This is a genomic window from Microbacterium sp. CH-015, from assembly GCF_049707015.1.
Classification (GTDB): domain Bacteria; phylum Actinomycetota; class Actinomycetes; order Actinomycetales; family Microbacteriaceae; genus Microbacterium; species Microbacterium aurum.
Window position 1 is genome coordinate 112,034 of record NZ_JBNAFJ010000005.1, and the last position, 56,674, is coordinate 168,707.

The window sequence follows — 56,674 nt, forward strand, 5'->3', positions numbered from 1 at the left end:
GCGGGCCGCACCGACGTCGTGCTGCTGGCCTACTCCGCGAAGTACGCCTCCGCGTTCTACGGCCCGTTCCGCGACGCCGTCGAGTCGACCCTCACCGGCGACCGGCGCACCTACCAGCTCGACCCCGCGAACGGCCGCGAGGGCGTGCAGGAGGCGCTCGCCGATGTCGACGAGGGCGCCGACATCGTCATGGTCAAGCCCGCCGGCCCGTACCTCGACGTGCTCGCCGAGGTCGCGGCCGTCTCGCCCGTTCCCGTCTGGGCGTACCAGGTATCGGGGGAGTACGCCATGATCGAGCACGCCGCGGCATCCGGCGTCATCGATCGCGAGCGCGCCATCGGCGAGAGCCTCGTCGGCATCCGCCGTGCGGGCGCCGAGGCGATCTTGACGTACTGGGCCATCGAGGTCGCGGAGTGGCTCGCCGAGGGGCGGAGCCTCGCATGATCGCCGGAGTGGGCAACGACGAGCTGTTCGACCGCGCCCGTGCGGTGATCCCCGGCGGGGTGGACTCGCCGGTGCGCGCCTACGGGTCGGTGGGCGGCACGCCGCGGTTCCTCGTCGAGGCGTCGGGGCCGTACGTGACGGATGCCGAGGGTCGCCGCTACGTCGACCTCGTCGCGAGCTGGGGGCCCGCGCTCCTCGGTCACGCGCACCCGGAGGTCGTCGCCGCGGTCCTCGCCGCGGCGCGGCGCGGCCTGTCGTTCGGCGCTCCGACGCCGGCCGAGGCGGAACTCGTGGAGGAGATCGTGCGGCGCGTCCCCGCCGTGCAGAAGGCGCGGCTGGTCTCGACGGGCACGGAGGCGACGATGACGGCGATCCGCCTCGCGCGCGGCGCGACCGGGCGCGACCTGCTGGTGAAGTTCGCGGGGCACTACCACGGCCACTCCGACGGGCTGCTCGCGGCGGCGGGCTCGGGCCTCGCGACCTACGCCCTGCCGGGATCCGCCGGCGTTCCCGAAGCCGTCGCGGCGCAGACCCTCGTCGTGCCCTACAACGACCGCGACGCGCTCGCCGCGGTGTTCGCCGCCCACCCCGGCCGCATCGCCGCCGTCATCACCGAGGCGGCCGCCGCGAACATGGGGGTCGTGGCACCGGCATCCGGGTTCACGACCTTCCTCGCGGACCTGTGCCGCGCCGAGGGTGCGCTGCTCATCAGCGACGAGGTGCTCACCGGCTTCCGCGCCGCTGCGGGCGGATACGCCCAGGTGCTCGCCGAGGCGGGGGAGGCGGTGACCCCCGATCTCGTCACGTTCGGCAAGGTGATCGGCGGAGGGCTGCCGGTCGCCGCCGTCGGCGGCCGCGCGGACATCATGGACCTGCTCGCCCCGCTCGGGCCCGTCTACCAGGCGGGGACCCTCAGCGGGAACCCGGTCGCGGTCGCGGCGGGGCTGGCGACCCTGCGGCACGCCGACGACGACGCGTACGCGCGGCTCGCGGCGGCGGCGGATGCCGTGGCCGCCGCCACCGGTGCGGCCCTCGACGCCGCGGGGGTGCCGCACGTCCTCCAGCGCGCCGGGACGCTCTTCAGCGTCTTCATCGGCGAGGCCGTCGCCGGCGGGGTGCCGGACTATGCGACCGCGCAGCGGCAGGACACCGCGGCCTACGGCCGGTTCTTCCACGCGATGCTGGATGCCGGTGTCTCCCTGCCGCCGTCGGCGTTCGAGGCCTGGTTCCTCACCGCCGCCCACGACGACGACCCGCTGTCGCGCATCGCCGACGCCCTGCCCGCCGCCGCCCGCGCCGCCGCCGGCTGACCGCCCGGCCGCTGAGGTCGCCGCGCCGACCGCGAGGGCGCGGGCGAACCGGCGGGTCGCGGGTCAGCGACGGAGCTCGACCGCGGCGACCCAGGCCAGCGCGAGCGCCTTCGACCACCCGTCGTCGAACTCCGTCCGCTCGGCGAACGCCGTCGCCGCCGCCTCGGCGCCGGCCCGCGAGGCGAGGGCCGCGTAGCCCTGCACGTAGTCGCCCAGCGGACCCGTGAACGCCGCGTCCCCGGCATCCGCCACGTTCCGCGCGACGCGAGCGGGGTCGCGGCCGAGGTACTGCAGCGACACCGGGCCGAGTGGCATGGTCTGGATGCCGAGGATCGCCGACGGGTCGGCGCTGAACCACGTGGCGTAGTCGCGCTTCGCGCTCCACGTCAGCGACGCGATCGAGTGGGCGTACGCCTCGGGCAGGTCGCCGGGCTCGAGCCACAGTGACAGCGCGGCGTCGGCCTCGCTCGACAGCAGCCAGGTCGCCTCGTCGGCGAGCGCCGCGTCGCCCGACGCCTGCGCCCACAGGGCGAGCCCGTTCCAGGCCGCGACCGCCTCGGAGCTCGACTCCTGGTCGTTGCCGTCCGCGAAGGGCGAGAGCCCGGCCGCCCACGAGTGGCCGCGGTAAGGGTCGAACACCCGCAGCGGCGCGATGCCGCCGCCGTCGCTTCCCGCTGCGACGTCGGCGGCGAGAGCGTCCATGACGGGCCGGAGCGTGTCGACGAGGTCCGGGCGCAGGTTCCCCAGCACCCCCGCCGCGAACAGGAAGTAGCCGTAGTGGAAGTGGTGGTCGTTGCCGTCCTCCGACCCGAAGCCGCTCTCGCGTCCGACGACGAGGTGCAGCACGTCGTCGAAGACGAAGCACCTACTCGCGCGCGTGGCGCAGCCGCCGGTCTCGAGCCACGGCGCGAGCTCGTCGGCGAGGCGGGCGGCCGCGGCATCCGTCAGCGTGTCGTCGCCGAGCGCACGGCCGAGCGCGGCGAGCGACGCCAGCCGCGCGAGCGCCTTGCCGCCGTAGTACGTGTCGGCGGGGAGCGCCGTCGTGGCCTGCAGATCGGCCGTCGCCTGGCGCGCGAGCGTGTCGCGGGTCGCGTCGTCGAGGTCGGCGAAGTCGTAGTCGGATGCCGCGGTCAGCGCCGGCACGCTCCATTCCAGCCGGGTGGCGGCGCAGGCGGGCGCCGGGCCGTACGCGGTCGCGAAGGTGCCGAGGTCGCAGGATGCCGCGGCGTCGCGACCCGCGAACGGCACGACGACGGTGCGGTCGGTGCCGGTGTAGTCCAGGCGGGTTGTGACGGTGTCGCCCCGCGCGGTGTGCGTCGTCTCGACCCCCGTGACGGGATCGCCGATCGCCGCGGCCCACGCGGCGGGGTCGGCGCCCGTCGGCAGACCGGCGATCTGCAGCGACGCGCCCGCCGACACCGTGACCGTCGACCCGTCGACCCGGGCGTCGCCCCGCAGCAGATAGGTGACGCCGTCGGCCGTGGCCGTCCACGCGCCGTCCGACAGCGGAACGGGCGGGGCGCTGAGCGTGATGTCGAGGTCGCGCGACGCGGTCAACGCGACGACGGGCGACCCCTCCGCGAGGGTCACCCGGGCGGCCTCGCCGTCGGCGCTCGCATACGCGACGGTCACCGACACCGGGTCGGCGCGCACGATCTGAAGGCCCGTCGCGCCGAACCCGAGCGACAGCCCGCCGGTGAACCCCGCCGTGATCGTCGTGGCGGTCGCGCTGACCGGCGGCACCTGCACCGTCAGCCCGTCGTCGCGCGGCGCCACGGCCAGCGGGTACGGGTAGATCGGCAGCAGGTCGGCCGAGAAGGCGAGGCTCGAGTACCAGCGGCTCGTCGGCGGGGTGAGGCCGTCGGCGACCCGCAGCGGGGTCGCGGCGGAGAGGTGCTCCACCGGCAGCTGCGCGATCGCGGCGGATGCCGCGGGCGCCGGCGTCGCGCGCGGCGCGGTCGCGGCATCCGTGCACGCCGCGAGCGTCACGACCACGACGGTCGCCACGGCCGCGAGGGCGGCGAGGCGACCGGAGCGCACCGTCACAGGCCGAGCCGCCGCAGGAAGTCGCGCATCGCGTCGCCGAGGCCGGCGAGCGGCCCGTCGTCGCGCAGATGCAGCGTCGCGACGACGGGGGTGCCAGGGCGGTACAGGCCGCCGATCTTCTCGTGTGCGAGAGCCGTGCTGACGACCGTGATCGTCGATGCGGCCTGCCCGTCGACCGTCTCGACCTCGACGGCGTCCACGACGCCCGACAGGGTCGTGTCGTTCGGCAGCTGCAGGTCGACGCGGCTGCCCTGCGCGATGCGGCCGTAGTCGCGCGGCGTCAGGGTGAAGCGTGCGGCGACCTCCATGCTGCCGTCCTGCTCGACCGTCGCGACCTCGGTGCCGCCGCCGACGAAGTCGCCGACCGGTGCCGTCACCGACGCGACGGTGCCGTCGACGGTCGCGACGACGTCGTAGGTGCCCGCCTTCGCGTCGACCCCGTCGAGGTCGGATGCCGTGATGACCTCCGATTCGAGGTCGCGCACGAGCTGGGGGCTCCGCACGGTGAACATCACGTCGCCCGCGCTGACGGCATCCCCCACTTCGACGTCCTGCGCGACGACCGTGCCCGCATAGGAGGCGCCGACGGAGAAGACCTCCGCCGTGATGCTCGCGCTGCTGCTGCGCGCCGAGCTCTGCCGCTGGGTGAACACGAGCGTGCACGCGCCGACGATCGCGACCACGACGACGAAGCCCAGCAGCAGCTTCAGCCGGTTCGCCCACGTCATCGCACACCCCCCGGCTCGAGCACCCGTTCTCGCGGTGCGGGGCGGGCGACGATCGTGCGGAACTCGGCCGGGGGCGTCGGGACGACGGCGGATGCCGCGGCGCGCTGCCCGCGCCCCGCCTGCTCACGGAGGGCTGCGCCGATGAAGAGCGCCAGGATCGCGGTGTTGGTCACGTTCCAGGCGGTCGCGATGCTGGGCGCGCCGTTCTCGATGTCGCGGAGCACCGCGACGACCGAGGTGAGCAGCAGGAACACGAAGAAGAGCACCTGCGGCACGATGAAGTTGAAGGGCGACCGGGTGCTGCCGCTGCCCGTGACGTGCCAGCCGACGTCCTTCCCGGTGAGCACGTTCCAGAGCGCCTTCGTATAGATCGGGAACGACACCGTCGCCAGCGTCAGGGTCTCCCACCGGAAGGCGCCCATCACGAACCACGCGAGGATGATCTGCATCGCGTAGAAGCCGAGGTAGTACATGACCCAGGTGCCGGCGCTGATGGTGAGGTTCATGGGGCGCAGGTCGAAGTAGATCTCCAGCGGCGGCACCAGCAGGAGCAGCAGCGGGCAGATGCCGGTGAGATAGAACGTCGCGGTGACGAGGTACTGGATGCGCTGGTCGCCGGTGAGGCGGCGTCTCGGGCTCAGCGGGTTGTGCGTCAGGAGGATCTCGAAGCCGCCGGTCGCCCAGCGCAGCTGCTGCTTGCTGTAGCCCTCGATCGTTTCGGGGGCGTCCCCGACCGCCAGCACGTCGGAGACGTAGACCGAGCGCCAGCCGCGCTCGTGCAGGGTCAGCGCGGTCCAGACGTCCTCGGACTTCGAGTCGGTGTGGACGCCGCCGATCTCGTCGATCGCCGCGCGGCGGAAGATGACGTTCGTGCCGACGCAGAACGCGGCGTTGAAGCGATTGCGGCCGCGCTGCACGAACCGGTAGAAGACGGTCTGCATGTACGCCGCGCCGCGCGCGACGATCGTGTGAAGGTTGCCGTACGCCTGCGGGGTCTGCACGAACGCGACGGCGTCGTCGGCGAAGAACGGCACGGTCTCGATGAGGAAGTCGGGGTCGGGCACGAAGTCGGCGTCGAAGATCGCGAACAGGTCGCCCTTCGCGATCGACAGCGCGTGATTGATGTTCCCGGCCTTCGCCCCGTTCGAGCTCAGCCGGCGCACGTACCACGCACCCAGCTGCTCGGCGACGTCCTTCACGTCGTCGGATCGGCCGTCGTCGAGCACCCAGGTCCGGTGTGCGCCGCGCATCGCGACGGCGGCGGCGATGGTCCGCCGCACGGTGGCGAGATCCTCGCCGTAGACCGTGATGAACACGTCGATCAGCTGCGGTGTGCCGGCGATGTGCATCGTGTCGTCGCCGTCGGTCTGGTGCGGCAGCAACACGCGTTACGCGTCGTGGTACTCGAAGTTCCGCGGTTCGTACCCGGAAGCGAGGATCGTCCACATCGACAGCAGGGCCTGGAAGACGAGGATCGACTCCGCGACGATCACCATGCCGTACGGCAACAGGTCGCCGCGGTGGCTCGGGTCGAGGAGGAAGAGCATGTACGCCACGACCCCGATGGTCGCGATCACCGACACGAGCACGAACAGAGCGGAGGTCTCCGCGATGCGCACCGCGTTTCCGCGGGCATCGTACGTCGTCAGGTTGCTGCCAAGCGCTGTCGCCATCGGAATCCCCCCGGACCGTGTCGATCGATCACGGCGGCGACGTCGGCGCTGCGTGTCGTTCCAGAATGCGCCGCCGGTTCGACGAGCAGATTCCGCCGTTGTGAACAGTGCGTGACGATCGGCTGGGTGCCGGATGAGGGATCGCTCGGTGCCGGTGGCGATCTCGCCGCGCACCTCGGCGGGAGACGGTGGCCGGCGGCGACGGGCCGGGCGCGCGGCGCTCGGTAGGCTGAACCGCATGCCCGTGACCCTGCTCGGCGCGACCGAGATCCGCGCCCTCGCCGCCGAGCTCGAGGTCACCCCGACCAAGAAGCTCGGCCAGAACTTCGTCGTCGACGCGAACACCGTGCGCAAGATCGTGCATGTCGCGGAGGTGTCGGCATCCGACCGAGTCGTCGAGGTGGGGCCGGGTCTCGGATCGTTGACCCTCGCGATCCTCGAGACGGATGCCGCGGTCACCGCCGTCGAGATCGATCACCGCCTCGCCGAACGGCTGCCGGTCACCGCCGCCGCCCACGGCGTTCCCGCCGGAGCGCTGACCGTCGTGGACGCCGACGCGCTGCGCGTGACCGAGCTGCCCGGCGACCCCAACGTCCTCGTCGCGAACCTGCCGTACAACGTCTCCGTTCCGGTGCTGCTGCACTTCATGGAGCACTTCCCCGGCATCGAGCGCGGCGTCGTCATGGTGCAGGCCGAGGTGGGGGAGCGCCTTGCCGCACCTCCCGGGTCGAAGGTGTACGGCGCGCCGAGCGTCAAGGCGGCCTGGTACGGCCCGTGGCGGCTCGCCGGAACCGTCTCGCGGCAGGTGTTCTGGCCGGTGCCGAACGTCGACAGCGTGCTCGTGGGCTTCCACCGCGACCCGCAGCCGCGCGGCGACGACAGCCTCCGCCGCCAGACGTTCCAGATCGTGGATGCCGCCTTCCAGCAACGCCGCAAGATGCTGCGGCAGGCCCTCGCCCCCGTGCTCGGCGGGTCGTCCGCCGCCGCGAGCGAAACCCTCGCCGCTGCCGGCGTCGACCCGACGGCGCGCGGGGAGCAGCTCACGATCGACGACTTCGTCGCGATCGCCCGTGCGGCGGGCGCCGTCGCTAGCCTGGAGGGGTGACCGAGACCGAGAACCGCTTCCCGCCCTCGCGCGGGGGAGACCTCCACCGCCCCTACTCCGCCGCCGCCGACCGGTACGACGGCACCCGCTACCGCCGCGTCGGCACGAGCGGGCTCTACCTGCCGCCCCTGTCGCTGGGCCTGTGGTGGAACTTCGGGGACAACATCCCGTTCGACAACCAGCGTGCGCTCCTGCGTCACGCCTTCGATCGCGGCATCACGCACTTCGACCTCGCCAACAACTACGGCCCGCCCTACGGGTCGGCCGAGACGAACTTCGGCCGCATGATGCGCGAGGACTTCGCCCGCTACCGCGACGAGCTGATCATCTCGTCGAAGGCCGGCTACGACATGTGGGAGGGCCCCTACGGGCAGTGGGGCTCGCGCAAGTACCTGCTCGCGAGCGCCGAGCAGTCCCTCACGCGGATGTCGCTCGACTACGTCGACATCTTCTACTCGCACCGCTACGACCCCGACACTCCGCTCGAGGAGACCATCGGGGCGCTGGACACCCTCGTCCGCCAGGGCAAGGCGCTCTACGTCGGGATCTCGTCGTACTCCGCGGAGCGCACCGTCGAAGCCGCCGCCATCGCCCGGTCGCTGGGCACGCCGCTGATCATCCACCAGCCGGCGTACTCGATCCTCAACCGCTGGGTCGAGGACGGCCTGACCGGCGTCCTCCGGCAGGAGGGGATGGGCGCGATCGCGTTCACCCCGCTCGCGCAGGGACTGCTGACCGACAAGTACCTCGGCGACGGCACGGCCGAGCGTGCCCAGCAGCGCACGTCGCTGCCGGGACGCCGGCTGAGCGACGAGGCCCTGTCGGTCCTGCGCAGCCTCAACGTCATCGCGCAGGAGCGCGGGCAGACGCTCGCCCAGCTCGCGATCCAGTGGGTGCTGCGCGACGAGGTCGTCGCCTCTGCCCTCATCGGCGCGTCCCGCCCCGAGCAGCTCGACGAGAATCTCGCCGCCCTGTCCGGTCCCGCCTTCGACACCGAGGAGCTGGAGCAGATCGACGCGCTCTCGGACCGCATCGACGTCGACCTCTGGGCCCGCTCGGCGACCGCGTGAGCCTCGCGACCCCGACCGCCCGCCGCGTGCACGCGCGTGCACCCGGAAAGCTCAACGTCGCCTTCGACGTCGGCGACGTGCAGCCCGACGGGTACCACGACGTCGCATCCGTGTACCAGGCCGTCTCGGCGTACGAGGACGTGTGGGCGACGACGACGCCGGATGCCGACGCGTACACGATCGCCGTATCCGGCGACCTCGACGTCAGCGGTGTGCCGCTGGACGGCTCGAACCTCGCCGTGCGCGCGGCGCGGCGCCTCGCGCAGCACGTGGGGTACACCGGCGGCATCCATCTGGACATCCGCAAGGGCGTTCCCGTCGCCGGCGGCATGGGGGGAGGGTCGGCGGATGCCGCGGCCGCCCTCGTCGCCGTCAACGAGCTGCTCGGTGAAGGGCTCAGCACCCTGGAGCTCCAGCAGCTGGGCGCCGAGCTCGGCGCCGATGTCCCGTTCGCCGTTCTCGGCGGAACGGCGATCGGGACCGGTCGCGGTGACGAGCTCGCCCCCGCTCTCGTGCGGGGACGCTTCGACTGGGTGATCGTCCTCAGCCGGCGCGGCCTGTCGACGCCGGCCGTGTACGGCGAGCTCGACCGGCTGCGCGCCCTGCCCGACATCGCCCCGGCGCACGGCGCACCGCGGGTCGATCCGGCCGTGCTTCAGGCGCTGCGCGCCGGCGACCCGGCGGCCCTCGCCGACGCCCTCCGCAACGACCTGCAGGCCGCCGCCCTGTCGCTGCGCCCCGACCTCGCCGACGTGCTGCGCACGGGGGAGGATGCCGGCGCCCTCGCGGGGCTCGTCTCCGGGTCCGGGCCGACCGTCGCCTTCCTCGCCACCGACGAAGACGGCGCCCGCGACCTCGCGAACGACCTGTCCGAGTACGGGATGCAGGCGTTCCCGGTGCACGGACCGGTGCCCGGCGCCCGCGTCACCACCCCCTGACCTCCATCCGCCGCCCTGTCGAACGGAGCATCATGACCGATCACCGCCGCCACCACCACGACGCGTCGCTGGACCGCACCATGACCGACGCGCTCGCCGCCGACGGTCTCGAGGTGCGTCGCGTCGACGACACCGCCCGCGCCGAGACCGATCCGTGGCTCGAGGCCGTGGCGCGCGGCTTCCTCGACGGCGAGCGCAACGACGACCAGCGGCAGGCCTTCTTCGACCGCACCGCCTACCGGCGCAAGCTGGGCGTCTTCGACGCCTCGGCGCCCCAGCCCGAAGTGCCGGTCGCCACGTTCGCCTCCTGGGCCACCGACCTCACGCTCCCGGGTGGGATGCTGCCGGCGTGCGCCATCAGTTCGGTGACCGTCGCCCCGACGCACCGGCGCCGCGGCATCCTCCGGCGGCTCATGGCGGGCGAGCTGCGCACGGCACTCGAGCGCGGCCTCCCGGTCGCCGTGCTGACCGTGAGCGAGTCCACGATCTACGGCCGGTTCGGCTTCGCGCCGGCCGCCGCGGCGGCCCAGTGGAAGATCGACGTGCGCCGCGCCGGCTGGATCGGGCTCGACGCCCCCGGCCGCATCGACTTCGTCACCCGCGAGCAGGGGCGCGGGATCGCCGTCGAGCTCCATGAGCGGGTGCGCCGGGACTCGCCCGGCGAGATCGAGATGCCCGGCGGCCACTGGGACCGCTACTTCGGCACCCGTCCCGACGCCGAGAAGGCCGATCAGCTGCGGGTCGTGCAGTACCGCACGCCCGCCGGTGGGATCGACGGGGTGGCGGTGTACCGCGTCACGGAGGATCACGCCGAATTCACGGCATCCGTCGTCGACATCTCGCTGCTCGTCGCCGCGACCGACGAGGCCTACGCGGGTCTCTGGCGGTTCTTCCTGTCGCTGGATCTCATCGGCACGATCAACGTCTCCGAGCTGTCCACCGCCGAGCCGCTGTGGTGGATGATCGCCGACCAGCGGGCCGCCACGATCACGGTGCGCGACCACCAGTACGTGCGGATCCTCGACGTGCCCGCGACCCTCGCCGCGCGCCGCTACGACGTCGCGGACACCCTGGCGCTCGAGGTCGCCGATCCGCTCGGCATCGCGGACGGCACGTTCGTCCTGGCGACGGATGCCGACGGCACCGCCACCGTCGACCCGGTGGACGATCCGCCGGTCGGCGTGCCGTTCGTGCGGCTCGGCGTCGCGGAGCTGTCGGCCGTCCTCCTCGGCGGGGTGTCATCGGTCACGCTCGCCCGCGCCGGCCGGATCGCCGCCGACGACCCGGCACGCGTGGCGCGTCTGTTCGCGTGGCCGACGGCGCCGCGCCTCAGCTTCTGGTACTGACCGCGGCGTCCCCGCCGTCACCGCTCGCGTAGCCTGGAGCGGACATGGCGCATCTGCTCGGGGCTGAGGCCCTTCACCTGGAATTCCCCACCAAAGTCGTCTTCGACGGCGTCTCGCTCGGCGTCGACGAGGGCGACCGCATCGGCATCGTCGGCCGCAACGGCGACGGCAAGTCGAGCCTCATGGCCATGCTCGCCGGTCGCCTGCAGCCGGATGCCGGGCGGGTGACGGTCCGCTCCGGCGTGCGCGTCGGGGTGCTCGACCAGGGCGACACGCTCGATGACGACCTCACGATCGCGCAGAGCATCGTCGGCGACCGCGCCGAACACGAGTGGGCCGGCGACCCCGGCGTCCGCGACGTCATCTCCGGTCTCGTCGGCGACCTCGACTGGGACGGCCCGGTCGCCGGGCTCTCCGGCGGGCAGCGCCGCCGCGTCGCGCTCGCGCGCCTCCTCGTCGAAGACTGGGATGTGCTCGCGCTCGACGAGCCGACCAACCATCTCGACGTCGAGGCGGTCGCCTGGCTCGCCGCGCATCTGAAGCGGCGGTGGTCCCCGGCATCCGGAGCCCTGCTCGTCGTCACGCACGACCGCTGGTTCCTCGACGAGGTCTGCACCCGCACCTGGGAGGTGCACGACCGCATCGTGGAGCCGTTCGAGGGCGGATACGCGGCGTACATCCTGCAGCGCGTCGAGCGCGACCGGCAGGCCGCCGTCATCGAGCAGCGGCGCCAGAACCTCGCGCGCAAGGAGCTCGCCTGGCTGCGCCGAGGCGCGCCGGCCCGCACGGCGAAGCCGCGGTTCCGCATCGACGCCGCCAACGCCCTCATCGCCGACGTGCCCGAGATCCGCGACAAGGTGCAGCTGCAGTCGCTCGCGGTGACCCGGCTCGGCAAGGACGTCGTCGACCTTCTCGACACGGGGGTCACCTACCCGTCGACGGGCTCAGGGCCGGCGCGCGAGGTGCTGCGCGACGTCACGTGGCGCATCGCGCCGGGGGAGCGCACCGGCATCCTCGGCGTCAACGGCGCCGGAAAGTCGACGCTGCTGGGGCTCGTGGCCGGCACCGTCGAACCGACGAGCGGACGCGTCACGCGCGGCAAGACCGTGAAGGTCGCGACCCTCACGCAGCGGATGGACGAGCTCGACCCTCACCTGAACGATCCGGTGCGCGTCGTCATCTCGGGACTCCGCACGAGCTACACGATCGGCGCCGGGTCGAAGGCGACCGAACTCACACCCGGACAGCTGCTGGAGCGGATGGGCTTCAGCTCGGCGCAGCTGTCCACCCCCGTGAAGGACCTCTCCGGCGGGCAGCAGCGCCGCCTGCAGCTGCTGCTGATCCTCCTCGACCAGCCGAACGTGCTGATCCTCGACGAGCCGACCAACGACCTCGACACCGACATGCTCGCCGCGATCGAGGACCTGCTCGACTCCTGGGCCGGCACACTCCTCGTCGTCAGCCACGACCGGTACTTCCTCGAGCGCGTCACCGACCAGCAGTACGCCGTTCTCGCCGGACCGGACGGCGCCGGCCGCCTGCGCCACCTCCCCGGCGGGATCGACGAGTACCTGCGGCTGCGCGAACTCGAGCGGGGTCTCGGCGCGCAGAGCGGGTCTCGCGGACAGGCCGCCGCCGCCCCGGCATCCGCCCCCGCCCTCGCCGGGGCAGACCTCCGGGCCGCGCAGAAGGAGCTCGCTGCGGCGGAGCGGCGCATCGAGAAGCTGACGGCGCAGGCAGATGCCGCGCGCACCGCGCTGGCCGACCACGACCAGTCCGACTACGTGGGGCTCGGCGAGAAGATGAAGGCGATCGGCGAGCTCGACGCCGAGATCGCGGCCCTCGAAGAGCGCTGGTTCGTCCTCACCGAGCTCCTCGGCTGAACCCGCCGCCGCGGGAAGCGCGCGTCAGGTGTCGAAGCTCAGGCTGAGCTTGCGCAGCAGCCCCGCGAGCCGCTCCCGGTCGCTCCGGGACAGCACGCCCAGCAGCACCGCCTCGGCGTCGACGAGGCGCGTGATCGCGGCATCCACCCGCGTCCGGCCCTCCTCGGTGAGCGTCACCAGCACGCTGCGGCCGTCGGCGGGATCGGCCTCGCGTCGCACGAGACGCCGACCCACGAGCCGGTCGATCCGGTTCGTCATGGTGCCGCTGGAGACGAGGGTCTGCTGCAGCAGCTGCTTCGGGCTCAGCTGGTACGGCTCGCCCGCCCGCCGGAGCGCCGACAGCACATCCCACTCCCAAGGCTCGAGGTCGCTGCGGCGGAACGCCTCGCGCCGCGCCCGGTCGAGGTGGCGGGAGAGCCGGTCGACGCGCGACAGCACCTCCAGCGGCGAGAAGTCGAGGTCGGGGCGCTGCGATCCCCATGCGTCGACGATCCGGTCGACCTCGTCGTGCTCAGCAGCCATCCCCCCATTATCGTGGGGGCGATCGGGCCGCGCTGGACGGCGGATGCCGAGGAGATGGCGGATTCCGAGGAGGGGAAGCCGTCATCGCGTCCTCGGAATCCGACTTTCTCCTCGCCATCCTGCACTCCCGCGCCGTGGCAGACTGGTCCGGGCATGCTCGCCGTCTCGCGGGCGTGCGGTCCGCCGTGGTGTAACGGCAGCACGACAGCCTTTGGAGCTGTGAGGCCCAGGTTCGAATCCTGGCGGCGGAGCATGACGAATACCACACTGGACACCTCGCTCGCCGTCGTGATCCTCGCCGCAGGTCAGGGCACCCGGATGCGGTCGGCGCTGCCGAAGGTGCTGCACCGCATCGGCGGCCGCCCGCTCGTCGGGCACGTGCTCGACACTGCGCGCGACCTCGCGCCCGGCCACGTGCTCGTCGTCGTGCGCCACGAGCGCGACCAGGTCGCGGAGGCGGTGACCGGCATCTCCGACGAGGTGGTCGTCGTCGATCAGGACGAGATCCCCGGCACGGGCCGCGCCGTCGAGGTCGCGCTCGGCGCCGTACCCGACTTCGACGGCGACGTGCTCGTGCTCTCCGGCGACGTGCCGCTGCTGGATGCCGACACGCTCGCCGCCCTGGTGCGCGATCACCGCGCCTCCCGCGCCGCCGTGACGCTGCTGTCGGCCGTGCTCCCCGACGCGACCGGCTACGGCCGCGTCATCCGCGGCGCCGACGGCACCGTCGAGCGCATCGTGGAGCAGAAGGACGCGACGGATGCCGAGGCCGCCGTCACCGAGATCAACGCGGGGGTCTACGTCTTCCAGGCCGCCGCCCTCCGCGAGCACCTCGCCGACGTCGGCACCGCCAACGCGCAGGGCGAGAAGTACCTCACCGACGTGATCGGGCTCGCCCGCCGCGCGGAGCGGACGGTCACGGCATCCCTCGTCGCCGACGTCACCCTCACGCTCGGCGTCAACGATCGCGCGCAGCTCGCCGAAGCCGGGCGGCTGCTGAACGCGCGCACGGTGCGCCGGTGGCAGCTGGCGGGCGCGACGATCCAGGACCCGGCCACGACGTGGATCGACGTCACCGCGACCCTCGCCCCCGACGTGACGGTGTTGCCGAACACGCACATCCTGCGCGCGACGGCCGTCGCCGCCGGCGCGACGATCGGCCCCGACACGACGCTGGAAGACTGCGAGGTCGGCGAGAACGCCGTCGTCCGCCGCGCCGACGCGACCCTCGCCGTCATCGGCGCCGGTGCCACCGTCGGCCCGTTCGCGTACCTCCGGCCCGGCACGAAGCTCGCCGCCGGCGGCAAGATCGGCACGTTCGTCGAGACGAAGAACTCCACGATAGGCGAGGGCAGCAAGGTGCCGCACCTGTCCTACATCGGCGACACCACGATCGGCCGCGGGGTCAACCTCGGCGCCGGCGCCATCACCGCCAACTACGACGACATCGCCAAGCACCGCACGGAGATCGGCGACGAGGTGCACTCCGGCTCGCACAACGTGTTCGTCGCGCCCGTTAGGATCGGAGATGGCGCCAAGACCGGCGCTGGCGCGGTGATCCGCAAGGACGTCCCGGCCGGCGCGCTGGCATTGAGTGTCGCCCCTCAGCGCAACGTCGAGGGGTGGGTCGAGAATCACCGACCGGGGACGGCCGCGGCCACAGCCGCCGCCCGAGCCCGGTCCGCACAGAAAGCGGACGATGGGGCACAAGAAGAACACGGTTGATCTCGACGTCGAGCGCGGCATCGCGCCGGGGCTGGTCGCCAAGACCAAGAAGCGCCTGGTCGTCGCGAGCGGCAGCTCTCACCCGGCCCTGGCCGAAGAGGTCGCGCTGGCCCTCGGCACGAAGCTCGTGCCCACCGAGCACCGCACCTTCGCCTCCGGCGAGATCCTGACCCGCTTCGAGGTCTCGATCCGCGGCTGCGATGCGTTCATCATCCAGTCGTTCGGCCCGCCGGTGAACGAGTGGCTCATGGAGCTGCTCATCATGCTGGATGCCGCCAAGCGCGCGTCCGCGAAGCGGATCACCGTCGTGGCCCCCTACTACCCCTACTCCCGGCAGGACAAGAAGGGCCGCGGCCGCGAGCCGATCAGCGCGCGCCTCGTCGCGGACCTGCTGAAGACCGCCGGCGCCGACCGCGTCATGAGCGTCGACCTGCACGCCGCGCAGATCCAGGGGTTCTTCGACGGTCCCGTCGACCACCTCTTCGCCAAACCCGTGCTGTTGGAGTACTTCAAGGACAGCCTGTCGCCCGAGGACCGCGACAAGCTCACGGTCGTCTCGCCCGACACCGGCCGCGTGCGCGTCGCCGACCAGTGGTCGGACTCCCTCGGCGCTCCGCTTGCCATCATCCACAAGCGCCGCGACCCGAACGTCGCGAACCAGGTGACCGTCAACGAGATCGTCGGACACGTCGCTGGGCGCGTGTGCCTCCTCGTCGACGACATGATCGACACCGGCGGCACGATCGTGAAGGCCGCGCAGGCGCTCAAGGCCAACGGCGCCGAGCGCGTCATCGTCGCGGCCACCCACGCGATCTTCAGCGACCCCGCCACCCAGCGCCTGCAGGACGACTCGATCGACGAGGTCGTCGTCACCGACACCGTCCCGCTGCCGCCGGAGAAGCGGTTCGACTCGCTCACCGTGCTGCCGATCGCGCCGCTGCTCGCGCGCGCGATCAAAGAGGTCTTCGAGGACGGGTCGGTCACAAGCATGTTCGGCGGCGACGCCTGACCGCTGCGCCGGCAGGCCGTCCGCATCGGATGCTGTAGATTCACGCTATGGCCGACATCCTCACCGACGCCCAGCTCACCGTCGCGCGGCCCTACGCGCTCGACGCCGCCGAGGTGCGTGAGGCGCTGCAGGTCGGCGCGGACGGACTGACGGCCGACGAGGCCGCGGCGCGCCGCGAGATCGCCGGACCGAACCTCCTGCCGGAGGCGAAGCGCACACCCGGCTGGCTGCGCTTCCTGTCCCACTTCAACGACACCCTCATCTACATCCTGCTGGCCGCCGCGGCCATCAAAGCGGTCATGGGGGACTGGCTCGACTTCTGGGTCATCATGGCCGTCGCGGTCATCAACGCGGTCATCGGCTACGTGCAGGAGGGGCGGGCCGAGAAGGCGCTGGCCGGCATCCGCGGCATGCTCTCGGCCGATGCCACCGTCCGCCGCGACGGCACGTGGACGACGATCGCCGCCGCCGATCTCGTGCCGGGCGACGTCGTGCGGCTCATGCCGGGCGACAAGGTGCCCGCCGACGTGCGGCTCGTCGAGGCGACGCAGCTGCGCATCGACGAAGCCGCCCTCACCGGCGAGTCGGTGCCGTCGTCCAAGCAGACGGCATCCGTCGCCTCCGACGCCGGTGTCGGCGACCGTGCCTCGATGGCCTTCTCGGGCACGATCGTCTCGGCCGGTCAGGGCATCGGTGTCGTCACCGGCACGGGAGCGGCCACCGAGATCGGCAAGATCCAGGCGCTCGTCGGCGAGGCGGGATCGCTCGACACGCCGCTGACGAAGCAGCTCGACGGCTTCGGCAAGGTGCTGACCCTCGTCATCCTCGGCATGGCGCTGGTCATGATGCTGATCGGCCGGTACCTGCACCAGATGCCGATGCCCGAACTGATCTCGGCGACGATCGGCTTCGCCGTCGCGGCGATCCCCGAGGGACTTCCGGCGCTCGTCACGATCACGCTCGCGATCGGCGTGCAGCAGATGGCGCGGCGCAACGCCATCACCCGCAAGCTCCCCGCCGTCGAGGCGCTCGGGTCGGTCACGACGGTGTGCTCGGACAAGACCGGGACGCTCACGAAGAACGAGATGACGGTCCGCCGCATCGTGACCCCCGTCGGCCGCTACGAGGTCTCCGGGCTCGGCTACCAGCCCGACGGCGGCATCACCCCGGCCGGCGGTCGCGACCTCGCGGCGATCCTCGCCGTCGCGGACCTCTGCAACGACGCCGAGCTCTCACCCGACGGCGAGGGCGGCTGGCGCCTGGTCGGCGAGCCCACCGAGGGGGCGCTCAAGGTCGCGGCGATGAAGGGCGGGGTGACGGATGCCGGGACGAAGCGCCTCGCGGTCATGCCGTTCGACTCCGCGAACAAGTTCATGGCGACCCTCAACGAGGCCGGCGACGGCGCCCGCGTGATCCTCGTCAAGGGTGCGCCCGACCGACTGCTGGACCGGTCGCTGACACAGCGCGGCGGCGACGGCTCCGAGCCGGTGGACCGATCGTTCTGGGAAGCGGCGATCGACGAGCTCAGCGGCCAGGGACTGCGTGTCCTCGCCGCCGCCCGCAAGCCCACGCGTGACGACGAGCTGAGCGAGAGCGACCTGGTGGACCTGGAGTTCCTGGGGCTCTGGGGCATCGTCGACCCGCCGCGCCCCGAGGCGATCGAGGCGATCGCGGACTGCCATGCCGCCGGCATCCGCGTGAAGATGATCACCGGCGACCACGCCGGCACGGCCGTCGCCATCAGCCGCGAGATGGGACTGCTCCCCGCGGCCGGCTCCGTAGGCGACGCCGAGGTGCGCGTCCTCACCGGCGCCGAGCTCGAGGCGCTCAGCCAGGAGCAGCTGAAGGCGGTCGTCCGGGACGTCGACGTCTACGCCCGCACGAGCCCGGAGCACAAGATCCGCATCGTCCGGGCGCTGCAGGCACACCACGAGGTCGTCGCGATGACGGGCGACGGCGTCAACGACGCGCCCGCCCTGACGCGCGCCGATGTCGGAGTGGCGATGGGCATCAAGGGCACCGAGGCCACGAAGGAGGCGGCCGAGATCGTCCTAGCCGACGACAACTTCGCCACAATCCGCAGCGCCATCGCCGAGGGGCGGCGCATCTACGACAACCTGCGCAAGTCGGTCGTCTTCTTGCTGCCGACCAACGGTGCGCAGTCGCTCGTGATCCTCGTCGCGGTGCTGTTCGGGCTCACGCTGCCGCTCACCCCGGTGCAGGTGCTGTGGGTCAATATGGTCACCGCCGTGACCCTGTCGCTCGCACTCGCGTACGAGCCGGCCGAGCGCGGCATCATGACCCGCCCGCCACGCGCGCCGGGCGGGTCGATCATCTCGGGACGCGAACTCGGGTTCGTCCTCATGGTGTCGCTGCTCATCGGCGGCGCGACGCTCGCCGTGTTCGGCAGCTCGCTCGCGCGGGGCGCCGACCTCGAGGTCGCCCGCACGGAGGCCGTCACGATGCTCGCGCTCGGGCAGCTGGCGTATCTGCTGAACTGCCGGTTCCTCGCGCGGACCTCGCTCACCGCCGATGTGCTGCGGGGCAACCCGGTGATCTGGTGGTCGGCGCTCGTGCTGATCGTGCTGCAGGCCGGCTACATCTACCTGCCGTTCATGAACGACCTCTTCGCCTCGGAGCCGGTGGACCTCGTGGGCTGGCTGCTGCCGATCGGGATGTCGGTTCTGGTGTTCCTCGTCGTCGAGGCGCTCAAAGCGCTGCGTCGCGGCCGCACCGCCGCGCCCGCACTCAATGCAAACGCATAGGTCTTCCCGAGCGTTCACCGCCGCCACGCGGGTTAGCGTGGAACGCGACCGGCCGCCGGATGCCGGGCCGACCCTCACCGCAGGGCACGACAGAAGGAGGACCATCATGATCCGCACCACCGCCGTCCCCGCCACCCGCCGCACGCGCGCCTCGGCCCGCGCGGGCATCGCCGCCGCATCCGTGCTCGGGGTCATCACACTCGCCGGCTGCGCCTCGGCCGCCGACGCGGAGGAGAGCGCGTCGACCCAGACCGACGCGGCAACGCCCGCCGCGACCGCGTCGGCGGGCGAGCAGAGCGGCTCGGCGGGCGGGACCATCGACGGCGCGTACGCCGACGGCACCTACACCGCCGACGGCTCGTATGCGACACCCGAATCGGTCGAGACGATCACGGTGACCGTGACACTCGAGGACGACGTCATCACGGACGTCGAGGTCACCGGCAACCCCACCAAGCGGGAGTCCGAGCAGTATCAGAGCAAGTTCATCGGGGGCATCTCCGCGGAGGTCGTCGGCAAGAACATCGACGAGATCTCGGTCTCGCGCGTCGCCGGCTCCTCGCTGACCAGCGGCGGGTTCAACGAGGCGATTCAGGCGATCAAGGCCGAAGCGGCCGCGTGATGCACGCCGCGGGCCGACCGGTGACGACCTCCGCCGAGGCGGGGGCGTCGGCGGCCGGGGCGGGGTCCCCACCGGCGAGGTCCGCGGTTGAACGGCCGCGGCAGCGCTGGGAGTTCGCCGCCATCGGCACGGTGTGGCGCATCGACACCGCCGCGCCCCTGGATGCCGCCGCCCGCACCGCGGTCACCGCGCTGATCGACGCCTTCGACCGCGACTGGTCGCGCTTCCGCCCCGACTCCCTCGTCACCCGGCTCGCCGCCGGCGGAACGGCAGACGCGCCGGCCGCGGATGCCGTGGCCATGCTCGACCTGTTCGCCGCGGCATCCGCCGCCACCGACGGCGCCGTCAACCCCCTCATCGGCGACGCGCTCGCGCGCCGCGGCTACGACGCCGGGCACGGGTTCGTCGACCGCGGCGCGCAGCCCGCCCCGGCCGCGTGGCGCGACCTGCTGCGCTGGGACGACGGCATCCTGAGCCTTTGCGCACCGGCGACGATCGACGTCGGCGCGCTCGGCAAGGGGCGACTCGTCGACCTCGTGCTCGCCGAGGTGCGCCGCCGGGTCGTCGGCGCGGTGACCGTCGACGCGAGTGGTGACATCGCCGTGGCCGGTGCCACCGAGCGCATCGCGCTGGAGCATCCGTACGATCCGACGCGCGCGATCGGCGTGTGGGATGTGCGCGACGCCGCCCTGTGCGCCTCCGCGACGGGGCGTCGCGCGTGGCCGGGAGCGGACGGGGCCGGGCTGCACCATGTGCTCGACGCCCGCACCGGCGAGCCGGTGCGCACGATCGCGGCCACATGGGCGCGGGCCGCGGACGCGATCACCGCCGACGCGGTCGCGACGACGCTGTTCTTCGACGGCGGTCCCCGCTTCGCGGCCGAGCGCGACGCGCAGTGGGTGCGGATGACCACCGACGGCCGCGTAGAGTGGTCGCCCGGCAGTACGGCAGAGTTGTTCCTGTGATGTCTTCCCTCACCGTCGTCTGGAACCGCGTCTTCGCCGTCGTCGGGCGGGTCTCGATGTACCGGCTCGTCGTGCTGGCCCTCGCCGCCCTCGCCGCCATCGCGTTCGCGCTGTCGTTCTTCGGCCTCGCCGGCCCCACGCCGGGGGAGCTCCTGGCCGCGCTGGCAGTGCTGGCGGCGGCGTGCGCGGCGACGGATGCCGTGGCCCACCGCATCCTCGGCACTCCCTGGCGCTGGGAGTCCTCGGTCATCACGACGCTCATCCTGCTGTTCGTGCTGCGGCCGACCCTCGACCCGCTGGGCCTCGTGGGGCTCGCTGTCGCCGGGGTCGTGGCGTCGGCATCCAAGTACCTGCTCGCCTGGCAGGGCCGGCACATCTTCAACCCCGCGGCGGTCGGCGCGGCGGTCCTCACGGTGCTGAGCGTCTGGCTGCCCGATCTCGGATCGTCGTCGTGGTGGGTCGGGACGCCGAGCCTCGCCGCGCCCGTCATCATCCTGGGGCTCGTCGTGCTGGTGCGCACCGAGAAGGTGCGTGTCGTGGCGGTGTTCGTCCTCATCGCGTGCGCCGTCGCATTCGTGCGCACCTCGGTGCAGTACCAGCAGGTGGGGCTCGAGCTCGACGGTGCCACCGTGCTCTGGCAGATCCTGTGGTCTTCGCCCTTCCTCTTCCTCGGGGCGTTCATGCTCTCCGAGCCGCTGACGCTCCCGCCCCGGCGCTGGCAGCAGTTCACCGTCGCGGCCCTCGTCGGCGTGCTGGCCGGCTGGCCGATCGACGTCGGGGAGGTGAGCCTCGGGCAGGAGCGCGCGCTGCTCATCGGCAACCTGCTGGCGTTCGCCTTCGCGGTGCGCGCCGCCGTCCGGCTGACCTACCTCGGCCGCATCCCGCTGACCCCGACGGTTCGCGAGCTCGCGTTCCGCGCCGAACGGCGGTTCCGTTTCGTCGCGGGGCAGTATCTCGAGCTCGAGGTGCCGCACCCGCATCCCGACGCGCGCGGCACGCGGCGGGAGTTCTCCATCGTGTCGGCGCCGGAGGAGCTGCCCGAGGTGCGCATCGCGCTGCGGGAGGGTTCGCAGTCGAGCTACAAGAAGGCCCTCGCCGCCGTCGAACCCGGGCAGACGCTCGCGGTGACGGGCGTGTGGGGCGACTTCGTGCTGCCCACGCGGCCGATGGCGCCCGTGCTGATGGTGGCGGCCGGCATCGGCGTGACGCCCTTCGTCTCGCAGCTGCGGCACCAGCGGCTGTCGGGGGAGGATCGCGACATCGTCTTCGTCTACGTCGCCTCGGATGCCGAGGAGCTCGCCTTCCGCCAGGATCTGGAGGATGCCGGCATCCCCGTCATCGTGTTCACCCGCAACGAGCCGGCCACCCTCCCGCCGCACTGGCGCTGGGCCAAGGGCGTGCGCCTGGACGCCGACGGCCTGCTGCAGGTGGTCCTCGACATCGGGGCGCGTCACGCCTTCATCTCCGGCCCGCCCGGACTCATCGCCGACCTCGCTCCCGCGCTGGAGCGGGCGCGCTCCCTCACGACCGACGCGTTCTCCGGCTACTGAGCCGCCCCGGCCCGGGCGCCCCCGCGACGTGGTCACATCGTCGCCGGAAGATAGGTGTCATGATCGACGGCTTGGGGTGCCGTGAGGTGGTCGTTTGCGCCACTTGTTTGCGCGCTGGGTGGGATAGGTGTCGCGATCGACGGCTTCGGGCGGGGTGAGGTGGTCGTTTGCGCCACCTGTTTGCGCTGGGTGGGATAGGTGTCGTGATCGACCACTTCGGGCGCCGTGAGGTGGTCGTTTGCGCCACTTGTTTGCGCGCTGGGTGGGATAGGTGTCGCGATCGACGGCTTCGGGCGGGGTGAGGTGGTCGTTTGCGCCACCTGTCTCGCGAGGCCTCAACCGGGCCAGCCGTGGCGCCGCAGCGCGTCGGCGATGATCTGCGGGGCACTGGGCCGCGGCCCGCGGACCTGTGTGCTCACGAGTCTGATCACCTCATACCCGAGCCGGACGTATGCCGCGTGCTTCTGCAGGTCGCGGAGCCACTGCCGTCGGCTGACCCGGTGATGGTCGCCCTCGATCTCCACGAGCGTCCGGTACCCCGGGTGGGCCGCGTCGGCGATGCCGACGAGCGCGCCGTCGGGCGTCCGGATCTCGACGTCGAGGTCGGGCTCCGGGAGTCCGGCGTCCTGGCACGTCAGCCGGAAGTCCGTCTCGACGGCCGATCCACTTCCGACGCGGATGTCGCTCAGGGCGGCCAGCAGACGCCCCCGATGGCGTCTTCCGGGCGCCATCGCCGCGGACCGCAGCTGCTCGATCGTGGCGTGCTGCGCGTCCGGCATCGGTCGTCCCCGCTCGTCGCGTGGGATGCGCACGATCGCATCGCCCAGGATCACCAGCTCGCGATGCGTCAACTCTCCGCCGAGCATCGCCCAGATCGACGCCGGGCTCGCGACGCGCACGCCGTCGATCTCACGCGTGCTCACCAGCTGCGGGGCGATCTTCGTTCCACGGATACCACGGCCACGCGGAGCGCGCTGCGGCGCGACCACGCCGACGCAGAGTTCCTCCGCGACGGGGCACGGCAGCATCAGGAGCGCGGCGGCCGATCGCCCCGCAACGAAGGCGTGCGCCGGCGCTACCTGGAAGTACGCCTGCGCGTCGGACAGGACGCGGGCGTGCTCGGCTCGATCCGCCGCGAGGGGGTCCGCGTCATGGGCCGATTCGGATGCCGGCGGCGCAGGAGCCGGCATCCGCCTGCGCACCCCGTGGTAGGGACGCTCGAGGTCGTGCGCGCGGAGCCGGCTGGTGGTGTGACCCTGCGCGAGAGCGTCGGCGACGGTGAAAGTCGCTCCGAGGCGGGCGCTGAGCGGTCGAGGTGTGATCGGCATCCTGCGAGGATGACGCCTGCGGCGCGCCTGTGGGGCTCGACCTCCCCGCTCTGTGGATGACCCGCAGACATCGCGGCCTGGGGAGAGGGCGGCGGCGCGCGCCGCCGCACTCCAGAAAAGGGGGCGCGATCTGCGGGCTCACCGAGGTTCAGGTGGTCGATTGCGCCACCGAAACCCCGACCGAGCGCGAGACCCCGCGCGAGCCCGAGACCCCGACTCAGGATGCCGGGGTCGCGGGCCGTGCTGGCAGGCGCACCTCGAACACCGTCGCGCCGGGCTCGCTGTCGACGGTGATGGCGCCGTGGTGGGCCGTCACGATCGCCTTCGCGATCGACAGACCGAGCCCGGTGCCACCGGTCTGACGCGCTCGGGAGGTGTCGGCGCGCGCGAAGCGCTCGAACAGCTCGTCGGCGATGGCGGGGTCGATGCCCGGCCCGTTGTCGGCGATCCGCACGACGGCCTCGCCGTCGGCGACCTCGACGCTCGCGACGATGCGGGTGCCTGCCGGCGTGTGCACCCGCGCATTCGTCAGCAGGTTCGCGACGACCTGGTGCAGCCGCACCGCGTCGCCCGCGACGACAACGGGCTCCTCCCCGGCATCCAGCTCCCACTCGTGCTCGGGGCCAGCGGCCTGCGCGTCGGCGACGGCGTCGACGACGACGCGGGTGAGATCCACGGCGCCGTAGACGAGTTCCTTGCCCTCGTCCAGGCGCGCCAGCAGCAGCAGATCCTCCACGAGCGTCGTCATCCGAAGGGATGCCGCCTGAATGCGCTCCAGTCCCTGCTGCGACTGGTCCGCGGTCGCTGCGAGCTGCGCCGTCGTCGCGCGGTCGCCGGCGTCGCGCGACAGCTTCAGCGAGCGCAGCGACAGCTCCGAGTAGCCGCGGATCGCGGCGAGCGGCGTGCGGAGCTCGTGACTCGCGTCGGCGACGAACGCCCGCATCCGCTCCTCGTTGCGCTGGCGGGCGGCGAGGGAGGTGTCGACGTGATCGAGCAGCGTGTTCAGCGCCGCGCCGACCCGGCCGATCTCGTCGGAGGCGTCGGCTTCGGAGGCCGGCACCCGCTCGGTGATGGTGACATCGCCCGAGTCGAGACGCTGCGCGGCGACCCGCGCCGCCGTGTCGGCGACCGAGCGCAGCGGCTTCAGGGACTGTCGGATGACCAGGGCGAGAAGCGCGGCGAGCACCAGCAGGCCGCCGACGGTCAACAGGGCCACGGTCGTGAGGATCTGCGCGACCGTCGAGGTCAGTTCCGAGGTCGGCATGCCGACGAGGTAGAACACCCCGCCCGCCGTGCCCTGGAACTTGACGCGATACTCTCCGACGTCCGCGACCGGCAGTGTTCCCCAGCCCTGCTCGTCGACGCCTTGCGGCATGAGGGCGGAGATCTCGCTCTGCGTCAGCTCCACGACGTTGCCGTCGTGGTCGACGTACGCGCCGGAGAGCCCGCTGAAGGTCTGGAGCACGAGCAGGGTGCCGTTCTCCTGCCGCCCCGCGCTCAGCACGTCGCCCGCCGTGCTGCCGGGCTGGATCATCCGCTGGACGATGTTGGAGGCCTCTGACACCTGCGCGTTCAGGTTCTCGACCATGATCGAGCGCAGGATGGTCCCCGTCGCGAACCCGACCCCCACCAGGATCAGCGCGACGAAGGAGACGACTGTGACGATGAGGCGGGTCTGCAGGCTCCAGCGATGCCGGGCGCGCGGGGCGTCCCGCGCGTCGGTCACGGCCGGGGCGGTGCTCACTGCGGCGCTTTGATCATGTAGCCGACGCCGCGCACCGTGTGGATGAGCGGCTCACGGCCGGCGTCGATCTTCTTGCGCAGGTACGAGATGTAGAGCTCCACGACCGAGGAGCGCCCGCCGAAGTCGTAGTTCCAGACGCGGTCGAGGATCTGCGCCTTCGATACGACGCGGCGCTGGTTGCGCATGAGAAAGCGCAGCAGTTCGAACTCCGTCGCCGTCAGCTCGATCTCGGTGCCCGAGCGCTCGACTTCGTGCGAGTCCTCGTTGAGGGTCAGGTCGCCCACCCGCAGGATCGGGTCGGCGCCCTCCGCCATCGCCGTCCCGGCGCGGCGCATGAGCCCCCGCAGTCGCGCCACGACCTCCTCGAGGCTGAACGGCTTCGTGACGTAGTCGTCGCCGCCGGCGGTGAGTCCGGCGACGCGGTCCGCCACGGCATCCTTCGCGGTGAGGAAGAGCACCGGCACATCGTTGCCCGCGTGGCGCAGCCGTTGCAGGACGGACATGCCGTCGAGGTCGGGCATCATGATGTCGAGCACCATCGCGTCGGGGTCGAACTCGCGCGCCTGGGCCAGGGCGTCGAACCCTGAGCCGGCGCTGCGGACCTCCCACCCCTCCATGCGCAGGGCCATCGACAGCAGGTCGGTGAGCATCTGCTCGTCGTCGACGACGAGCACGCGCAGCGGCGAGCCGTCGGAGCGGTGAAGGGCGGCAGTGGGGGCGGGAGCGGTCATGTCCTCCATTCTCATGACGTCTCTGTGGAATGGCTATGGCTACGGCTATGGGAAACCTATGGATCAGGCGAGGATGCCGCCCCGCACCCGGCACGCGAGGCGGGCGCAGGCCATAGGTTCCGCATAACCGCGACCGAGGATCCGCATCACGAGCGTTCCTACCGTCGATGCGTCGGCGCCCTCTCGATCAGCCGGGGCGCCAGAAGGAGACCCATGTACTGGACGTACCTGCGCCGCGAGCTGTCGGGGCGCAAGAAGCAGACCGCGATCGTGGCGATCGGACTCGCCATCGCCATCGCGCTCGTCATCATCGTCAACTCGCTGTCCGCCGGCATCCGCGATGCCCAGGCGCAGGCGCTCGAATCCGTCTACGGCGTCGGCACCGACCTCACCGTCACGGGCGCCCAGACCGAGCCGGGCGCCGACGGCGGCGGACGGCCGCAGTTCGACTTCGACGAGGACGGGGGCAGCACGTCCGACGACGGCACGACGACCCTCAGCCAGTCGCGACTGACGACCGACTTCCGGCGCGGCACGCTCGACGCCTCGACGCTCGACACGGTAAGCGCGATCGACGGCGTCGCGGCGGCATCCGGCGCCCTCAGCCTCACCAACACGACCTTCTCCGGCGAACTGCCGCAGGCGCCCAGCGAGAGCGGGACCACCGACGGCCAGACCGGGGGAGAGGCCCCGCAGGAGGGCCAGGGCGGACCCGGCGGCGGCTTCGGCGGCGGATCGTTCGGCGTCGACTCGTTCACGGTGCTGGGCATCGACCCCGACGCCGACGCCGTCGGACCGATGTCGGCCGTCACCGTCAGCGATGGCCGCGCGCTCGAGGCCTCCGACGCCGGAGCCGACGTCGCCGTGCTCGACGCCACGTACGCGACGAGCGCCGGCCTCGCCGTCGGCGACACCATGGACATCGGCGGGACGAGCTTCGAGGTCGTCGGCGTCGTGACCTCGGCCTCGTCGAGCGCCGACACCGCCTCCAACGTCTACATCCCGCTGGACGTTGCGCAGACCCTCTCCGGCGCCGGCGACGTGCTGTCGACGGTGTACGTGCAGGCCGCCTCCAGCGACGACATCTCCGCGGTGCAGACGGCGCTGCAGGATGCCCTGCCCGACGCGACCGTCAGCTCACAGTCCGACCTCGCCTCGACGGTCTCCGGCTCCCTCTCCAGCGCGAGCTCACTCATCACGAGCCTCGGCACGTGGCTGTCGATCATCGTGCTCGCTGTGGCGGTCGCCCTCGCGGTGCTGTTCACGATCTCGGGCATCTCCCGGCGCACGCGGGAGCTCGGCACCCTCAAGGCGATCGGCTGGTCGAACTCGCGCGTCGTCGGACAGGTGGCTGGGGAGTCCGTCGTCCAGGCCCTCATCGGCGGTGCGGCCGGGGTTGTGCTGGGGCTTGTGGGTGTGCTCGTGATCAACCTCGTCTCCCCGACGATCTCATCGGCCCCGGCGACGACGGCCGGACAGGGCGGCCCGGGCGGCGCAGGAGGCACGGGCAACGGCGGCGGGATGGGCGGCGGGGGCTTCGGCGCCCAGTTCACCCAGACCGCGACCGACATCGTGCTGCACGCGCCGCTGTCGCTGTGGATCGTCGTGGCGGCCCTGCTGCTCGCCGTCGCGGGCGGCCTCGTCGCCGGCGCGTTCGGCGGCTGGCGCGCCGCGAAGCTCAGCCCCGCCGAAGCCCTGCGAGCGGTCGCGTGAGCGCGGCATCCCTTCCGCCCCGTGCGCACACCCCGACCGAGGAGACAGAGATGACCATGATCGACCAGACCGTGACGGATGCCGCGGCCACCCCCACCGTGCCGGCCTATCGGCTCGCCGGGGTCACGAAGACGTACCAGCAGAAGGGACGCGTCGTGCAGGCGCTGAAGGGGGTGGACGTCGAGATCGCCGCGGGAGATTTCGTCACGATCCAGGGACCCACCGGCGGCGGCAAGTCGACGCTGCTGCAGCTGCTGGGGGCGCTGGACACCCCAACCGCCGGACACGTCATGATCGGGGAGACCGACCTCGCCACGGCCTCCGCGAAGGATCTCGAGCACGTGCGAGCGCGAGAGGTGGGGTTCGTGTTCCAGGCGTTCAACCTCATCCCCACCCTGACGGCGGCCGAGAACGTGTCGATGGGCCTGGAGCCGCTGGGCCTTGCTCCCGCGGAGCGGGCCGAGCGCGTCGCCGACGCCCTCGCGCGCGTCGACCTGTCCGACCGCGGTGATCACCGCCCCGGTGAGCTCTCCGGGGGACAGCAGCAGCGCGTCGCGATCGCCCGGGCCATCGCGAAGCGGCCCCGGGTGCTGCTGGCGGACGAGCCCACCGGCAACCTCGACGAGTACATGCGCGACGAGATCCTCGCGGTCCTCGAGCACCTGAACGCCGAGGGCCTCACGCTCGTCGTGGTGACCCACGACTCCGCGGTCGCCCGTCGCGCGCGGCGCCGGCTGCGGCTGGACAAGGGGACGATCAAGGACATCACCCGCTGACGCGGGCCGGTTCCTCACCGTGCCGACGTGCGGCTGGGCCTAGGGTGTGACTCATGGCCCAGCCGCACTGCGTCGTCTACCGCGACGGGACTGCCCACCCCACCGACGCCCCGCTGGACGCGGCGCTCGGCGATGCCCGACGAGACGGCGGGATGCTGTGGGTCGCCCTGACCGCGCCGAGTCCCGACGAGGTCCGGGAGGTCGCCGCGACGCTGGGCCTGGAGCGCCTGGGCGTCGCCACGGCGCTGCGCACCCACCAGCGCTCGAAGCTCGACCGCATCGGCGAGCACCTGTTCGTCGTGGCGCAGCCGGCGCTGTACGACGACGCGGCCGAGACGGTACAGTGCCGCGAGGTGGACGTGTTCGTCGGCCCCGACTTCTTCGTCGCCATCTCCCCGGACGGCGAGGTCGATCTGGAGCGGATGCGGCGGCTGCTCGACGAGCATCCCGAGATCGCCCAGCGCGGCCCGATGGGCGTGCTGTGGGGCATGTTCGAGTTCGTGACCCGCGGATACCGCGATGTGCTCGACGGCATCGAGCACGACATCGACGAGATCGAGAAGGAGCTCTTCGACGAGGGCACCGGTGTCTCGCGCCGCATCTTCGCGCTGCAGCGGGAGGTCATCGATCTGCAGCACGCGACGTCGCCGCTGGCCGACATGATGGACCGGCTGCAGCGGGTCGTCGGCGCGGGCTCACCCGACGCCGAGGCGCCCGGCTTCCGCGAGATCGCCGACCGGGCCCGCTACATCGATGCGCGCGTCGGCGCCTTCCGTCACACGCTCGATGACGCACTGACGATCCACGCGACGATCATCGACCAGCGCCGCAACGATCAGATGAGCGAGATGACGCGCACGAGCATCCAGCAGAACGACCAGGTCAAGAAGATCTCCTCCTGGGCGGCGATCGGCTTCGCGCCGACGCTCGTTGCGGGAATCTACGGCATGAACTTCCGCATCATGCCGGAGCTCGACTGGACGTTCGGCTACCCGTTCGCGCTCGGGCTCATGGTCGCCGTCAGCGCCGGCCTGTACCTCGTCTTCAAGCGCAACGACTGGCTGTAGCGGCGCCGAGGGTGCCGGAGTCGCCATTGGCGCCGAGCGGCCCCCCTTTCGTCGAGCGGGCCGGTTGCGTACCGTCCGCAACCGGCCCGCTCGCACGCATACGGCGCTTTCGGCGAGACCCGTCAGTGGGTGTCTTCGGCCTCGACCTCGGTGCGGTCGCCCGACCACAGCGTGTGGAAGGTGCCTTCCTTGTCGATGCGCTTGTAGGTGTGGGCACCGAAGAAGTCACGCTGGCCCTGGATGAGGGCGGCGGGCAGGCGCTCGGCGCGCAGGCCGTCGTAGTACGCCAGCGACGACGAGAACGCGGGGGCGGGGATGCCGGAGGCCGCCGCCAGGGCGACGATGCTCCGCCACGAATCCTGTGCGCGGGTGAGCGCATCGACGAAGTACGGCGCGGTCAGCAGCACGGGAAGGTCCGGCGTGGCGGCGTACGCGTCGGCGATGCGGTTGAGGAACTGCGCGCGGATGATGCAGCCGCCGCGCCAGATCTTCGACACCGCCCCGAGGTCGATGTTCCAGCCGTACTGGGCGGCGCCGGCGCGGATCTCGTCGAAGCCCTGCGAGTAGGCGACGATCTTCGACGCGTACAGCGCGAGACGGACCTGCTCGATGAACGCCGCGGCATCCTCGCCCGCGAGGACATCGCCGCCGCTCAGCTCCGGGCCGGGCAGGGCGGATGCCGCCGCGCGCTGCTCGGGGTGACTCGACAGCGACCGGGCGAAGGTGGCCTCGGCGATGCCCGAGACCGGCACGCCGAGGTCCAGCGCCGTCTGCACGGTCCAGGCGCCCGTGCCCTTGGCGCCGGCCTGGTCGAGGATGACGTCCACGAGGGGCTTGCCGGTGGCGGCGTCGGTCTGACGCAGCACCTCGGCGGTGATCTCGATGAGGTAGCTCTCCAGCTCGCCGCGGTTCCACTCGGCGAAGATGTCGGCGATCTCGGCGGGGGTCTTCCCGGTCGCGCGGCGGATGAGGTCGTACGCCTCGGCGATCAGCTGCATGTCGGCGTACTCGATGCCGTTGTGCACCATCTTCACGAAGTGCCCGGCGCCGTCGTGGCCGATGTGGGTGACGCACGGCTCGCCCTCGGCGACCGCGGCGATGGAGCGGAGGATCGGTCCGAGCGTGACCCATGCCTCGTCGGGGCCGCCGGGCATGAGGGACGGGCCGTTGAGGGCGCCCTCCTCGCCGCCCGAGACGCCCATGCCGACGAAGTTGAAGCCCCGCTCACGCACCGCCTTCTCGCGGCGGATCGTGTCGGTGAACAGCGAGTTGCCGCCGTCGATGATGATGTCGCCGGGCTCGAAGACGTTCATGAGCTCGTCGATGACCGCGTCGGTCGGGCCGCCGGCCTTGACCATGATGATCGCGGTGCGCGGCTTCTGCAGGCTCGCCGCGAACTCCTCGTAGCTGAAAGCCGGGACGAAACCCGCCTCGGGGTGCTCGGCGACCAGCTCGTCGGTCTTGGAGCGGCTGCGGTTGAACACCGCGACGGTGTTGCCCTCACGGCTGGCGAGGTTGCGTGCGAGGTTCGAGCCCATGACGGCCAGGCCGACGACTCCGATGTTGGCGGTGGGCTCACCGGCGGAGGCGGGCGCGGCGGTGCTCGCGGTGTCGGGTGTCTCGCGGGGCACGTCCTCGGGGGCGGGTGCCCCCTCGTGACGGGTGGTCGCCTCGTGCGGGGCTTGATCCTGATCGTGCGAGATCTTGGTCTCGGCCTGGTCGCCGCTGGGGGAAGAGTCGTTCGAAGACACACGCGCTCCTGTTGTCGGTCGGTGTCTCCAGCGTAGTCCCGTGCGGCAGGCGTGCCCCGCCGTGTGACGTCGCGCGGCGTGACACGATGGCGGCATGCGCATCGTCGTCATGGGCCCCAGCGGATCGGGCAAGTCGCTCGTCGGCGCGGCGGTGGCGGCGGCGCTGCGCGCGGAGTTCATCGACGGCGACGACCTGCATCCGCGGGCCAACATCGCCAAGATGTCTGCCGGTGTCGCGCTGACCGACGCCGACCGTGCCCCGTGGCTGGATGCCGTGGCCGCCGCGCTGCACCGTCCCCGCATCGTCGTCGCCTGCTCGGCGCTGCGCCGCGCCTACCGCGACCGCATCCGCTCGCTCGCGCCGGGCACGGTGTTCGTGGAACTGGTGGTGCCGCCGGCGCAGCTGCGCACGCGCGTGTCGCGGCGCGACCACTTCATGCCGGCGACCCTGATCGACTCGCAACTGGCCACGCTCGAGCCGCTCGCGAGCGACGAGGCGGGCTTCCGGGTCGCGAACGATGCCGACCTGCCGGCGGTCGTCGCGCGGATCACCGCGCTGGTGACGGGTCAGTCCTTGCGGTAGCCGGAGCGGCCCATCGACCAGAGGGCGCCGATGACGCCGACGGTGGCGCCCACCGTCATGAGTCCGACCAGCCACAGGAGTGCGTGCGACATCCAGCCGTAGTCCATGGGTACTCCTCGCGAGTGGGGAAGGGGTCGTCCTCATCGTACCGGGGTCACTGGTAGACTCGTGCCGTACTTCGGCGAGGGATGCCGCCCGCGAGGGCGCCGGCATCCGTGATCGACGCGGTGAGGCCTTGCGGGGCGTTCCTCACGCGCGTGCGTTCGAGTCGAGACCCAGACCCCAGATCAGGGCGGATCAGCCGCCCGCAAGGAGAATCATCATGTCGACCGAGACCGACACCAAGGTCATCGCCGAGGTCCGCGAGAACTTCGGCAAGGGATACGCCCGTCGCCTGCGCGCGGCCGGCCAGATCCCCGCCGTCATCTACGGCCACGGCACCGAGCCGGTGCACGTGTCGCTGCCGGGCCACCAAGTCTCGCTGCTCATCCGTCGCGCCAACGCGGTGCTCGAGCTCGAGGTCGCCGGCAAGCAGCAGCTGACCCTCGTCAAGGACGTGCAGAAGGACCCGGTGCACCAGATCATCGAGCACATCGACCTGCTCGTGGTGAAGAAGGGCGAGAAGATCCAGGTCGACGTGCCCGTCGTCGTCCTGGGCGAGCCCTTCGCCGGCACGATCGCGAACCTCGACAACGCGACCGTCACGCTCGAGGTCGAGGCCACCCACATCCCCGAGACCATCGAGGTCGACGTCGAGGGCCTGGAGGACGGCACGCACATCACCGCCGCCGACCTGACCCTCCCCAAGGGTGCGGCGCTCGTGACGGAGCCCGAGACGCTCGTCGTCGCGATCTCGGTGCCCGCCGCGACCATCGCGGAGTCGGATGAGATCGAGGCCGCCGACGAGGCTGCCGCCGAAGAGCAGTCCGAGGCCGCCGAAGAGGCCGCCGAGTAATCGGGAACGCAACGTCCGGAGCCCGCCGCCACCGATACTGGTGGGGCGGGCTCCGTCGTTCCCGTGTGCACCGCGAGTCGTGGGAGAGGACGCAGATGGCTGAGACCTGGCTGGTCGTGGGGCTCGGGAACCCGGGTCCCCGCTACGAGAACACGCGCCACAATGTCGGCCAGATGGTCATCGCGGAACTCGCCGCCCGCCGTGGCGAGACCCTGCGGGCGCACAAGGCGAACGCCCGGGTCGCCGAGACCTGGCTGCGGCCGGGCGCGGCCAAGCTCGTGCTGGCGACGCCGAACTCGTTCATGAACACGTCGGGCGGACCGGTGTCGCAGCTCGCGCGGTTCTACGACGTTCCGGCGGAGCGCGTCGTGCTCGTGCACGACGAGCTCGACATCCCCTTCGACTCCCTGAAGCTGAAGGTCGGCGGCGGACACGGCGGGCACAACGGCATCCGCGACGTCGCCAAGGCGCTCGGGACGGCCGACTTCCCCCGGGTGCGCGTCGGGATCGGCCGGCCGCCGGGCCGGCAGGATCCGGCGGACTGGGTGCTCGACCCGTTCTCGTCCGCCGAGCGCACGCAGCTGCCGCTCGTGCTGGATGAGGCGGCGGATGCCGTGGAGCAGCTCATCGGCGAGGGCCTGCTCGCCGCGCAGCAGCGGCATCACGCGCCGCGCGCGTAGCCGCGGAGCCCGTTGCGCCGGTCAGCCCGTTGCGCCGGTCAGCCCGATGCGCCGGTCAGCCCGATGCGCCGGCGGCGACGCCGAGGGTCACGGCGATTCCGACGGCGACGCCGTACGCGATCGGACCGAGGGCCGCGATCACGACGGCGGCGATGCCCTGCCCCCGGCCGCGGCGGGTGGCGATCGCGACGATGCCCTGGATGAGGGCCCAGATGCCCAGGACGGTCCCGGCCCAGAACCCGATCTCGGCCCACAGCACGAGTGTGCGCACGGGGCTCAGCAGCGCCAGCAGCTGCGTTTCGCTGAGGTTCTCCAGCCCCTCGGGCGAGATCCCGATGGCGTGGCGCATGGCGCCCTGGGCGGCGGCGAAGCCGGTGAGCGCGCTCAGCAGTGTCGCCCCGACGACGGCGAGGAGCGCTATGCCCAGTGCGCTCGCGCCGAGCGTCGCCCGCCCGACCGCGGGCGGCTCCGCCGACGGGTACGGCGCACCGTATCCGACAGGCGCCGCGTACACGGGCGGAGCACCGGGGGCCGGCTGCACGTATCCCCACTGCGGCGGGGCCGGGGGCGGGGGCGGGTTCTCGGTCACGACCTCATCCTAGGGTCGGCTTCGGGCGGCCCACGGTCGGCCTCGCGGCGCCGGGGGTCGGCCCGCCCGGCGCCGGTGGCGGCCGTCGTGTCGGTCACGCGCCGTACACTCGTCCGGTGACAGTTTCCGGGATCGTGCGCGCCCTCTTGCAGGACGACGGCGAGGCGAGCGGGGTCCGCACCGCCGTCGAGGCCGCCCTCGTCGACACCGACTTCTCGATGGTCACCGGCCTTGACGCGCCGATGCTGGCCGCGCTCCTCGAGCGCCGCCGGGCGAGCGGCGCTCCGGCGGCGCTGCTGGCGATCGCCCCGACCGGCCGCCGCGCCGAAGGGCTCGGTGCGGCGCTGCAGAGCCTCGTGCCCGACGCGCAGGTGCTGCATTTCCCCGCGTGGGAGACGCTGCCGCATGAGCGTCTGAGTCCGTCGACCGAAACCGTCGGCCGGCGGCTGGCCGTCCTGCGCGCCGCCGCGGCCTGGGAGGCGGCGGGCGGCACGACGCCGCTGATCATCACGGCATCCGTCCGGGGTGCGCTGCAGCCGCTCGCCGCGGGTCTCACCGACGCGGGCGTGGTCGAGCTCACCGTGGGCGCGCGCGGCGCCGAACTGGACACCGTCGTGCGTCGCCTCGTCGACCTCGCCTACCACCGCGTCGACATGGTCTCCCGCCGCGGCGAGTTCGCGGTGCGCGGCGGCATCCTCGATGTCTTCCCCCCGGTGGCCGACCACCCGTATCGCGTCGAGTTCTTCGGCGACGAGGTGGACCAGATCCGCGCGTTCTCGGTCGCCGACCAGCGTTCGCTGCCCGGAGAGGTCACCGCCGTCACCCTGCTGCCCAGCCGCGAACTGCTGCTGACGCCGCCGGTGCGCGCTCGCGCGGCGGCCCTGCAGGACCGGTTCCCGGGGCTGCGCACCATGCTCGAGAAGATGAGCGAGGGCATCCCCGTCGAGGGCATGGAATCGCTCCTGCCGGCGGTCGCCGACGCCGTCGTCCCGCTCGTGGACTACCTGCCTCGCGGCGCCGCGGCATCCCTCGTCGACCCCGAACGCGCCGTCGGGCGCGCCATGACGCTGGGCGAGACGAACCGGGAGTTCCTCGAGGCGGCGTGGAGCGCCGCCGTCGGCGGCGCCGACACCCCGGTCGACCTCGGCGCGGGCGACTTCCTCACCCTCCCCGAACTGCAGGCCGCGACCGCCGAGCGGGGCGGCGTGTGGTGGACCTTCAGCGGCTTCGACTCCGGCGCCGCGGCGGCGGAGGCGGACCTGCGACAGGCGGCGGACGCGGGTGCCTCCCCCCAGGTCCCGGATGCCGCGGCCGGGGTCGTGCGCGTCGCCGCGAACCCGGTGCCGTCCTTCCAGGGCAACGTGGAGGGGGCGACCGCGCACGTCGGCGACCTGGTGGCGGGCGGCTGGCGGGTCGTGATCGCGGCATCCGGCACCGGCCTCGTCGACCGCGCCCGCGACGTCCTCGCCGAACGCGGCATCGCCGCGCGCGCCGCCCACGACCTCGACGACATGCCCGAACCGGGCGTCGCCGTCGCGGTCCTCGCGACCCTCGAGGGCGGTTTCGAGCTGCCCGACGCGAAGCTCGCGGTGCTCACCGAGGCGGAGTTCTACGGTCGCACGATCGGCGCCGACGGGCGTGTGGTGAAGAAGCTCGCCTCCCGGCGCAAGAACGTCGTCGACCCGTTGCAGCTGAAGACGGGCGACATCGTCGTGCACTCCACGCACGGCATCGGCCGGTTCATCGAGCTGGTGCAGCGCGACGTGTCCAGCGGCGGCCGCAACGCCGTCAAGACGACGCGCGAATATCTCGTGCTCGAGTACGCCCCGTCTAAGCGGGGTCATCCCGGCGACAAGCTGTACGTCCCGACCGACCAGCTCGACCTCTTGAGCAGGTACGTCGGCGGCGACGCGCCCCCGCTGTCGAAGATGGGCGGCAGCGACTGGGCCGCCGCGAAGGGCAAGGCGCGCAAGGCGGTGCGCGACATCGCCGTCGAGCTCGTCAAGCTGTACTCGGCGCGCATGGCCGCGAAGGGCTACGCGTTCGGCCCCGACACGCCCTGGCAGCGTGAGCTCGAGGAGGCGTTCCCGTTCGCCGAGACGCCCGACCAGCTGCAGACGATCGACGAGATCAAGGCCGACATGGAGCGGCCCATCCCGATGGACCGGCTGCTCTCGGGCGATGTCGGCTTCGGCAAGACCGAGGTCGCCGTGCGCGCCGCGTTCAAGGCGATCCAAGACGGCAAGCAGGTCGCGATGCTCGTGCCGACCACCCTGCTCGTCAAGCAGCACCTCGAGACCTTCACCGAGCGGTTCGCGGGCTTCCCCGTCAAGGTGCGGCCGCTCTCGCGCTTCCAGACCGACAAAGAGGCCCGCGACACCCTCGCCGGCCTCACCGACGGGACCGTCGACATGGTCATCGGCACGCACCGCATCCTCACCGAGAAGGTGATCTTCAAGGACCTCGGTCTCATGATCATCGACGAGGAGCAGCGCTTCGGCGTCGAGCACAAGGACGCGCTGAAGAAGCTGAAGACCAATGTCGACATCCTCGCCATGAGCGCGACGCCGATCCCGCGCACCCTCGAGATGGCGGTCACCGGCATCCGGGAGATGTCGACCCTCGCCACACCGCCCGAGGACCGGCATCCGATCCTCAGCTACGTCGGCCCCCGCAGCGACAAGCAGATCGCCGCCGCGATCCGCCGTGAGCTGCTGCGGGAGGGGCAGGTGTTCTACGTGCACAACCGCGTGCAGTCGATCCAGCGCGTCGCCGCCGACCTCGCCGAACTCGTCCCCGAGGCGCGCATCGCCGTCGCGCACGGGCAGATGGGGGAGCACGCGCTGGAGGAGGTCGTCGACGGCTTCTGGGAGCGCCGGTTCGACGTGCTCGTCTCGACGACCATCGTGGAGACCGGGCTCGACATCGCCAACGCCAACACGATCATCATCGACCGCGCCGACAAGTACGGTCTCTCGCAACTGCACCAGCTGCGCGGGCGCGTCGGGCGCGGGCGGGAACGCGCGTACGCGTACTTCCTCTATGACGAGATGAAGCCGCTGTCCGAGACCGCCGCCGACCGCCTCGAGACGATCGCCGTCAACAACGACCTGGGTTCGGGCATGCAGGTGGCGCTGAAGGACCTCGAGATCCGCGGCGCGGGCAATCTCCTCGGGGCCGAGCAGGCCGGTCACATCGCCGGTGTCGGGTTCGACCTGTACCTGCGGATGATCGGCGAGGCCGTCGCGACCTTCCGCGGCGACGAGGTGGAGGGTCCCGCCGAGCTCCGGCTCGAGCTGCCCGTCGACGCCCGGCTGCCGGAGAGCTACATCGACAGCGAGCGGCTGCGCCTGGAGGCGTATCAGAAGCTCTCCGCGGCCGCATCGCCGAACGCGCGCACGAGCGGGGGAGGGCAGACGGGGGCGGATGCCGCGGCCAGCGCCGACGCGATCGATCTCGTCGTGGACGAACTCACCGACCGGTACGGCACGCCGCCGCGCGAGGTGGAGGGGCTCGTCGCCGTCGCGCGGCTGCGGCGTCGCGCCGCGCAGGCCGGGCTCACCGACGTCGTCGCCATGGGGCCGAACCTGCGGGTGGCGCCGGCACCGGCATCCGATTCGCTGCGCGTGCGGCTGCAGCGGCTGTACCCGAAGTCGAAGGTGCTCGCCGGCGGCGAGGCCATGGTCGTGCCGCTGCCGACGGCCGGCGGGGAGCGCGTCGCCGACGGCGACCTCATCGCCTGGGTGGGTCAGCTCATCGACCAGCTGTATCCGCTGCCCGTGGCCGACGCCGTCGAGGCCTGACGGCGAACGGGGTCTCGCCGCGGGCACACCCCGCGCGGGCGCCTCAGGTCAGATGACGCCCTGTGCGAGCATCGCGTGCGCGACGCGCTCGAATCCGGCGATGTTGGCCCCGACGACGTAGTCGCCGCCGTGGCCGTATCGCTCGGCGGCCTCGAATGCCGCGTGGTGGATGTCGGCGATGATGTCCCGCAGCTTCTGCTCGCTGTCGTCGAAGCTCCACCGCTGGCGCGACGCGTTCTGGCTCATCTCCAGCGCCGAGGTCGCCACGCCTCCGGCGTTCGCGGCCTTTCCGGGACCGAACAGCACACCCGCCTGCTGGAACGCAGCCACCGCGCCGGGCGTCGAGGGCATGTTGGCCCCCTCCGAGACGGCGCGCACACCACCCGCGATGAGTGCCCGGGCGTCGTCCTCGTCCAGCTCGTTCTGCGTGGCAGAGGGGATCGCGATGTCGACGGCGACCTCCCACGGGCGAGCGCCCTCGACGAAGCGCGCGGACGGGCGGCGTGCTGCGTACTCGGCGATGCGGACCCGCTCGACCTCCTTGAGCTGGCGGAGCAGATCCACGTCGATGCCGGCGTCGTCGACGACGTACCCCGACGAGTCCGACGCCGTCACCGGGAGTGCGCCGAGCTGGTGGGCCTTCGCGATCGCGTAGATCGCCACGTTCCCCGACCCGGAGACGCCGACGCGCTTGCCCTCGAGCGACTCGCCGCGGACGGCGAGCATCTCCTCGGCGAAGAACACGGCACCGTAGCCGGTGGCCTCGGTGCGCACCTCCGCGCCGCCCCACTGCACGCCCTTGCCGGTGAACATGCCCGACTCGTGGCGGTTGGTGACCTTGCGGTACTGGCCGAACAGATAGCCGATCTCGCGCGCACCGACGCCGATGTCACCCGCGGGGACGTCGGTGTGCTCGCCGAGGTGACGGTACAGCTCGTTCATGAACGACTGGCAGAAGCGCATGATCTCGGCATCCGAGCGGCCGTGCGGGTCGAAGTCACTGCCGCCCTTGGCGCCGCCGATGCCCTGACCGGTGAGGGCGTTCTTGAAGATCTGCTCGAAGCCGAGGAACTTGATGATCGAGAGGTTCACGCTCGGGTGGAAGCGCAGGCCGCCCTTGTACGGGCCGAGCACCGAGGAGAACTGGATGCGGTAGCCGCGGTTGACCTGCACGGTGCCGCTGTCGTCCACCCACGGAACGCGGAACATGATCTGGCGCTCCGGCTCGACAAGGCGCTCCACGACGCCGCTGGCGACGAACTCCGGATGCCGGTTGATGACGGGCGCGATGGAGTGCAGCACTTCGTGGACGGCCTGCTGGAACTCGGGTTCATGGGGGCTACGGGCCTGAACGGTGTCGAACACGGCGGACACGGAGGACGGCAGGGGAGAGAGGGTTTCTGTCACAGTGGGGCTTTCCGGCAACGTTCACGGGCGGAACGGCCTGTTTCACCCTAGCGGCGCGTCGGGGCACCCTCGACGCGTATGACAAGCCGTCATACTCTGGGGCGCAGGAGGACACCATGCAGTTCGAGCATCTCGGGGCGCGTCCCCGCATCCATCCCGAAGCGGTCGTGGCGCCGACGGCGGTCGTCTCCGGCGACGTGACGATCGGCGCGGGCTGTCAGGTGCTGCACGGCGCCGTGCTCACCGCGGAGGGCGGCCCGATCACCCTCGACGAGAACGTCATCGTGATGGAGAACGCGCTCGTCCGGGCGAGCGCCACCCACCCCGTGCACATCGGCTCGCACGTCCTCGTCGGACCGACCGCCAGCATCTCGGGGGCGACCGTGGCCGAGGAGGTGTTCCTTGCGACCGGCACGCGCGTGTTCAACGGCGCGCGCATCGGCCGGCGCAGCGAGGTGCGCATCAACGCCGTCGTGCATCTGCGGACGGTGCTGCCGCCGGAGTCGACGGTGCCGATCGGGTGGGTCGCGGTGGGCGACCCGGCGCAGATGTTCTCGCCGGACCGGCACGAGGAGATCTGGGCGCTGCAGAAGGACCTCGACTTCCCCGGCTTCGTGTTCGGTCTCGATCGCGCGACCCCGGATCTCATGATCCAGCTCACCGAACGCTACGGCGCCGCCCTCGCCCGCCACGCCCTCGACCGCCGCCTGGACTGATCCGCCGGCCGGGGGTCACCCGGTGTTCTGCAGGCCGGCCGAGACGCCCGACACGCTCAGCAGCAGCAGGCGCTGCCACTGCGGCAGCTCCTCGTCGGTGAGTTCGCCCGCGCGCAGCGCCCGCAGCGCGCGCAGCTGCAGCAGCGACAGCGCATCGACGTAGGGGCTGCGCATCTTCACGGCGCGCTGCAGCACCGGCTTGTTCGCGAGCAGTCCGTCGCCGCCGACGATGCGGACGACCCAGTCGGTCGTGAGCTCGAGTTCGCCCACGACGAGGTCGGCGAGGTCGGGCCGGTCGCCGAGGTCGAGGTAGCGGCGCGCGATGCGCCCGTCCGCCTTCGCGAGGCTCATGCCGACGTTGTCGATGACCGTTCGGAACAGCGGCCAGTCGTCGTAGGCGCGGCGCAGCAGGTCGAGGTCGCCGACGGCCTCCAGCGCGGTGCCGAGGCCGAACCAGCCGGCGAGGTTGATGCGCGCCTGCGACCACGCGAAGACCCACGGGATCGCCCGCAGGTCCTCCAGCGACTCGACCGACAGTCCCCGGCGTGCGGGCCGCGAGCCGAGCGCGAGCAGCCCGATCTCCTCCATCGGCGTGACCGTCGCGAACCACGGCGCGAATCCGTCGGCCTTCACGAGGGAGAAGAACCGCTCGCGCGACGCGGCATCCATCGTCGTGGCGACGTCGGCGTAGCGCTCTGCCGCCTCGCTGTTGCGGCGCTCGATGGAGGGGGCGGATGCCAGGAGCACCGCCGCCGCGACCTGATCGATGTGACGCATGGCGATCGCGGGGTCGCCATAGCGGGCGAAGATGACCTCGCCCTGCTCGGTGAGCTTGAACCGGCCGTCGACCGAGTGCGGCGGCTGCGCGAGGATCGCGGAGTTTGCCGGCCCGCCGCCGCGCCCGAGCGCGCCACCGCGGCCGTGGAACAGGGTGAGGTGGATGCCGGCATCCTGCGCCCACGCCGCGATCTTCGCCTGCGCTTCGTACAGGGCGAGGTTCGCGGCGACGGGGCCGACGTCCTTCGACGAATCGGAGTAGCCGAGCATGACCTCCAGGCGGCGCTCGGTGGCCTCCAAGCGGGCGGCGAAGTCCGGATGCTGCGCGATCTCGGCCATGATCTGCGGCGCCGCCTGCAGGTCGGCGAAGGTCTCGAACAGCGGAATGACGTCGAGCACCGGCGGACGTCCGCCGGGTCCGACCGCGATGCGGGCGAGCTCGTGCACCGCGACGAGGTCGGCGGCGGACTGTGTGAACGAGACGATGTAGCGGCCTGCGGCCCGCGGCCCGTACCGGTGCTGGATCTGCGCGATCGTGCGGAAGACCTCGAGCACCTCCTCGGACTGGGTGCTCAGCGGTCCGCCGGCGGCGGCCTCGGCGAGCACCCGCGCATGCACGGCGGAGTGCTGGCGCACCTCGAGCTCGGCGAGGTGGAACCCGAACGTCTCGACCTGCCACAGCAGCTGCTGCAGGTGACCGTACGCCTGGCGCGGTGCGCCCGCGGCGGCCAGTGAGTCCTGCACGGTGCGGAGGTCGCGGAGCAGCAGCTCAGGGTCGCGATAGGACAGGTCGGCGTCACGACGACGGGTCGCGGCGATGCGGCGGGCGATCAGCAGCATGGCGCGCTTGTGCGGCTCGACCTTCGCGCGCTTCGCCGCGTCGGCCGCGCCGTCCTCGTCCGCGGCGCTGAGCCGCTGCAGGAGCGCCGTCAGCTCAGCGCTCGGCGGGGTCGTGTCCGCCGCCAGCGTGAGGGTCTTGGCGATGCGGTCGGCGGAGTGCTGCAGCCCCAGCAGGATGTGCTCGGCGGCGATGCCCGCTGCCTTCTTCGTGACCGACGCCGTGACGAACGGGTTGCCGTCGCGGTCACCGCCGACCCACGTGCCCAGGCGCACGAACGGCCGGACGACGGGGGTGCGGCTCCCCGCCGCAGGCCCTTGCAGCGCGTCGTCGACGCGGCGGTAGACGTGCGGGACGGCGGTGTACAGCGTCTCGTCGAACACGGCCATGATGGCGCGCACCTCGTCGACGGGGGTGGGCTTCTCGGCGCGCAGCGGCGCGGTGCGCCACAGGGTGTCGATCTCCTCCAGCATCCGCCGTTCGGCGCGGCGCTCGTCGGCGCCGCCCTGCAGCGACGCGTCGTGCTCGGTCAGCAGCGCCACCAGGCGACGGATGCTGGTGGACACCGCGCGGCGTCGCGCTTCGGTCGGGTGGGCGGTGAACACCGGGTGGAAGCGCAGGCCCTGCAGCCGCTGCAGCGCCGTGTCGTCGCCGACCTCGGCCGACAGGCGCACGAACGCGGCGGCGACGGAGTCGGCGGCATCCTCTTTCTCGGGGCGGCCGTCGCGTTCGCGGAGCACGCGCACGCGCTGGTGCTCCTCGGCGAGGTTGACGAGGTGGAAGTACACCGTGAACGCCCGGGCGACCTCGTCGGCGCGTTCGATCGAGAACGACTCCGCGATGCGGGCGGCCCGCTCGAAGGCCTCGGGGGACTCGTCGGCGTAGGCGGCGATCGTCGCCTGGCGCAGCCGCTCGACGTCCTCGTAGAGGCCGGGCGACCCGCTCTCGCGCAGCACCCGGCCGAGAAGCGCGCCGAGCATGCGCACATCGGCGCGCATGCGTTCGGGCAGCTCGTTCTCCGCCTCGTCTCGGCCGACGAGGTCGATGGCTTCGGTGCGGGTCAGTTCGCGCATCCCTCCACGGTACTGTCCCGGTGTTTCGGGTTCGTCACGCGGTAGGATCCCGCCCACGACCTTCCCGGCAGGGTCGCGTAGCATCGAAGTGGGTGTGCCGGGAAGCCTGGTCGGCGTCCACGTTCCCGACCCTGAAAGCAGACGCATGGCCTTGTTGCGCTCCGCCCGTTTCCCCGCCCTCCTCCTGCTGATCGCCGCCGTCGTCGGCCTGGTGCTGGCCAATTCTCCGCTCGCCGATGCCGCCTTCGCCGTGAAGGACGCGTACCTCGGCGTGCCGGGCGTCTTCGAGATGTCTGTCGGGCACTGGATCCAGGACGGTCTGCTCGCGATCTTCTTCTTCATCGCCGCCGTCGAGCTGCAGTTCGAGCTCACCAGCGGACAGCTCGCCTCGCCCAAGCGTGCGGTGCTGCCGGCGCTCGCCGCCGCCGGTGGCGTGCTCGTGCCGATCGCGCTGTACCTCGCCGTCGCCGGCGGGTCGCAGGCGGCATCGGGCTGGCCGATCCCGACCGCGACCGACATCGCCTTCGCGCTCGGCGTGCTCGCGGTGTTCGGAAAGGGGCTGCCCGCCGGGGTGCGCGTGTTCCTGCTGGCGCTGGCGATCCTCGACGACATCGTCGGGATCGTCTTCATCGCCGTCCTGTTCACCTCCGACGTCGACTTCGGGATGATCCTCCTCGCGCTCGGCTTCGTCGTCGTCTTCGCCGTCTGCAGCCGGCTGCTCGACACGCGGGCGCGGCACGCGGCGCTCGCGGGGCTCGTGGTGTCGGCGCTCGGCACCTGGTGGGCCGTGTACGAGTCGGGCGTTCACGCGACGATCGCGGGCGTGGTGCTCGGCCTCGCGATGGCACAGCAGCCCGCGATGCGCGCCCGCCACGGGCTCGAACCGTGGGTGAACGGCATCGTCCTGCCGCTGTTCGCGCTGAGCGCGGCGCTCGTCGTCATCCCGGCGGTCTCGGCGCGCGAGCTCTCGCCGGCGTTCTGGGGTGTGCTCGTCGCACTGCCCGTCGGCAAGCTCGTCGGGATCGCGCTGGCCGGCGGTATCGCGCAACGGGTGCTCAAGGTGCCGCGGGAGAGCGCACTGTCGGCGGGTGACCTGCTGGCCGCGGGCGCCCTCGGCGGCATCGGCTTCACGGTGTCGCTCCTGCTGAGCGAACTCGCCTTCGCCGGTGCCCCCGGCATCCGGGACCAGGCGACCCTCGGCGTGCTGGCGGGATCGGGGATCTCGCTCGTTCTGGCCGCGATGCTCGTATCGTGGCGGGCATGGCACCACAGGCGGACGACCGCGCAGACCCCCGGCAGCTGAGCTCCGACCCGCTGCGGCAGGCGGCCGAGACCATGCGCGCGGTGCGGGAGCGGTGCGTGTGGTCGCAGCGGATCACGCACGAGGACCTCGTGCCGTACCTCGTCGAGGAGTCCGCTGAGCTCATCGACGCCGTCGAGGCCGGGACGCGTGCCGACCTGCGCGAAGAGCTCGGCGACCTCCTCTGGCAGGTGCTGTTCCACTCCGCGATCGCCGCGCAGGACGAGACCGACCCGTTCGACATCGACGACGTCGCGGCGGGCGTGGTGGAGAAGATGGTCCGCCGGCATCCGCACGTCTTCGCGGATGCCGTGGCCACGACGCCCGAGGAGGTGCTCGTCCACTGGGACGCGGCGAAGGCCGCCGAGAAGCACGAGCGCCGGTCGGTGCTCGACGGGGTGTCGGAGCACATGCCCGCGCTCGCCCTCGCGCAGAAGCTCCTCGGCAAAGCCGCGCCCCTCGGCATCCGCCCGCCCCACAGCCACGCCCCTGGCGCCGAGACCGAGGCCGAGCTCGGCGACGCCCTGCTGGAGCTCGTCGCTCTGGCGCGCGAGCGCGGGTGGGACGCCGAGCGGGCGCTCCGCGGGCGCATCCGGGTGCTGCAGGACGACGTGCGCACCGTGGAGGGTGCCTGACCCGGTACGGCCGACCTGGAAGAATGGCCCGGTGCCCACCGTGAACCCGCCGCGCGGCATGCGCGACTTCCTCCCCGCCGACAAGGCCCGCCGCGAGCGCGTGCTCGCCGTCATCCGCGAGCGCTACCGCGCGCACGGGTTCGACGAGATCGAGACCCCGGTCATGGAGGACTACGACCGCCTGCACGCGGGCATCGGCGGCGACAACGAGAAGCTCGCGTTCAACGTCCTGAAGCGTGGGCTGGATGCCGACGCCATCCGCTCCGGCGCCGACGATCCCACCTCGCTCGCCGACCTCGGGCTGCGGTACGACCTGACGGTGCCGCTCGCGCGGTTCTACGCCAGCCACCGGGCGGAGCTGCCGACGGTGTTCCGCGCGATCCAGATCGCCCCGGTGTGGCGCGCGGAGCGGCCGCAGAAGGGTCGCTACCGCCAGTTCGTGCAGTGCGACATCGACATCATCGGCGACGCGACCGGCCGCGCCGAGGCCGAGCTCGTCGTCGCGACCCTCGACACCCTCGACGCGCTGGGCCTCGAGGGCGGCACCATTCGGATCAACGACCGCCGTGCTCTGGACTGGATGCTGGAGTCGTTCGGCTTCACCGCCGATGAGCGCCCCGGGGTGCTCATCACGATCGACAAGCTCGACAAGATCGGACCCGACGGAGTGACCGCGGAGTTGCGCGAGCGCGGCACCACTCCCGCCGCGGTCGACGCATTCCAGGCCTTCCTCCGCCGACCGCAGACCCTGGAGTACAACCCCTTCGGCGATCGGCAGATCCGCAAGGCGCTCCCGGAGGGAGCGCCCGACGAGGTCGTCGCCGACCTCGTCGCGATCGGCGAGGCGGTCGCCGCAGCGCGCGGCACCGACAGCCCGCTCGGCGACGTCCCGATCGTGTTCGACCCGTTCCTCGTGCGCGGCATGGGGTACTACACCGGGACGATCTACGAGCTCGCCCACCCGAGCGTCGACTATTCGCTGGGCGGCGGCGGCCGCTACGACGGCATGATCGGCCGCTTCCTCGGCCAGGACGTCCCCGCCGTCGGGTTCTCCATCGGGTTCGAGCGCATCGTCGACCTGCTCGAGTCCGTTTCGGATGCCGCGGCATCCGCTGTCGTCCTCGTGCACGATCGCGACGTGCCGGTCGCCGAGCTCGTCGCCCTCAAGACCGCGCTCGTCGCGGAGGGCGCACGCGTGCGGCTCGAACAGCGCACGAAGAACCTCAAGGCGCTCCTCGAGCGCGCCGCGGCCGACGGCTACACGGCATTCGCGACGGTGTCGGCCAGTGCCCTCCGCGCCGACCTCGAGCTCAAGCCGCTGTCCTGACTGCGCGCGCGTCAGGCCCCGCGGGCGCGTGTCCACCGGCGCGTCACCCGCGGGACGATCGGCGTTCATCGGCCTGAGCTGGCATGGGCGCATGACTCGTCCACGCGACGTCGTGCCCTGGCCGTCGATCCTCGGGGCCGCCAGTGGCGTGGCCGCCGTGGGGCTCGTGTTCGTCGGCGGACGCGCGATGCTCGTGCGCCAGGCGGCGCTCGCGCGGCGGCGCATCGGCAAGCCGCTCGACGAGAACGCCCTCGACGCCGACCGGGTATGGGGCGGGCGCTTCGACGGGCCGCCGCTCAAGCTCGCCGTGTTCGGCGACTCGATCGCCGCGGGCCTCGGTGCCGAGCGCCGCAAGGACACCCTCGGCGCGCGCCTCGCGAAGGGGCTCGCCCGGGCCGAGCGACGCCGCGTGCGGCTGCGCACGGCCGCCGTCGTCGGCGCCGAGTCGTCGATGCTCGCGACGCAGATCGACGACCTGCCGGAGGACTACCGGCCCGACGTCGCCGTCATCGTCGTCGGCGGCAACGACGTCACCCACCGCGTGCCGGTCTCGACGTCGGTCGCGCACCTCGACGAAGCGATCGGGCGCCTGCAGGAACTCGGTGCGGCAGTCGTTGTCGGGACGTGCCCCGATCTGGGGTCGCTGCGGCCCGTGCCGCAGCCGTTGCGTGCCCTCGGCGCGCGCCTCTCGCGTCAGCTTGCCGACGCGCAGGCGGATGTCGTCGTCCGCCGCGGCGCCCGCGCGGTGTCGTTGCGCCGTGCGGTCGGACCGTTCTTCGTGACGCAGCCCGAGGAGATGTTCAGCCTCGACCGCTTCCATCCGAGCGCGCTCGGTTACCGTCGCACAGCCGAGGCGCTGCTGCCCGCCGTGCGCGCAGCCCTCAAGGACAGACGCCGGCCCGAGCCCCAGCCGAGCGCCTGACGCTCAGCCCGCCGTGGCGTCCGTCACGCGCCGCTTCTCGCGGACGTAGACCTCGCGGCGCACCCGCGCCACGACGTCGCCCGCGGCATCCGTGATCTGGGTCTCGAACCACTCGAGAACCTTCGCGCCGCCCTTCGCGCGGTCGCGGATCGCCTCGGCCTGCTCACTCGGCACGTGGAAACGCGCCGTCAGCACACCGCGCCCGGGCTTGAGCATCTCGATCTGCCCGCGCGTGTCCCACACGACGTAGTCACGGCCGAGCTGGTGCATCACGAGCATGAAGAAGTACGGGTCGGTCATCGCCGACAGCGAGCCGCCGAAGGCGGTCTTCACGTAGTTGCGCGTGAGCACGTTGACGTGCAATTCGACGGTCGCGTGCGTCCAGTCGTCCGAGAACCTCTTCACGCGGATGCCGCTGAACAGGTTCGGCGCCCACAGGCTCATACCGATCGCAAGGCGGCGGGGAGTGATGCGCATTCCGACAGTGTGGCATGCTCCTCCGCATCGATTCGCAGGCGAGGACGCTCGAGGTGAACCTGCACACCGTGCTGCACGCCTACCAGCAGTCGCGCGACGAGGGCCTCGTGCAGATGCACCGCGGCCGCGGCGCCGTCGTGACCGCCGCCGCGGCGCAGTCCGCCGCGCTGCACGCCGACCTCACCGAGGTCGCCCGCCGCGCACGCGACCTCGGCATCACCGCCGACGCATTCGCCGCGCTCGCCCGCCACGCCGCCCTGACCCTGGAGGAGTCCGCATGACCGACCGTGCCCCGCTCGCCGTCCGCCGTTTCACTCTCGTGGCCCTCGTGCTGCCGATCATCATGACGGCGATCGCGGTCGTGATCCAGCTGATCCTGCTACCGCGGGTGCCCGATCCACGAACGGCAAAGTCATCACCGTGACGGTCGAGGATGCCGCGACGGCGCGGCCCTGCTCGGCGCCCTCGCCGCCCGCGCGAAGGCCTGACCGCGCCGCCGAACGCTACCGGTACACCGGCCAGGCGGCGCCGGCGGAGAAAGCCGCGGCGATCGCGAAGAGCGTCACGACGATCACGATGATGTCGAGGGGGCGGATGCGCAGCTTCGCCATGCGGATGCGGCGGCCGTTGGCATTCGCGGCGCCGTGCGTGAATCCGCGGGTCTCGAGCGCCTCGACCGTCGTGCGCACCGACTTCGCCGTGTTGAGGAAGATCGGGTAGAACGACAGCACCGCAAGCTGCGCCCACTGCACGCCGACGCGCCACCCCAGCAGGCCCTTCTTCGCCGGCGGCGCCGTGCGCAGCCGGTAGCCCTCGAACACGGTGCTGAACTCCTCGATGAGGATCGGCAGCATGCGGTATCCGTAGCTCACTCCGAACGCGAGCATGTGCGGTGCGCGGAACGCGAGCAGCGCATCCGAGAGCTTCTCGGGGTCGAGCGAGACGAACGCCGCCATGCTCGCGAGCGCCACCACGCCGAGCTTCAGGTTGAGCGCTGCCAGCGCGATGACGGTGTCGATGTTGCCGCCGAAAAGCCATGCCGCAATCGACATGTAGACGACTTCCATGCCCATCCCGAGCACGAAAAGACCGAGGATCAGAGGCCCGACCCGGGCGAGGAAGATCGACACGACGCCGATCGCGAACAGGCCCGCGAGCACCGTGATGTTGTGGGTGAACCACGGCACGATCGCCAGCAGGATGTACCAGACGACCACCGCGCGCGGGTCCATCGCCGCGAACAGGCCGCCGCGGGTCGCGTACGCCGTGCGGATGAGCTCCAGCTTGATCCACTCGACCGACAGCACGTCGTGATGCACGCGGGCCATCACACCACCTCCCGTTCTGCGGGGGCCACACCGACCGCCGCTGCATCGACTAACTCCGCCGACCGCACCGCATCCACCAGTTCCGCCACCGACAGCGGCACAGGATCGAGCCCCAGCTCCCGCCCGAGCACGGCGATCTGCGGCGGGCGCAGGCGCACCCGCTCGAGCAGGGCGGCGTCCGCGAACAGCTCGCGCGGTGTCACGTCGGCCAGCACCTTGCCGCCGTCGAGCACGAGCACGCGGCTGGCCCATTCGGCGACGAGTTGCATGTCGTGCGTCGCGACGACCGTGCATTGGATCGAGTCGGCGAGTTCGGCGAGCATCGTCGTCACATCGTCGCGGCTCTGCGTGTCGAGGCTCGAGGTCGGCTCGTCCAGCAGCAGCAGCTTCGGACGCATCGCGAGCCCGATCGCGAGCGTCGCCCGGCGCTGTTGGCCTCCCGACAACGTGCGGCCGTCGCGCTCGGCAAGCGGCACGAGCCCGACCCGGTCGAGCACACGCTGCACGATCGCGTCGGTGTCGGGCATCCGGTGCGAGCGGGGGAAGAGGGCGATGTCGTCGCGGACGGTGCCCTTCAAGAACATGAGCTGCGGATGCTGCGCGAGGTAGGCCGCCGTCGTCGCCATCTCGCGCGCCGACATCGACCGCGTGCTGCGGCCGTCGATCGTGACCTCGCCCTCGCGGGCCACGATGATGCCGGCCAGCAGCTTCAGCAGCGTCGACTTGCCGGCACCGTTGCCGCCGACCAGCGCGATCCGCTCGCCCGCGTGCAGCGTCGTGTCGAGGCCGTCGAGCACGCGCGTGATCGAGCCGCCGACGGCCTTGTACCCGTGGGTCACGTTCGTCATCTCGGCGACGATGCGTCCGGGGGATGCCGAGGGGTCGGCCCCGTCGGCCCCGTCGCCCTCGAACGCCGCCCGCTCACGACCCATTGCAACGCGCCCACCGAGCAGCGCGGCCGCCTCGGCGGGGGTGCGGGGCGCGGCATCCACCCCCAATGCCCGCACAGCCTGCACGGCCTGCGGAGCGGGGATGCCGTGCTCTTCGAGCTCGGCGGTGCGCGCGAGCGCCTCGTCGATCGGCAGGTGCCACACCGGCGACCCGTGCGCCATCAGCACGACCGAGCGGGCGTAGCGGGCGACGAACTCGGCGTGGTGCTCGATCGTGATGATCGTGACGCCCTCGCGATTGAGCTCGGCGAGGCGCTCGTAGATCTCCTCGGCGCGAGCGGGGTCGAGCTCGGCGACGGGCTCGTCGACGATGATGACGGCAGGCTTCAGCGCAAGCGCCCCGGCAAGCGCCGTCAGGTGCGCCTGGCCACCGGACAGCTGCCAGATGTAGCGACCGGCGATCCCGGCGATGCCGAGGGCCTCCAGTGCGGCGTCCGTGTCTGCGGCATGTGAATCGCGCCCGAAGTTGATGGGACCGAACGCGACGTCGTCACGGACGGTGGGGCGCACGAGCTGGTTCTGGAAGTCCTGGTAGACGTACCCGACCTTCGTCGACAGCTCGGCGACGCTGGAGGTGTAGGTGTCGACCCCGTCGACCGTCACGGAACCTGCGAACTCTCCGGCCCAGTAGTGCGGGATCAGACCGTTGATGCTCTTGCAGAGCGTGGTCTTGGCCGCCCCGTTGCCTCCGACGACCGCGACGAAGTCGCCGCGCTCGATCGTGAGGTTGACGTTGCGGAGCACATCGGCATCCGCTCCCGGGTATCGGAAGGACAGGTTCTCGATGACGACGACGGGGTCGCTCACGATCAGTGCTCCTGGTTCTTGCGGTAGAGGCGGAACAGCACCAGGGCGATGCCGAGGGTCACGACGATCGCGCCGACGCTCACCCACAGGAACCCGTCGCCGTACTGGTCGAGCAGCTCGGTCTCGACCGCGCCGATCGAGATGTCCCACGCCTCGAGGAAGGCGAAGAAGAACGACGCGATCGCCAGCAGCACGGCGACGGCGACGAACCAGCCGGCCTTGGGAGCAGCTCCCGGGATCGGCTCACCGGGAACGCGCGGGCGCACGCCCAGCAGCGGCTCGATCCTGCCGTGCAGCGCCGGGATCAGCCACATGGCGGGGATCGCGCCGAACAGGATGCCGCTGATGAGGATGTCGACGCCGAGGCCGATGCCCTCGATCGCGAGGATCGACTGCGGCAGGCCCTCGACGAACTCGGGGTCTTCGAGGCCGATCCACACCTTCGACAGGTCGACGATCGCCGACAGCGCCTTGTCGATCAGCACGACCGTGATCGCGCCGATCCAGATCTGGGTGCGCGAGCGCGGGTTCCGGATGAGCGTGCCCGCGATGTACAGGGCGAGGAACATCTGGATGAAGCCCTCGACCTCGGCCAGGCCCGAGAAGTCGCCCATCAGCAGGTCGGTGAAGATGATCTCCCCGAGGGGCGCACCCAGGGCCGCCCAGAACGGGCTGAACAGCGCCACCATCGTCAGCGGGACGAAGACGAAGTAGCTGACGGAGACGTCGATCGGGCCGATCGAGACGTCGGGGATGACCTCGAGGATGATGTTCGACAACCCGAACAGGGCCATCGACAGCACGAAGATCATGAGTTTCTGCGGGGTCGTGAGGTCGCCCCCGGGGGCTCCGATGCCGCGCAGCGCGCCTTCGCGTCGGTAGGTGAGGTCGGTCTCGGTCACGGTCGTTCTCCTTGCGGTTCGGGATTCACGGAGCCGGAATGCGGGCTGCGTCACGGGATGTGGGGACAGGGGAGGTCATGAGGCCGGCGAGCTCGCCTGCGGAATCGACGACGTCGGTCGCGAGGCCGGATGCCAGGGCGGCGTCGAGTTCGACATCGTCGGTCGTGCCGCCGCGCACGAGCACGCGGTGGGCGATGCCGGCGGCGAGGGCGACCGCCGCATCGTTGTGCGGCTTGTCGCCGAGGAACCACGTCTGGGCGGCGTCGGCCCCCGCGATGACGAGGGCCTCGGCGACGATGCGGGTGTCGGGCTTGCGGAACCCGTTCTCGTCCGAGCACACGTACGCCGCGATGAGATGGTCGATGCCGTGCGCGGCACACTCGGCGCGGACGGCGCGGCCGCTGATGGTGTTCGACACGACGACGACGGGGATGCCCGCGGCGCGCGTCTGCTCGAGAAGATCGCGGATGCCGCTGCGGAGGCTGCGACGGCTCTTGGCTCGCCCGTACCGGTGCATCAGGTCGTGCGCTTCGGCTTCGAGCAGGGCCTGCGCGCGGGGCGAGAGGCCCGCGCCGACGCAGTCGCGCCAGAAGGTCGTCGCGTCGAGTTCGCGGATGCCGCCCGTGCCGCCGGCCGCGGCAGCGGCACGCTGCTCGGCCTTGAAGGCCCGGTGGCGGGCGCGACCGGCCGCGATGAGCGCGCGGGCGCGCGCCGCGTCGACGCGCTCATCGGGCCCATCGAGAAGTGCGGCGAGGCGCTCGCTGAATGCGTCGAGCAGGGCGTCGTCGGCCACCGAGATCGAGATGACCCCGCCGTGGTCGATGAGCAGGGCCGCGCGCCCGGTCGAGGGGGAAGCCGGGGTGGACACGGGCGCCGACGACGGGGTGGCGCTCGTGGCGGGGCGCGGCTGCGCGGCATCCCGCAGCGCCTCGAAGAGCCCCTCGGGGGTCTCGAAGACGGCGTCGGCGCTGTCGGCGATGCCGAACGGCGGGTTGTCGGTGTGCTTGCTCGCGGTGAGGACGACGGCGCCGACGCCCGCGCGGCGGCCCGCGACGACGTCACGGTCCTGCGTGTCGCCGACGTACCAGGCGTCGGCGGGCGAGACGCCCAGCGCCGTCGCGGCGAGCTCGATCATGCGCGGGTGCGGCTTGCGCATGCCGACTTCGTCGCTGTACACCTGCACGGCGAAGGCGTCTGCGAGACCGTGCGCGGCGAGCAGTCGCCGGTGGCTGCGACCCGAGTGCGCGTTGCTGACGATGCCGAGCGGGATGCCGCGGCGGTGCGCTTCGGCGAGGAGGTCGCGGATGCCGGGGCGCACCTCATGGTCGGAGAGTGTCGTGTTGAGCTCTTCGAGCACCTCGCCGGCTTCGGCGACGAGGAGCATGCGGACGGGCGTCGGCAGGTCGGCGACGAGGAAGTCGCCGACGACTTCGCGGTGGGTCATCTCGCGCGGTTCGAGGCGGCGGCTCGAGGCGTGCTTCCAATGGCCGAGGGCCGTGATCCCGGCATCCAGCGATGCGCGCACCGTGCCCCGGTCGATCACGTGTCCGGCCCGGGCGGCGCGCTCGACGAGCGACGCGGCGAGGTCGTCCCGACCGGCCGGACGCTTGGTCGTCTGGAAGACGACACCGCCGAAGTCGAGCAGGAGGGCGCGGGGCGCGTGATGCAGGGGGGAGTGGGGATCGGACACAGAGGCTCTTCTCGTTCGGGGTCGCCAACGACCGTACGAAGCGGGCGTATACGCCCAGACACGGGCGCATGAACGCTCGTGGAACGCTCCAGCTGGAATGATCTGGAACGCTCCAGCCGCTGGTAGACCGGCAGAGTGAGAGAGCCGCGGGACCGCCCGCCCACCATCCACGACGTCGCCGCGGCGGCGGGCGTGTCGAAGTCGCTCGTGTCGCTCGCGGTGCGCGGAGATGCCGGGGTGCGCGCCGAGACGCGGGCGCGGATCCTGGACGCCGCCGACCGGCTCGGGTATCGGTCGAACCCCTGGGCACGATCGCTCGTGCGCGGGCGCAGTCAGACAATCGGCGTGCTGGTCGACGATTTGCGTAGCGGCTACCACACCGACGTCGTGCACGGTGTGGAGGATGCCGCCGAGGCGGGCGGAATGACCGTCGTGATCGCCGACGGGCGGCGTGACCGCGAGGTGCTGTGCGCGCGCCTGGAGCGCATGCTGGCGCTGGGTGTCGACGGCGTCGTGATCGTGTCGGGCCAGGCGGATGCCGGCACCATCGGCGACTTCGCCCGGCGCGTGCCCCTCGTCGTGGTGGGGCGGCCGGTCGATCTGCCGCCGGGTGTCGGCCAGGTGTCGAACGACGACCGGACCGGGATGCGCCTCGCGATGCACCACCTGATCGCGCTCGGACACCGGCGCATCGCGCACCTGTCGGGATCGCAGCGCCCGGCCGCCGTCGCGCGGCGCGACTCGTATCTCGCGACGATGCGGGAGCTCGGGCTGGAGGCGGCGACCGTCGTGGAGGCCGAACCGGCGGTGCTGATCGCCGCGGTCGTGGACGGCGCTGGCGAGGCGCCGACGGCGGTGTGCTGTGCGAACGACCGCCTGGCCGTCGACCTCATCGGGCGGGCGTTCGACGCGGGCATCCGGGTGCCGGACGCACTCAGCGTCGCCGGCTACGACGACATCGATCTCGCGTCGAAGCTGCGCCCGACGCTCACGAGCGTCGACCAGCCGCGCCGCGACATGGGCGCGCTCGCGCTGCGGCAGCTGACCGACATGCTCGCGGGAAACCCCGCCCGGCACGAGGTCGCTACCCCGACCCTCGTGGTGCGCGAGTCGACCGCGCAGGTGGCGTGACCGTTGACGCGAGCCCGTCGTGCGGGTTGGCTGGCGGCATGAGCGAACCACTCCCGCTGAGTGCGGATGCCGCCGATGCCGTCGACCGCTACCTCGTCGACACCCTGATCGGTGAAGATCCGGCGCTGGCATCCGCTGTCGCCGACCAGCGGGCCGCCGGGATGCCCGACATCGAGGTCGCGCCGACGGGCGGCAAGCTGCTGCACCTGCTCGCGCGGGTGATCGGCGCGCGTCGCGTGCTCGAGATCGGCACGCTCGGCGGGTATTCGACGATCTGGCTCGCCCGGGCGCTGCCCGTCGGGGGACGCATCATCACGATCGAGGCCGAGCCCGCGCACGCCGCCGTCGCGCGGGCGAGCATCGATCGGGCGGGTGTGGGGGAGAAGGTCGAGATCCGCGTCGGCCGTGGTGCGGATGTGCTGCCGACGCTCGAGGATGCCGCGCCGTTCGACCTCGTCTTCATCGACGCTGACAAGGAGTCCAACACGATCTACCTCGATTGGGCGGCGCGCCTGGGCCGCCCCGGCACGCTCATCGTCGTCGACAACGTGGTGCGGGGCGGCCGCATCGCGGATGCCCGTGACGACAGCGCCCAGGTCGCCGGTGTCCGGGCGGGGCTCGCGATGCTGCGCGACGATCCGCGGTTCGACGCGACGGCGCTGCAGACCCTCGATGCGAAGGGCTGGGACGGCATCGCGATCGCGCTCGTGACGGATGCCGCGGCGCGGCCGGCCTCTGACGGCGGATCCGGTCGATAGTTCCAGCGCCCGGCCTGTGGCCGCGGCATCCGGGTCACTATGCTCGAAACCGGACCGAAGACGCTCCGAGATCCATCCTCCACAAGCAAGGAGTTCCCCTGTGGCACTGATCGAGGCTGTAGGCGCACGCGAAATCCTGGATTCGCGTGGCAACCCGACCGTCGAAGTGGAGGTGCTGCTCGACGACGGCATCGTCCAGCGCGCGGCCGTCCCCTCCGGCGCATCCACCGGCGCGTTCGAGGCGTACGAGCTGCGCGACGGCGACAAGAGCCGCTACGGCGGCAAGGGCGTGCTGAAGGCCGTCGCCGCCGTCATCGACGAGCTGGGCCCGGCCATCGAGGGCGTCGAGGCGAGCGAGCAGCGCGTCGTCGACGAGATCCTCATCGAGACCGACGGCACCGAGAACAAGTCGCGCACCGGCGCGAACGCGATCCTGGGCGTGAGCCTCGCGGTTGCCAAGGCGGCCGCCGACAGCGCCGACCTGCCCCTGTTCCGCTACCTCGGCGGACCCAACGCGCACGTTCTGCCCGTGCCGCTGTTCAACGTCATCAACGGCGGCGAGCACGCCGACAACGGCATCGACTTCCAGGAGTACTTCCTGGCTCCCATCGGCGCCGAGACCTACGGTGAGTCGCTGCGCTGGGGCACCGAGGTCTACCACGTCCTCAAGGGCGAGCTGAAGTCCGCGGGCTACAACACCGGCCTCGGCGACGAGGGCGGCTTCGCGCCCGACCTCCCCAGCAACCGCGAGGGCCTCGACTTCCTCATCAAGGCGATCGAGAAGGCCGGCTTCACGCCGGGCACCGACGTCGCCGTGGGACTGGACGTCGCCGCGACGGAGTTCTACAAGGACGGCGTCTACACCGTCGAGGGGCAGACCTGGTCGGCCGAGAAGCTCACCGACTACTTCGCCGACCTCGTCGCGAACTACCCCGTCGTCACGATCGAGGACGCCCTCGCCGAGGACGACTGGGACGCGTGGAAGCACCTCACCGAGAAGATCGGCGACAAGGTGCAGCTCGTCGGGGACGACCTGTTCGTCACGAACCCGGCCCGCCTGCAGAAGGGCATCGACCTGGGCGTCGCGAACGCGCTGCTCGTGAAGGTCAACCAGATCGGCACGCTGTCCGAGACGCTCGACGCGATCGCCCTCGCCACCCAGAACGGCTACCGGTCGATGCTGTCGCACCGCTCCGGCGAGACCGAGGACACCACGATCGCCGACCTCGCCGTCGCCGTCAACGCCGGTCAGATCAAGACCGGTGCGCCCGCCCGCAGCGAGCGCGTCGCGAAGTACAACCAGCTGCTGCGCATCGAGGAGGAGCTGGGGGATGCCGCGGTCTTCGCCGGCCGTGGCGCGTTCCCGCGCTTCAAGGGCTGAGCAGAGGCCGAGTATCCCGCCGCCGCGTGGCGCCGTCCGGGCAACCCGACGATCGCCACGTAGGCTGGACCGCATGACGAGAGAGGGAGCCGGACGCGCCGCGCCGGCCCCCTCTCTTCGTGCATCCGGGGACGCCTCCCGCGGCGCCGGCGGCACACGCACGCGAGGGCGGGTGGACGTGCGGGAGTGGGCCGGCGGCATCCGCTTCTCGGCGTTCACGGGGATCATGCTGGGACTCGTCGTCCTCGCGGTGTTCGTGTTGGTGCCGACGGTGGGCACCTACCTCGGGCAGCGGCAGCAGATCGCCGCGCTGGAGAACTCCGTCCGCGTCACCACCGAGCAGGTCGCTCAGCTGCAGCAGGAGAAGGACCGCTGGGCGGATCCCGCGTACATCGCCTCGCAGGCGCGCGCCCGGCTGTACTACTTCCAGCCCGGCGAGGTCGTCTACCTGATCGACGACGACCTGCCGGACACCGCGATCCCGCCCGAGCAGACCGCCGTCAGCGACGAGGTCGAGCAGACACGGGTGGACTGGATGTCGCAGCTCGTCCGCTCCGTCACCGGCGCGGGGCTCACCCAGACGGCGACGGGACCGGCCGAGACGGGCACCGCCCCCGCCGGGTGACGGCTCAGCAGGGGATCAGCCGCCGCCGGTAGCCTGGAGCAGTGTCCCATCCGCAGTCGAACACCCATCCCGCGCTGACCGAGGCGACCGCCGCCGACCTCGAGGTCATGCGCGCGCAGCTCGGGCGGCCGATGCGGGGCGTGGTGGGCATCGCGGCACGCTGCGTGTGCGGCAACCCCACGGTCGTCGCCACCGAGCCGCGGCTGCCG

Annotated in this window: 50 protein-coding genes and 1 tRNA gene (2 of these 51 cut by a window edge); 33 read left to right on the forward strand and 18 right to left on the reverse strand. The window is 71.9% G+C overall.

Features of this window, described 5'->3' with window-relative positions:
- Positions 1–444: the final stretch of a porphobilinogen synthase gene (hemB, locus tag ACPYN4_RS09575; RefSeq protein ID WP_424446235.1), read on the forward strand. 552 nt of this gene lie to the left of the window's left edge; 444 of the gene's 996 nt are visible here — the last part of the coding sequence; the start codon falls outside the window, past its left edge; the stop codon is at positions 442–444.
- Positions 441–1,754 carry a glutamate-1-semialdehyde 2,1-aminomutase gene (locus tag ACPYN4_RS09580; RefSeq protein ID WP_239281705.1) on the forward strand — a complete coding sequence of 438 codons (1,314 nt, stop codon included), beginning with the start codon at positions 441–443 and terminating at the stop codon, positions 1,752–1,754. Before hemB ends, ACPYN4_RS09580 begins: the two co-directional genes overlap by 4 nt.
- Positions 1,755–1,817: 63 nt before the next feature.
- On the opposite strand, the gene ACPYN4_RS09585 is transcribed toward ACPYN4_RS09580, so the two are convergent.
- From ACPYN4_RS09585 to ACPYN4_RS09600, 4 genes are read right to left on the reverse strand one after another with little or no spacing between them, the layout of a single operon-like run.
- The gene (locus ACPYN4_RS09585) at positions 1,818–3,800 is read right to left on the reverse strand and encodes a glycosyl hydrolase (protein WP_239281707.1); all 1,983 of its coding nucleotides are present in this window, start codon (positions 3,798–3,800) and stop codon (positions 1,818–1,820) included.
- The gene (locus ACPYN4_RS09590) at positions 3,797–4,528 is read right to left on the reverse strand and encodes an HlyD family efflux transporter periplasmic adaptor subunit (protein ID WP_239281709.1); all 732 of its coding nucleotides are present in this window, start codon (positions 4,526–4,528) and stop codon (positions 3,797–3,799) included. Before ACPYN4_RS09590 ends, ACPYN4_RS09585 begins: the two co-directional genes overlap by 4 nt.
- Positions 4,525–5,913, reverse strand: coding sequence for a glycosyltransferase (locus ACPYN4_RS09595; RefSeq protein ID WP_424446236.1), 1,389 nt, complete (start codon positions 5,911–5,913; stop codon positions 4,525–4,527). The genes ACPYN4_RS09590 and ACPYN4_RS09595 overlap by 4 nt, the downstream gene beginning before the upstream one ends.
- Before the next feature lie 3 nt (positions 5,914–5,916).
- Positions 5,917–6,201 carry a hypothetical protein gene (locus ACPYN4_RS09600; protein ID WP_424446237.1) on the reverse strand — a complete coding sequence of 95 codons (285 nt, stop codon included), beginning with the start codon at positions 6,199–6,201 and terminating at the stop codon, positions 5,917–5,919.
- Between the two features lie 238 nt (positions 6,202–6,439).
- Here ACPYN4_RS09600 and rsmA point away from each other — a divergent pair, with 238 nt between their 5' ends.
- Genes rsmA through ACPYN4_RS09625 form a run of 5 tightly spaced genes read left to right on the forward strand, consistent with a single transcriptional unit; the run spans position 6,440 to position 12,543 of the window.
- Positions 6,440–7,306, forward strand: a complete 867-nt coding sequence (gene rsmA, locus ACPYN4_RS09605; RefSeq protein WP_281652864.1) for a 16S rRNA (adenine(1518)-N(6)/adenine(1519)-N(6))-dimethyltransferase RsmA — start codon at positions 6,440–6,442, stop codon at positions 7,304–7,306.
- Positions 7,303–8,376, forward strand: coding sequence for an aldo/keto reductase (locus tag ACPYN4_RS09610; protein ID WP_424446238.1), 1,074 nt, complete (start codon positions 7,303–7,305; stop codon positions 8,374–8,376). The genes rsmA and ACPYN4_RS09610 overlap by 4 nt, the downstream gene beginning before the upstream one ends.
- A complete protein-coding gene (locus tag ACPYN4_RS09615; RefSeq protein ID WP_239281715.1) occupies positions 8,373–9,314 on the forward strand; it encodes a 4-(cytidine 5'-diphospho)-2-C-methyl-D-erythritol kinase in 942 nt (313 codons plus the stop codon). The genes ACPYN4_RS09610 and ACPYN4_RS09615 overlap by 4 nt, the downstream gene beginning before the upstream one ends.
- 32 nt (positions 9,315–9,346) lie before the next feature.
- Entirely contained in the window at positions 9,347–10,660 is a 1,314-nt protein-coding gene (locus ACPYN4_RS09620; protein ID WP_239281717.1) for a GNAT family N-acetyltransferase, read from the forward strand.
- 44 nt (positions 10,661–10,704) lie between these two features.
- Positions 10,705–12,543, forward strand: a complete 1,839-nt coding sequence (locus ACPYN4_RS09625; protein WP_239281719.1) for an ABC-F family ATP-binding cassette domain-containing protein — start codon at positions 10,705–10,707, stop codon at positions 12,541–12,543.
- Between the two features lie 24 nt (positions 12,544–12,567).
- Here the strand turns inward: ACPYN4_RS09625 and ACPYN4_RS09630 are convergent, their stop codons facing one another.
- A complete protein-coding gene (locus tag ACPYN4_RS09630) occupies positions 12,568–13,065 on the reverse strand; it encodes a MarR family winged helix-turn-helix transcriptional regulator (RefSeq protein WP_239281721.1) in 498 nt (165 codons plus the stop codon).
- Between the two features lie 179 nt (positions 13,066–13,244).
- Between ACPYN4_RS09630 and ACPYN4_RS09635 the strand changes: the two genes are divergently transcribed.
- From ACPYN4_RS09635 to ACPYN4_RS09665, 7 genes are all read left to right on the forward strand, one after another.
- Positions 13,245–13,316: transfer RNA gene (locus ACPYN4_RS09635), tRNA-Gln, on the forward strand.
- A 1-nt stretch (position 13,317) separates the two neighbouring features.
- Entirely contained in the window at positions 13,318–14,790 is a 1,473-nt protein-coding gene (gene glmU / locus ACPYN4_RS09640; protein ID WP_424446239.1) for a bifunctional UDP-N-acetylglucosamine diphosphorylase/glucosamine-1-phosphate N-acetyltransferase GlmU, read from the forward strand.
- Positions 14,765–15,799, forward strand: a complete 1,035-nt coding sequence (locus ACPYN4_RS09645) for a ribose-phosphate diphosphokinase (protein WP_239281726.1) — start codon at positions 14,765–14,767, stop codon at positions 15,797–15,799. The genes glmU and ACPYN4_RS09645 overlap by 26 nt, the downstream gene beginning before the upstream one ends.
- Before the next feature lie 47 nt (positions 15,800–15,846).
- Positions 15,847–18,564 carry an HAD-IC family P-type ATPase gene (locus ACPYN4_RS09650; RefSeq protein ID WP_239281728.1) on the forward strand — a complete coding sequence of 906 codons (2,718 nt, stop codon included), beginning with the start codon at positions 15,847–15,849 and terminating at the stop codon, positions 18,562–18,564.
- A gap of 106 nt (positions 18,565–18,670) precedes the next feature.
- Positions 18,671–19,186: an FMN-binding protein gene (locus ACPYN4_RS09655; protein ID WP_239281729.1), complete on the forward strand. Its 516-nt coding sequence runs from the start codon at positions 18,671–18,673 to the stop codon at positions 19,184–19,186.
- Positions 19,187–19,308: 122 nt separating this feature from the next.
- Positions 19,309–20,151, forward strand: coding sequence for an FAD:protein FMN transferase (locus tag ACPYN4_RS09660; protein WP_315550415.1), 843 nt, complete (start codon positions 19,309–19,311; stop codon positions 20,149–20,151).
- Positions 20,151–21,701, forward strand: coding sequence for an FAD-dependent oxidoreductase (locus tag ACPYN4_RS09665; RefSeq protein WP_424446240.1), 1,551 nt, complete (start codon positions 20,151–20,153; stop codon positions 21,699–21,701). The genes ACPYN4_RS09660 and ACPYN4_RS09665 overlap by 1 nt, the downstream gene beginning before the upstream one ends.
- A 335-nt stretch (positions 21,702–22,036) precedes the next feature.
- On the opposite strand, the gene ACPYN4_RS09670 is transcribed toward ACPYN4_RS09665, so the two are convergent.
- From ACPYN4_RS09670 to ACPYN4_RS09680, 3 genes are all read right to left on the reverse strand, one after another.
- The gene (locus tag ACPYN4_RS09670; protein ID WP_424446241.1) at positions 22,037–23,029 is read right to left on the reverse strand and encodes a hypothetical protein; all 993 of its coding nucleotides are present in this window, start codon (positions 23,027–23,029) and stop codon (positions 22,037–22,039) included.
- 217 nt (positions 23,030–23,246) lie between these two features.
- Positions 23,247–24,773: a sensor histidine kinase gene (locus ACPYN4_RS09675; RefSeq protein ID WP_424446242.1), complete on the reverse strand. Its 1,527-nt coding sequence runs from the start codon at positions 24,771–24,773 to the stop codon at positions 23,247–23,249.
- A complete protein-coding gene (locus tag ACPYN4_RS09680; RefSeq protein WP_424446243.1) occupies positions 24,770–25,504 on the reverse strand; it encodes a response regulator transcription factor in 735 nt (244 codons plus the stop codon). The genes ACPYN4_RS09675 and ACPYN4_RS09680 overlap by 4 nt, the downstream gene beginning before the upstream one ends.
- Positions 25,505–25,717: 213 nt before the next feature.
- On the opposite strand from ACPYN4_RS09680, the gene ACPYN4_RS09685 reads away from it, so the two are divergent.
- From ACPYN4_RS09685 to ACPYN4_RS09695, 3 genes are read left to right on the forward strand one after another with little or no spacing between them, the layout of a single operon-like run.
- Complete coding sequence (locus ACPYN4_RS09685) at positions 25,718–27,217, forward strand: ABC transporter permease (protein WP_424446244.1); 1,500 nt, start codon at positions 25,718–25,720, stop codon at positions 27,215–27,217.
- A 50-nt stretch (positions 27,218–27,267) separates the two neighbouring features.
- The gene (locus ACPYN4_RS09690) at positions 27,268–27,993 is read left to right on the forward strand and encodes an ABC transporter ATP-binding protein (protein WP_424446245.1); all 726 of its coding nucleotides are present in this window, start codon (positions 27,268–27,270) and stop codon (positions 27,991–27,993) included.
- Between the two features lie 53 nt (positions 27,994–28,046).
- Positions 28,047–29,060 carry a magnesium and cobalt transport protein CorA gene (locus ACPYN4_RS09695; RefSeq protein ID WP_229934806.1) on the forward strand — a complete coding sequence of 338 codons (1,014 nt, stop codon included), beginning with the start codon at positions 28,047–28,049 and terminating at the stop codon, positions 29,058–29,060.
- A 122-nt stretch (positions 29,061–29,182) separates the two neighbouring features.
- Here the strand turns inward: ACPYN4_RS09695 and gndA are convergent, their stop codons facing one another.
- Positions 29,183–30,691, reverse strand: a complete 1,509-nt coding sequence (gndA, locus tag ACPYN4_RS09700; RefSeq protein WP_424446282.1) for an NADP-dependent phosphogluconate dehydrogenase — start codon at positions 30,689–30,691, stop codon at positions 29,183–29,185.
- Positions 30,692–30,905: 214 nt separating this feature from the next.
- Between gndA and ACPYN4_RS09705 the strand changes: the two genes are divergently transcribed.
- The gene (locus tag ACPYN4_RS09705; RefSeq protein WP_076690327.1) at positions 30,906–31,394 is read left to right on the forward strand and encodes a gluconokinase; all 489 of its coding nucleotides are present in this window, start codon (positions 30,906–30,908) and stop codon (positions 31,392–31,394) included.
- Here ACPYN4_RS09705 and ACPYN4_RS09710 read toward each other — a convergent pair.
- Complete coding sequence (locus ACPYN4_RS09710; RefSeq protein ID WP_268252388.1) at positions 31,379–31,501, reverse strand: hypothetical protein; 123 nt, start codon at positions 31,499–31,501, stop codon at positions 31,379–31,381. The two genes, ACPYN4_RS09705 and ACPYN4_RS09710, sit on opposite strands and share 16 nt — an antisense overlap.
- Positions 31,502–31,716: 215 nt before the next feature.
- Here ACPYN4_RS09710 and ACPYN4_RS09715 point away from each other — a divergent pair, with 215 nt between their 5' ends.
- Complete coding sequence (locus tag ACPYN4_RS09715) at positions 31,717–32,349, forward strand: 50S ribosomal protein L25/general stress protein Ctc (RefSeq protein ID WP_239281736.1); 633 nt, start codon at positions 31,717–31,719, stop codon at positions 32,347–32,349.
- A gap of 95 nt (positions 32,350–32,444) precedes the next feature.
- Entirely contained in the window at positions 32,445–33,029 is a 585-nt protein-coding gene (gene pth / locus ACPYN4_RS09720) for an aminoacyl-tRNA hydrolase (RefSeq protein ID WP_239281737.1), read from the forward strand.
- Positions 33,030–33,084: 55 nt separating this feature from the next.
- Here the strand turns inward: pth and ACPYN4_RS09725 are convergent, their stop codons facing one another.
- Entirely contained in the window at positions 33,085–33,618 is a 534-nt protein-coding gene (locus tag ACPYN4_RS09725) for a hypothetical protein (protein WP_281652884.1), read from the reverse strand.
- A 116-nt stretch (positions 33,619–33,734) separates the two neighbouring features.
- Between ACPYN4_RS09725 and mfd the strand changes: the two genes are divergently transcribed.
- A complete protein-coding gene (gene mfd, locus ACPYN4_RS09730) occupies positions 33,735–37,421 on the forward strand; it encodes a transcription-repair coupling factor (RefSeq protein WP_424446246.1) in 3,687 nt (1,228 codons plus the stop codon).
- A 48-nt stretch (positions 37,422–37,469) separates the two neighbouring features.
- On the opposite strand, the gene gdhA is transcribed toward mfd, so the two are convergent.
- Positions 37,470–38,807: an NADP-specific glutamate dehydrogenase gene (gene gdhA, locus ACPYN4_RS09735; protein WP_424446283.1), complete on the reverse strand. Its 1,338-nt coding sequence runs from the start codon at positions 38,805–38,807 to the stop codon at positions 37,470–37,472.
- 137 nt (positions 38,808–38,944) lie between these two features.
- Between gdhA and ACPYN4_RS09740 the strand changes: the two genes are divergently transcribed.
- Positions 38,945–39,544 (forward strand): gamma carbonic anhydrase family protein, encoded by a 600-nt coding sequence (locus ACPYN4_RS09740; protein WP_239281153.1) that lies wholly within the window; start codon positions 38,945–38,947, stop codon positions 39,542–39,544.
- Positions 39,545–39,559: 15 nt separating this feature from the next.
- On the opposite strand, the gene ACPYN4_RS09745 is transcribed toward ACPYN4_RS09740, so the two are convergent.
- Positions 39,560–42,232, reverse strand: coding sequence for a phosphoenolpyruvate carboxylase (locus ACPYN4_RS09745; RefSeq protein ID WP_424446247.1), 2,673 nt, complete (start codon positions 42,230–42,232; stop codon positions 39,560–39,562).
- 145 nt (positions 42,233–42,377) lie between these two features.
- Here ACPYN4_RS09745 and ACPYN4_RS09750 point away from each other — a divergent pair, with 145 nt between their 5' ends.
- The 4 genes from ACPYN4_RS09750 to ACPYN4_RS09765 all read left to right on the forward strand — a co-directional run bounded on the left by ACPYN4_RS09750 (position 42,378) and on the right by ACPYN4_RS09765 (position 46,416).
- Positions 42,378–43,535: a Na+/H+ antiporter NhaA gene (locus ACPYN4_RS09750; protein WP_424446248.1), complete on the forward strand. Its 1,158-nt coding sequence runs from the start codon at positions 42,378–42,380 to the stop codon at positions 43,533–43,535.
- Positions 43,493–44,167, forward strand: a complete 675-nt coding sequence (locus tag ACPYN4_RS09755) for a MazG family protein (RefSeq protein ID WP_424446249.1) — start codon at positions 43,493–43,495, stop codon at positions 44,165–44,167. Before ACPYN4_RS09750 ends, ACPYN4_RS09755 begins: the two co-directional genes overlap by 43 nt.
- A 58-nt stretch (positions 44,168–44,225) precedes the next feature.
- A complete protein-coding gene (gene hisS / locus ACPYN4_RS09760) occupies positions 44,226–45,494 on the forward strand; it encodes a histidine--tRNA ligase (protein WP_424446284.1) in 1,269 nt (422 codons plus the stop codon).
- 91 nt (positions 45,495–45,585) lie between these two features.
- Positions 45,586–46,416, forward strand: coding sequence for an SGNH/GDSL hydrolase family protein (locus ACPYN4_RS09765; RefSeq protein WP_424446250.1), 831 nt, complete (start codon positions 45,586–45,588; stop codon positions 46,414–46,416).
- A 3-nt stretch (positions 46,417–46,419) separates the two neighbouring features.
- Here ACPYN4_RS09765 and ACPYN4_RS09770 read toward each other — a convergent pair whose 3' ends face one another.
- A complete protein-coding gene (locus ACPYN4_RS09770) occupies positions 46,420–46,893 on the reverse strand; it encodes a DUF4442 domain-containing protein (protein WP_424446251.1) in 474 nt (157 codons plus the stop codon).
- A gap of 14 nt (positions 46,894–46,907) precedes the next feature.
- Between ACPYN4_RS09770 and ACPYN4_RS09775 the strand changes: the two genes are divergently transcribed.
- Both ACPYN4_RS09775 and ACPYN4_RS09780 read left to right on the forward strand, forming a co-directional pair.
- A complete protein-coding gene (locus ACPYN4_RS09775) occupies positions 46,908–47,174 on the forward strand; it encodes a hypothetical protein (RefSeq protein WP_239281163.1) in 267 nt (88 codons plus the stop codon).
- Positions 47,171–47,317 carry a hypothetical protein gene (locus ACPYN4_RS09780; RefSeq protein ID WP_424446252.1) on the forward strand — a complete coding sequence of 49 codons (147 nt, stop codon included), beginning with the start codon at positions 47,171–47,173 and terminating at the stop codon, positions 47,315–47,317. The genes ACPYN4_RS09775 and ACPYN4_RS09780 overlap by 4 nt, the downstream gene beginning before the upstream one ends.
- A gap of 79 nt (positions 47,318–47,396) precedes the next feature.
- Here the strand turns inward: ACPYN4_RS09780 and ACPYN4_RS09785 are convergent, their stop codons facing one another.
- The 4 genes from ACPYN4_RS09785 to ACPYN4_RS09800 are packed head-to-tail and all read right to left on the reverse strand — an operon-like array spanning position 47,397 to position 52,570.
- Positions 47,397–48,221 carry an energy-coupling factor transporter transmembrane component T family protein gene (locus ACPYN4_RS09785; RefSeq protein ID WP_424446253.1) on the reverse strand — a complete coding sequence of 275 codons (825 nt, stop codon included), beginning with the start codon at positions 48,219–48,221 and terminating at the stop codon, positions 47,397–47,399.
- Positions 48,221–49,978: an ABC transporter ATP-binding protein gene (locus ACPYN4_RS09790; protein ID WP_424446254.1), complete on the reverse strand. Its 1,758-nt coding sequence runs from the start codon at positions 49,976–49,978 to the stop codon at positions 48,221–48,223. The genes ACPYN4_RS09785 and ACPYN4_RS09790 overlap by 1 nt, the downstream gene beginning before the upstream one ends.
- 2 nt (positions 49,979–49,980) lie before the next feature.
- Complete coding sequence (locus ACPYN4_RS09795) at positions 49,981–50,880, reverse strand: cell division protein FtsQ (protein WP_424446255.1); 900 nt, start codon at positions 50,878–50,880, stop codon at positions 49,981–49,983.
- A gap of 25 nt (positions 50,881–50,905) precedes the next feature.
- Positions 50,906–52,570, reverse strand: a complete 1,665-nt coding sequence (locus ACPYN4_RS09800) for an HAD-IA family hydrolase (RefSeq protein ID WP_424446256.1) — start codon at positions 52,568–52,570, stop codon at positions 50,906–50,908.
- Between the two features lie 135 nt (positions 52,571–52,705).
- Here ACPYN4_RS09800 and ACPYN4_RS09805 point away from each other — a divergent pair, with 135 nt between their 5' ends.
- The 5 genes from ACPYN4_RS09805 to ACPYN4_RS09825 form a co-directional block, all read left to right on the forward strand.
- The gene (locus ACPYN4_RS09805) at positions 52,706–53,701 is read left to right on the forward strand and encodes a LacI family DNA-binding transcriptional regulator (protein WP_424446257.1); all 996 of its coding nucleotides are present in this window, start codon (positions 52,706–52,708) and stop codon (positions 53,699–53,701) included.
- A 38-nt stretch (positions 53,702–53,739) separates the two neighbouring features.
- Positions 53,740–54,459 carry an O-methyltransferase gene (locus tag ACPYN4_RS09810; protein ID WP_424446258.1) on the forward strand — a complete coding sequence of 240 codons (720 nt, stop codon included), beginning with the start codon at positions 53,740–53,742 and terminating at the stop codon, positions 54,457–54,459.
- A gap of 100 nt (positions 54,460–54,559) precedes the next feature.
- Positions 54,560–55,840, forward strand: coding sequence for a phosphopyruvate hydratase (gene eno / locus ACPYN4_RS09815; RefSeq protein WP_424446259.1), 1,281 nt, complete (start codon positions 54,560–54,562; stop codon positions 55,838–55,840).
- 73 nt (positions 55,841–55,913) lie between these two features.
- On the forward strand, positions 55,914–56,465 hold the full coding sequence (locus tag ACPYN4_RS09820; RefSeq protein WP_424446260.1) for a septum formation initiator family protein: 552 nt from the start codon (positions 55,914–55,916) through the stop codon (positions 56,463–56,465).
- Between the two features lie 107 nt (positions 56,466–56,572).
- Positions 56,573–56,674, forward strand: the start of a protein-coding gene (locus ACPYN4_RS09825) for a DUF501 domain-containing protein (protein ID WP_424446285.1). The gene runs 372 nt beyond the window's last position; the window shows 102 of its 474 coding nt (coding positions 1–102); it begins with the start codon at positions 56,573–56,575; its stop codon lies off the right edge, out of view.

Bases quoted from the DNA above. Each gene is read 5' to 3' on its own strand.
- ACPYN4_RS09775 (WP_239281163.1), top strand. From the start codon at position 46,908: ATGCTCCTCCGCATCGATTCGCAGGCGAGGACGCTCGAGGTGAACCTG.
- ACPYN4_RS09715 (WP_239281736.1), top strand. From the start codon at position 31,717: ATGTCGACCGAGACCGACACCAAGGTCATCGCCGAGGTCCGCGAGAAC.
- ACPYN4_RS09780 (WP_424446252.1), top strand. From the start codon at position 47,171: ATGACCGACCGTGCCCCGCTCGCCGTCCGCCGTTTCACTCTCGTGGCC.
- ACPYN4_RS09695 (WP_229934806.1), top strand. From the start codon at position 28,047: ATGGCCCAGCCGCACTGCGTCGTCTACCGCGACGGGACTGCCCACCCC.
- ACPYN4_RS09670 (WP_424446241.1), bottom strand. From the start codon at position 23,029: ATGCCGATCACACCTCGACCGCTCAGCGCCCGCCTCGGAGCGACTTTC.
- ACPYN4_RS09630 (WP_239281721.1), bottom strand. From the start codon at position 13,065: ATGGCTGCTGAGCACGACGAGGTCGACCGGATCGTCGACGCATGGGGA.
- ACPYN4_RS09620 (WP_239281717.1), top strand. From the start codon at position 9,347: ATGACCGATCACCGCCGCCACCACCACGACGCGTCGCTGGACCGCACC.
- hisS (WP_424446284.1), top strand. From the start codon at position 44,226: ATGCGCGACTTCCTCCCCGCCGACAAGGCCCGCCGCGAGCGCGTGCTC.
- ACPYN4_RS09590 (WP_239281709.1), bottom strand. From the start codon at position 4,528: ATGACGTGGGCGAACCGGCTGAAGCTGCTGCTGGGCTTCGTCGTCGTG.
- ACPYN4_RS09650 (WP_239281728.1), top strand. From the start codon at position 15,847: ATGGCCGACATCCTCACCGACGCCCAGCTCACCGTCGCGCGGCCCTAC.
- ACPYN4_RS09600 (WP_424446237.1), bottom strand. From the start codon at position 6,201: ATGGCGACAGCGCTTGGCAGCAACCTGACGACGTACGATGCCCGCGGA.
- ACPYN4_RS09750 (WP_424446248.1), top strand. From the start codon at position 42,378: ATGGCCTTGTTGCGCTCCGCCCGTTTCCCCGCCCTCCTCCTGCTGATC.
- rsmA (WP_281652864.1), top strand. From the start codon at position 6,440: ATGCCCGTGACCCTGCTCGGCGCGACCGAGATCCGCGCCCTCGCCGCC.
- ACPYN4_RS09655 (WP_239281729.1), top strand. From the start codon at position 18,671: ATGATCCGCACCACCGCCGTCCCCGCCACCCGCCGCACGCGCGCCTCG.
- ACPYN4_RS09680 (WP_424446243.1), bottom strand. From the start codon at position 25,504: ATGACCGCTCCCGCCCCCACTGCCGCCCTTCACCGCTCCGACGGCTCG.
- glmU (WP_424446239.1), top strand. From the start codon at position 13,318: ATGACGAATACCACACTGGACACCTCGCTCGCCGTCGTGATCCTCGCC.
- ACPYN4_RS09685 (WP_424446244.1), top strand. From the start codon at position 25,718: ATGTACTGGACGTACCTGCGCCGCGAGCTGTCGGGGCGCAAGAAGCAG.
- pth (WP_239281737.1), top strand. From the start codon at position 32,445: ATGGCTGAGACCTGGCTGGTCGTGGGGCTCGGGAACCCGGGTCCCCGC.
- ACPYN4_RS09710 (WP_268252388.1), bottom strand. From the start codon at position 31,501: ATGGACTACGGCTGGATGTCGCACGCACTCCTGTGGCTGGTCGGACTC.
- ACPYN4_RS09665 (WP_424446240.1), top strand. From the start codon at position 20,151: ATGTCTTCCCTCACCGTCGTCTGGAACCGCGTCTTCGCCGTCGTCGGG.
- ACPYN4_RS09645 (WP_239281726.1), top strand. From the start codon at position 14,765: ATGGGGCACAAGAAGAACACGGTTGATCTCGACGTCGAGCGCGGCATC.
- ACPYN4_RS09765 (WP_424446250.1), top strand. From the start codon at position 45,586: ATGACTCGTCCACGCGACGTCGTGCCCTGGCCGTCGATCCTCGGGGCC.
- ACPYN4_RS09785 (WP_424446253.1), bottom strand. From the start codon at position 48,221: ATGGCCCGCGTGCATCACGACGTGCTGTCGGTCGAGTGGATCAAGCTG.
- ACPYN4_RS09745 (WP_424446247.1), bottom strand. From the start codon at position 42,232: ATGCGCGAACTGACCCGCACCGAAGCCATCGACCTCGTCGGCCGAGAC.
- ACPYN4_RS09770 (WP_424446251.1), bottom strand. From the start codon at position 46,893: ATGCGCATCACTCCCCGCCGCCTTGCGATCGGTATGAGCCTGTGGGCG.
- ACPYN4_RS09625 (WP_239281719.1), top strand. From the start codon at position 10,705: ATGGCGCATCTGCTCGGGGCTGAGGCCCTTCACCTGGAATTCCCCACC.
- ACPYN4_RS09705 (WP_076690327.1), top strand. From the start codon at position 30,906: ATGCGCATCGTCGTCATGGGCCCCAGCGGATCGGGCAAGTCGCTCGTC.
- ACPYN4_RS09690 (WP_424446245.1), top strand. From the start codon at position 27,268: ATGACCATGATCGACCAGACCGTGACGGATGCCGCGGCCACCCCCACC.
- ACPYN4_RS09755 (WP_424446249.1), top strand. From the start codon at position 43,493: ATGGCACCACAGGCGGACGACCGCGCAGACCCCCGGCAGCTGAGCTCC.
- ACPYN4_RS09820 (WP_424446260.1), top strand. From the start codon at position 55,914: ATGACGAGAGAGGGAGCCGGACGCGCCGCGCCGGCCCCCTCTCTTCGT.
- ACPYN4_RS09580 (WP_239281705.1), top strand. From the start codon at position 441: ATGATCGCCGGAGTGGGCAACGACGAGCTGTTCGACCGCGCCCGTGCG.
- ACPYN4_RS09810 (WP_424446258.1), top strand. From the start codon at position 53,740: ATGAGCGAACCACTCCCGCTGAGTGCGGATGCCGCCGATGCCGTCGAC.
- ACPYN4_RS09740 (WP_239281153.1), top strand. From the start codon at position 38,945: ATGCAGTTCGAGCATCTCGGGGCGCGTCCCCGCATCCATCCCGAAGCG.